Origin of the sequence: Enterobacter cloacae complex sp. IR53041 (assembly GCF_049238285.1) — a bacterium.
GTDB classification, from domain to species: Bacteria; Pseudomonadota; Gammaproteobacteria; order Enterobacterales; family Enterobacteriaceae; genus Enterobacter; species Enterobacter roggenkampii.
Map to the genome: position 1 here is coordinate 56,684 of NZ_JBMKHB010000012.1, position 56,758 is coordinate 113,441.

Here is a 56,758-nt window from a genome sequence, read left to right on the forward strand (position 1 = left end):
CAACGGTCGCGATAAGTCCCTGCACGCGCTGGAAAAATTTACCGAACTGAAAACCATCTGGATTGCCCTGGAGCCTCAATCATGACCGAACATACCACCAGCTACTACGCGGCCAGCGCGAACGCTTACGAACCTTTCCCGACGCTTAACGAATCGATCAGCTGTGACGTGTGCGTGGTGGGCGGCGGCTATACCGGCCTCTCCTCCGCGCTGCATCTCGCCGAAATGGGCTACGACGTGGTGCTCCTTGAAGGCGCGCGCATCGGCTTCGGCGCCAGCGGACGCAACGGCGGCCAGCTGGTTAACTCCTACAGCCGCGATATCGACGTGATCGAGAAAAACTACGGGCACGATGCCGCCAGAATGCTCGGGAGCATGATGTTTGAAGGCGGGGAGATCATCCGGGAGCGTATCCAGCGCTATCAGATCCAGTGCGACTATCGTCCCGGCGGGCTGTTTGTGGCGCTAAACCATAAGCAGCTGGAGACGCTGGAGGAGCAAAAAGCCAACTGGGAACGCTACGGCAACACGCAGCTGGAGCTGCTGGACGCCAGCGCCATCCGCCGGGAAGTCGACAGCGAACGCTATACCGGCGCGCTGCTGGACCGCAGCGGGGGGCACATTCATCCGCTGAACCTGGCGATCGGCGAAGCGGACGCCATTCGCCTGAACGGTGGGCGGGTGTATGAACAGTCCCCGGTGACCGCCATTCAGCACACCAGCCCGGCCGTGGTGAGCACGCAGCATGGTCAGGTGACGGCCCGCTACGTGATCGTCGCCGGGAATGCCTATCTGGGCGATAAGATCGAACCGGAGCTGGCAAAACGCAGCATGCCCTGCGGCACCCAGGTGGTGACCACCGCCCCGCTGCCGGAAGAGCTCGCCCGCACGCTGATCCCCAATAACTACTGCGTGGAAGATTGCAACTACCTGCTGGATTACTACCGTCTCACCGCCGACAACCGCCTGCTGTACGGCGGTGGCGTCGTCTATGGCGCGCGCGACCCGGACGATGTCGAGCGCCTGGTGATGCCAAAGCTGCTCAAAACCTTCCCTCAGCTGGCAGGCGTCAAAATCGACTACCGCTGGACGGGCAACTTCCTGCTGACCCTGTCGCGTATGCCGCAGTTTGGTCGTCTGGATAAAAACATCTATTACATGCAGGGCTACAGCGGCCACGGCGTGACCTGCACCCACCTGGCCGGACGGCTGATCTCGGAACTGTTGCGCGGTGACGCTGAGCGCTTTGATGCGTTTGCTAATCTTCCGCACTACCCCTTCCCGGGCGGCCGCAGCCTGCGGATTCCATTCACGGCGATGGGCGCGGCGTATTACAGCCTGCGCGATCGTCTTGGCGTATGATCGTCTTCGACAAAAGGGTATCTGACATGAGTAACCAGGAATTTCATCAGCGCAGACTTTCTGCCACCCCGCGCGGCGTTGGCGTAATGTGTAATTTCTTTGCCCGCTCGGCGGAGAATGCCACGCTTACCGACGTGGAAGGCAACGACTATATTGATTTCGCCGCCGGGATCGCGGTACTGAATACCGGCCATCGTCATCCTGAACTGGTGGCCGCAGTGGAAAAACAGCTTCACCAGTTCACCCACACGGCCTACCAGATTGTGCCGTATGAAAGCTACGTTTCATTGGCCGAAAAACTTAACGAGCTGGCCCCGGTGCAGAGCCCGGCCAAAACGGCGTTCTTCACAACGGGCGCGGAAGCGGTGGAAAATGCCATTAAAATCGCCCGGGCCCACACCGGCAGACCGGGTGTGATTGCCTTCGGGGGAGGCTTTCACGGCCGAACCTATATGACCATGGCCTTAACCGGCAAGGTCGCGCCTTACAAGCTGGGATTTGGCCCCTTCCCGGGCTCGGTTTACCACGTGCCGTATCCCTCCGAGCTGCACGGCATCACGACGCAGGATGCCATCACGGCGATAGAACGCCTGTTCAAAGCAGATATTGAGGCGAAACAGGTGGCGGCGATTATTTTTGAACCCATTCAGGGTGAAGGCGGATTCAACGTCGCCCCGCCAGAACTGGTGGCCGCCATCCGCCGTATCTGTGATGAACACGGGATCGTGATGATTGCCGACGAAGTGCAGAGCGGCTTCGCCCGAACGGGTAAGCTGTTTGCGATGGAACACTACGCGGACAAACCCGACCTGATGACGATGGCTAAAAGCCTGGCAGGCGGAATGCCGCTGTCCGGCGTGGTGGGCCGCGCCGAAATCATGGACGCGCCGGCTCCCGGCGGCCTGGGGGGCACCTATGCAGGCAACCCGCTTGCGGTGGCCGCCGCGCACGCGGTGCTGAAGATTATCGACAACGAGTCGCTGTGCGCGCGTGCCCGTCAGCTGGGCGATCGGCTGAAAGCCACGCTGGAGGAGATTCAGGGCACCTTCCCTGCGCTCGTGGCGATAAGGGGAAGAGGCTCGATGATTGCGGCGGAGTTTTTTGACCCCGAGAGCCGTGAACCGTCAGCCGCCATCGCGCAGGCGATCCAGCAAAAGGCGCTCGCCCAGGGCCTGCTGTTATTGATCTGCGGCCAGTACGGCAACGTGATCCGCTTCCTTTATCCGCTGACCATTCCGGACGCTCAGTTCAACCAGGCGCTGGCGATCCTGCAACAGGTTATGCGCGATAAGTCCTGAGTGCCCACCGAAAACCGTCTCCCGGAATGCCGGGGACGGTTTCAACGGAGGAGATCGGCACAGATTTCCTCCGCGTGGGAAATGTTGGGGAATTGGGTCCGTTTCATTGTATGCTCCCTGAAACACATCCCCGGCATGAGGAAATAAGAATTGCAAAAAACATCAGCCTATCAGTTACTTGTGAAAACCTTCCAGCGTCTCTCCCGCTTCTCGCACCTTACCTCCATCGCCAGCTGGGACATGTTCACCATGATGCCGCCCGGCGGCAGCGCCGCGCGCGGCGAGGCGCTGGCGGAGATGAGCGTCCTGCAGCATCAGATCCTGACCGATAAAAAAGTCGGCGACCTTTTAGCGGCGGCGGCAGGTGAAGATCTGAATGACGTCGAACAGGCCAACCTGCGCGAAATGACGCGCCACTACCAGCAGGCAACCCTGCTGCCGGAATCGCTGGTGGAAGCCAAATCCCTGGCGGGCAGCAGGTGCGAGCACGCCTGGCGCACGCAGCGTCCCGCCAACGACTGGCTGGGCTTTTCCGCCAACCTGAAAGAGGTGGTCAAACTCAGCCGAGAAGAGGCGCGCCTGCGGGCGGAAGCCAAAGGCTGTACGCCGTACGACGCGCTGCTGGATATTTTTGAGCCCGACATGACCAGCGCCCGTCTGGACGTTCTGTTCGGCGATATGAAATCCTGGCTGCCGGGCCTGCTGGCAAACGTCGTGGAAAAGCAGGCGCAACGTTCGTTTGTTCCTCCTCAGGGCCCATTCCCGACCGCAACACAGCGCGAACTGGGCCTGGAAGCCATGAAAATGCTCGGCTTCGATTTTAACGGCGGTCGCCTCGACGTGAGTGCGCACCCGTTCTGCGGCGGCGTACCGGAAGACGTGCGCATCACCACGCGCTACGACGAGGATGAACTGCTCAGCGCGCTGTTTGGCGTGATCCACGAAACCGGACACGCGCGCTATGAACAAAACCTGCCGCGCGCATGGGCAGGACAGCCGATTGCCCTCGCCCGCTCAACCGCGATCCACGAATCCCAGAGCCTGTTCTTTGAGATGCAGCTGGGACGCAGTGAAGCCTTCCTCAAACATCTTCTCCCTGCGGTGCACGCCCGCTTTGGCAGCCAGGCGGCGTTCAGCGAAGAGAATTTTATTGCCTGGAACCAGCGCGTGAAGCCGGGCTATATCCGCGTCGATGCGGACGAAGTGAGCTACCCGGCACACGTGGTGCTGCGCTATGAGATTGAGCGCGCGCTGATCAACGGCGAGATCGAAGTGGACGATATCCCTGCCCTGTGGGACGAGAAAATGCAGGCCTGGCTCGGGTTATCCACCAAAGACAACTACCGCAACGGCTGTATGCAGGATATCCACTGGACCGACGGCGGTTTTGGCTACTTCCCATCCTATACGCTGGGGGCCATGTATGCCGCACAGCTGTTCCACGCCGCGAAAACGGCGCTTCCGGGTCTGCAGGCCTCCATCGCTGAGGGCGATTTTTCCGCACTCTTTGAGTGGCTGCGTCAGAACATCTGGCAGCACGGCAGTCGCTTCAGCACGTCGCAGTTAATCACCCAGGCGACGGGTGAAGATCTGAATATCCGTTACTTCCGCGAGCATCTGACCTCCCGTTATTTGTAATCTGTTTGGCCGGGGATGAGGGACCTCAGGTAAAGAAGTCGTATGTTCCCCCTCACCCCAGCCCGTATACCCTCATGGGAGAGGGAGCCGTCTGTGCAGGACCCCGGCAATGTACATATGGTTACACGCCGATACCAATCACTCACGGAAACCCCGAATTTACAGGGATATAGTTATTTCAACGGCCCCGCAGTGGGGTTAAATGAAAAACCAAATTCGAGGGTATGAACATGAAAAAAGTATTAGCTCTGGTTGTTGCCGCTGCTATGGGTCTGTCTTCTGCTGCGTTCGCTGCTGAAACCACTGCTGCACCGGCTGCTGCGGCACCTGCTGCAACGACCACCGCGGCGCCAGCAAAAACTGTCCATCACAAGAAACATCATAAAGCCGCTAAACCGGCTGCAGAGCAAAAAGCCCAGGCCGCTAAAAAGCACCACAAAAAAGCGACCAAACCAGCTGCAGAGCAGAAAGCCCAGGCTGCTAAAAAGCACCACAAAAAAGCGACCAAACCGGCTGTAGAGCAGAAAGCCCAGGCTGCTAAAAAGCATCACAAAAAAGCAGTAAAACACGAAGCTGCTAAACCAGCTGCACAGCCAGCTGCGTAAGAGTACAAGCTAAACCGTGCCCTTCGGGGCACGTTGGTAAACCGGCGCTGAACCGGAACAGGTTCCGCGCCGTTTTTTTTCCCGGAGGGCGTATGCTGCGGCGCTATCGGTTTGAGCTGATTCTGATCCTGCTTATTTTATGCGCGCTCATCGCCAGCCATTTTTATCTTTCCTGAATGTAGCACGCTGATTTTACTCCCACTTTAGCGCTGTCCCGTCTATAGTATTTTCATAGGGTTCACTTTTAATAATCATAATTACCCCCACCAGAGTGAGATATGCGTAAATCTGTTGTGTTGTTACTGGGAACGTTTGGTCTTTTTTCTGGATTCTCACATGCGGATGATGGCGGTGATGACACCATTAGCGCGAAAGAGCTAAAGACGCTTTTTTTCAATCATGACGACCGTACGCGCGTCGCCGATCCCACCCAGGCGCCCTGGGATGCTATAGGTCAACTGGAAACCGCCAGCGGTAACTTATGTACTGCGACGCTGATTACCCCTCAGCTTGCCCTGACGGCAGGTCACTGTCTGTTAACGCCGCCAAACGGCAAGCCGGATAAAGCGGTGGCCTTGCGGTTTGTGTCGCAAAAAGGCACCTGGCGCTATGAAATCCACGGCATTGAAGGCCGGGTCGATCCGTCTCTCGGCAAACGGCTGAAACCGGATGGTGACGGCTGGATCGTGCCACCGGCGGCCGCCTCATGGGACTTTGGCCTGATCGTTTTACGCTACCCCCCTTCCGGCATTACGCCGCTGCCGTTATTTGACGGCGATAAAGACGAACTCACCGCCGCGCTGAAAGCCGCCGACCGGAAGGTGACGCAGTCCGGCTATCCTGTCGACCATCTGGATACCCTTTACACCCACACCGACTGTATTGTGACGGGCTGGGCGCAAACCAGCGTACTCTCGCACCAGTGTGATACGTTGCCGGGCGACAGTGGTTCACCGCTGATGCTGAAAACAGATAACGGCTGGCAGTTGATTGGCGTGCAGAGCTCTGCACCGGCGGCGAAAGATCGCTGGCGGGCCGATAACCGGGCCTTGTCCGTGACCGGTTTTCGCGACAAGCTGGAAGCGCTGGCGCAGCAGTAAATCAGCATCGTCTGACCTGATGTAATGCCCTGATTGACTCAATCGGCATCGGCTGGCTGAACCAGAAACCCTGCAGTTGATCGCAGCCAGCCAGCCGCAGCAGTTTCATTTGTCTTTCGGTTTCGACCCCTTCGGCGACCACCGCCATCCCCAGCGCGTTGGCGATCCGCACCGTGCCGCTCACCAGAATAAAGAGCAGGATCAGGGCCGATGCCAGCACGACAATCTGGGTGATATCAGAGGATGCCGCCCGGGCGGCCTGCGCTCCCGGAAGCCGTGCCTGCCAGTTAAGATAGCCCAGCAGCTCCCCTGCCGAGCTGCGCAGCGGCATACTCAGCTCGTTAATTTTATCCGGCGTAAAGTGCAGGTTATCGATCTGAAAGGTCGACCCCAGGTCGGATAAAATTCTGGCGTTCAGATGACGGGTGATTACCAGATAGCGGCGCGTTCCGTCGGTAACCTGTAATCTTCCGACCATCGGGCGAATCAGCCCAATGCCCACAAAGGCGACGCCGCTTCGCGTTTTGCTGATCCCGGCATAGATATTTTTATCGCCTGACAGGGCGCGCGCGTGCTGAGCAATAAGCGCCTTCAGCCCCTTACCGAAAAAATCGAGATTCGTCTCCTGAAATGGCTGACTTTGAAACGATCCCCAGATGACGTTGAAATGCTCATCAAGCACGAAGGTGCCATCATAGAGGTTGTTGATTTTAAAGCCGGCGCCCCAGGTGTTATACAACCAGTTGGTATCGAGCGTGGGACGGTAGGCCTCCCGCACCGCATCGTCCCAGACGGCGTTATCCAGCACCAGCGAGGAGACGCGGTTGACCGATGTCTGAATGGCCCCCTGCACGGAAAGCGCCGCGCGGTGTTCATCAATTTCATTGGTTTTTGTGCTGATAAGATGCAGGGAAAGATAGAGGAGTGCGACGACGGAGATGATTAAGCCGATGCCCGCCATAAAGACCATGGCAAACAACGTTCTCGCGGTGGGAATATTGCGCCAGCTTAATGTGCGATACATCCGCCATCCTCTTCAGGGTTTTGCTTTTCTAAGCGTAATACAGGCAGCGAATTTCGCTGCCTGTAAAGGATGGCTTTATGAGCGTCAGGCGAGTTTTATCATAATCATACCGGCAAGCAGCAAGATGAGTCCCATCCAGCCCTTGTTATTTAAACGCTGACCGAAGAGCACCCAGCCTGCGGCCAGCGTGGCGGCGATACCAAAACCGCCCCACAGCGCATAGGCCACCGACAGGTCAATCCCTTTTACCGCCTGGGACAGCGCGCTGAACGCGCCCAGAACCGCGGCAATCGACATCAGGCCGTAGAGCTTACGGCGAAAACCATCGGAGAATTTCAGCAGAACGTTCGCCAGAATTTCCAGCACGATGGCAAACCCCAGCCAGGCCGCATGAACCCACTCAAACTGTTGCATGGTTCTGCTCCTTCTGCACTTTAGACGGCTTACGGGTACCTGATTTAATCAGCACAATACCCGCGACCAGCGTCGTTAATCCGGCGACCTTCATTGTTGTTAATGTTTCGTCAAATATCAGCACGCTGAACAGCGTAATCAACAAAATACCGATCCCTTCCCACAGGGCATACGCGACGCCCAGCGCAATTTTTTTCACCGCAAATGAGAGGAAAATATAAGAAAGCGAAATCATCACCAGCATCAAAATAAAACCGGTATTGCCATCGCTGACGCTTGCCCACTTCATCGACAGCGTGCCGGTAATTTCAGCAATAATAGCCAGTGCTAATAAAATCCAGTAAAACATGTTTTTCTCCTGCTTGAGAATATAATCCATCGTGGCCCGCTGCGTGCAGCAAACCCAAAAATACGAATTGAAATCAGTCAGCTAAGCGCTTAGCGCCAGCTCAGGCAGAAGAAATGACTAGAGTGCGGTGCGCCAGTGTTGCTCACCAGAAAGCAGGCAGAAAGAGGTGGAGTATACAGCAGTATTGTTTGAAGAGTACGTCCTGAACATATTGTCCATAAAATTACAATTATCCGCGTTGTTGCTTCTCGTCTTTGCGGATGAGAATTGTCCTCGGTAGTTAAACACACCGAATTTGTACCATAAGCCAGGATTTTACTCAAAGTCTTTGCAATTCTTTACCCACCCCGTTTGATTTTGGTTAGTTTATTGCAACGCCTTTCGCCTTTATTATAAAAATAACGAAAATTGCGGAGTCACCATGGCTAAACCCATCATTACCCTGAACGGGTTAAAAATTGTCATCATGCTGGGCATGCTGGTGATCATATTGACAGGCGTGCGCTTTGCCGCCGACATTATTGTGCCCTTTATTCTGGCCCTGTTTATTGCGGTGATCCTCAACCCGCTGGTGCAGCGCATGACGCGGCTGCGCGTCCCGCGCGTGCTGGCCATCACGCTGCTTATCAGCATCATTATTGTGGCGATGGTGCTGCTGGTCGCTTATCTGGGCACCTCGCTCAATGAACTGGCGCGAACGCTGCCGAAATATCGCTCTTCGCTGGCGATCCCCCTGCTGCAGCTGGAGCCCTGGCTGCAGCGCGCGGGGATCGAAGTCTCGGTTGAGGAACTCCTGAAATATATCGACCCCAATGCGGCGATGACGATCGTCACCAGCCTGCTGACGCAGCTTTCCAACGCCATGACCTCCATTTTCCTGCTGTTCTTAACGGTGGTGTTCATGCTGCTGGAGGTGCCCCAGCTGCCGGCAAAGCTGCAGCAGATCATGGTCCGTCCGGTTGAAGGAATGGGGGCGATTCAACGCGCGCTGGACAGCGTTTCCCGCTATCTGGTGCTGAAAACCGCCATTAGCCTGGTGACGGGCGTTGTCGTCTGGGTGATGCTTCTGGCGCTGGACGTCCGCTTCGCGTTCGTCTGGGGGTTACTGGCGTTTGCGCTTAACTACATTCCCAACATCGGCTCCGTGCTGGCGGCGATCCCCCCTATCCTTCAGGTGCTGGTTTTCAGCGGACTTTATGACGCGCTGATCCTGCTGGCCGGATACCTGGTCATCAATCTGGTGTTCGGTAACATACTGGAACCGCGCATGATGGGCCGGGGCCTGGGGCTCTCCACGCTGGTGGTCTTTTTGTCCCTGATATTCTGGGGCTGGCTGCTCGGGCCCGTCGGGATGCTGCTCTCCGTTCCGCTCACCATCATCGTCAAGATTGGTCTGGAGCAGACGGCGGGCGGGCAAAGTATCGCCGTGCTGCTGAGCGATATGAGTCATAAATAGCCGTCATTCCGCCATCGACAGGAGGGGCTTGCGGGTCCTTCCACCTTCACGATAAGCGCTGAGCGCCCTTCGCCACTCCGCCAGCGGGTACACCGTAACGTCGCTGTACTCACTGTCGGGCAACCTCAGCCAGATGCGATCGAACTCCGCGCGCCACGCCTCAACGCTGAGCGCATCCAGACCGTTTCGGATATGGAACCACGCCACGCGCGGCGCAGGCCGCCGCTGTGTAAAGGCTTGCCCGGACAGCAGCCCGTAGCAAACAAACATGCCCGGCTCGGGCATCACGCTGAGGATCGCTTCCGCAAGCGGCCCGCCGGTGGCATCGTAGACGATATCGCTACGGGCGGCGACGGTGCCGATTCTGTTTGCGTCATGCTGTGCGACAGGCGTGATGCCCATCGCCTCCAGCCGTTCAGCATGCACGGCAGAACGGTGAATGCCGTACACCGCTTCCGCCCCCGCCTGACGCGCCCACTGCCCCAGCAGGATGGCGCAATCGGATCCCGCAGCCGTGAGCAAGACCTGCTTTCCGCGCGGCGGGTAGCGGGTCAGCATCATCTGCGCCGCCAGCGGGTTGATGTAGGCCCGCGCGGCCAGGCGCGAGTCGACAGCGTCCGGAACGGGTATCGCATACTCTGCCGGGCAGTCCACATAGCGCTGCCAGGTGCCCTGACCGCGCAGCGGCAGGACGCGCTTACCCACCAGATGCTTAAACGAGGCGGGCGCCCCGGTGACAACCCCGACACCTTCATACCCCGCGACGGCGGGTAACGGGGTTCGGTGGCGATAGGCACCGGTGATGGGGATAAGATCGGACGCGTTGACCGGAGAAAACAGCATCCGCACGCGGAGCTGTCCGGGCGCAAGCGCGCCCAGCGGCGCGTTTTCAGGTTGCAGAACAGAGTCTGGCTCGCCAAACCGGCGATACCAGAGGGTCAGGTTTTCCATTACGATCTCAAGGCTGATAGCGGAACTACTCGCGCCAGCCCATTGCCGGTGCGACATGTTTGAGAATAGACTCAATCACGTGCGCATTATAATCCACCCCCAGCTGGTTCGGTACGGTCAGTAAGAGCGTATCCGCCTCGGCAATCGCCTCGTCTTTTTTCAGCTGTTCAACCAGCTTGTCCGGCTCCGCGGCATAGCTGCGCCCGAAGATGGCGCGCGTTTTCTCATCAAGATAACCCACGCTATCGCTGTCGTTGCGGCTGGCACCGAAATACATCCGGTCACGGTCGTCCATCAGCGCAAAAATACTGCGGCTAACCGACACGCGCGGCTCGCGCGTATGCCCTGCGTCTTTCCAGGCCTGACGGTACGCGCGGATCTGTTTTGCCTGCTGAATATGGAACGGCTCGCCGGTTTCATCGTCCTTCAGCGTTGAGCTTTGCAGGTTCATGCCCAGTTTTGCCGCCCATACCGCCGTCGCATTAGAACCCGCGCCCCACCAGATACGCTCGCGCAGCCCTTCTGAATAAGGCTCCAGACGCAGCAACCCTGGTGGATTGGGGAACATGGGCTGTGGGTTCGGTTTGGCAAACCCTTCCCCACGCAGCACCTCAAGCAGCACCTCGGTATGACGACGCGCCATATCCGACTCGTTTTCCCCTTCCTGCGGGACATAGCCGAAATGCCGCCAGCCATCAATAACCTGCTCCGGTGAGCCCCGGCTGATGCCCAGCTGCAGGCGACCGCCGGAAATCAGATCCGCCGCGCCCGCATCTTCGGCCATGTACATCGGATTTTCATAGCGCATGTCGATTACGCCGGTGCCAATTTCGATGGTTTTTGTTTTTGCCCCTATAGCGGCCAGCAGAGGGAACGGCGAGCTAAGCTGTCGGGCGAAGTGGTGCACGCGGAAATAGGCGCCGTCTGCCCCCAGCTCTTCAGCCGCCACGGCTAAATCGATGGACTGCAGCAGCGTATCGGCCGCCGAGCGCGTGCCGGACTGCGGTGAAGGCGTCCAGTGACCAAAGGATAAAAATCCGATCTTTTTCATAACCCTGTGTCCTGATAATGCGTTGCGTTCTGTCCACTTTACGCATTACCCGGTAAGAATAAATGCCGTTTATTTAACGGAATGGTTCAAATAAATTGACATAACTGACGGGTTCGTCACGACGCAACGTTATGGGATATACTCTTCCCCACTCTTTTCATGGCAGGTAAAACCGGCAATGGCTTTGATCCCCAAAAACTACGCGCGGCTGGAAAGCGGCTATCGCGAAAAAGCATTAAAAATTTATCCCTGGGTGTGTGGACGCTGCTCGCGCGAGTTTGTCTATTCCAATCTGCGTGAACTCACGGTTCACCATATCGATCACGACCATACCAACAACCCGGAAGATGGCAGCAACTGGGAGCTGTTGTGCCTGTTTTGCCACGATCACGAGCATTCGAAATACACCGAAGCAGATCGGTACGGCACCACCGTGGTGGCCGGGGAAGACGCGCAAAAAGACGTGGGCGTCGCCACGTTTAACCCGTTTGCCGATTTAAAGGCGATGATGGATAAAAAGAAATAAACCTCTCGCCCCCTCGCTCACATCATGATCCGCGAATTTAGAATGTCCAGGTGATAGCGGCGGTTGCAGACCCCTCATTACGCCGCATCACGATCGGGCTTTGATTGGCATGGTCGCCAAGCCAGGTATAGTCCGCGCTGAGGACAGTTCCCCAGTGAGCATCGAACTGATGGCTCCAGGTCAGGCTGGTGTCGACGCCGTAAAATCCACCCGGCGCAGCATAGCGGCGATAGCCGGTGCGACGGCTCTGCTGCTCACTGACCCCATACCAGGTATTCAGGTAACGGCTGTCGCCAAACAGGGCCGCAGACTGAAAGGCTATCGTGTCCTGGTTATTTTGTACCGGGATCAGCGTAACGGAGGCCTGATAGCTTGCCCCCTGACTGTCGGTTAACGGCAGCGTCGCTTTGCCTTCCATGCTCAGCCATGGCGCAGCCTGCCAGCCTACGGCAAGGCCGGTATTCAGGGTGGCATCAATATCCCCCATCCCTTTCAGGTTGTTTGCTCCCTCGCGCCAGCCAGAATTTTTATCTGCCCTTCCGGGGTCGTAGCCCAGCGTGTGTTCGAAATACCAGCCGCTGTCGTTTTGCAGGTCATATCCCACCCCTTTTTGTGCATCAACAAAGAAAGCGCCTTTGCGTCCCTGCAGCACAGGAACCACCTGCCACACCTGCTTGTCTGAGCCTGAGTAACGCGGGGCATATTGCCCTCCCAGCCCGACGGTTAAGGAATCAGACGCGGTGTCATCATCCGCCTGCGCGGCGGATGCCACGACCATCAGAAGCGGGACGGACATATACAGGACTTTTTTTATCGCTATCATACTGCTCTCCTTACAGACGCTGGCGTCTCCTGAGACAGGAACAGCCACACAATGTTGGCGCAGTATGATTTGGCTGAATCAATGAATCGTCGGGATAGTGTTAAGAAATGGTCAAGGTGAACGGATGTTATCCAGAAGAGTGCTGATTATTGAAGATGACGCCGACGCGGCTGGCGTGCTCGAAGCCTATTTACGGCGTGAAAATTACGACGTGACCATTACCGGAGACGGTCTTTCCGGGCTGGATATGGCGCAGCGGTGGAAGCCCGACCTCATCCTGCTGGACGTGATGCTGCCGGGACTTAATGGCACCGAGGTGCTGGCGGGCCTGCGTCGTAAAAGCGATGTGCCGGTGATCATGGTCACGGCCATGGGGGATACTCCCGATCGCATTGGCGCCCTGCGTTACGGTGCCGATGATTACGTTGTGAAGCCTTATCATCCGGGCGAAGTGGTAGCGCGGGTGCAGGCGGTGCTGCGGCGCAGCAGTAAAAAAGAGACAGAGGAAAAGATCCTTCGCTGGCAAACGCTGGCGGTGGATGTCGCCGCCATTGTGGCGTGCGTGGACAACGGCGACGACGCGCCTGTGATGCTCGATCTTACGCCAACGGAATTCTCACTTCTGGCAACGCTGCTGCGCTCGCCTGCGCACCCGTTCTCCCGCCAGTATTTACTGGAACACTGTTTGCCGGAAAGCGAGGCGCTGGAGCGCGTTGTCGACACCCATATTTATAACCTGCGTAAAAAACTCGAGGCCGTGGGAATTTCCGGCGTGCTGATCAACGTGCGCGGCGTGGGTTACAGGTTCAGACAGCCATGATAAAAAACCGGCACGCCTCTCTGTGGCGCTGGATTTGCGCGCGCATCCTGGCGCTGGCTATCGGCAGCGTGATCGTCATTGCCACCTGCATGTGGCTGCGCTATGCGGTACAGAACTACTGGATCATGGGCAGGATGCCGCCGGCAGTCCGGCAGGAGTTTCTTACGCTCAGCCAGAACCCGCAGGCCAATCCGGCCCGCTTCCACACGATTGTGGATACCTGGTGGGGCCTGAGCTATTCCACGCCGTCCATCGCCTCAGCGGACTGGGTCACGGTGGCCCTGCTGGTGCTGGTGATGATCCCGTTTATTGTGGTGATGGGGCTCAAACACGCCCGCCCGCTGGCGCTGCAGTTCAGCCGCCTTCGCGATGCGGCAAAGGATGTCGCCGAAGGGCAGTTTGGCCGTCAGGCAGAGCTCATCAAGGATGCACCGGCAGAAATGGTCAGCTTTGCGGCGGACTTTAACTCCATGACGGGGCAACTGGCCCGCTATGAGAAAGAGCTCCGCGCCTCGCACGTCGCGATGGCGCACGAGCTGCGCTCGCCCCTGACGGCCGCCATCGGGCGTCTGCAGGGCATGTTAGACGGCGTGTTTGATGCCAGCCCGGCGCAGCTGGGCATGGTGATGAAACAGCTCCAGCACCTCAACCGCCTCACCGACGAGCTCCACCTTCTCTCTTTGGCAGACGCGGGTAACCTTGTGCTGGAGGACCAGCCGTTCTGTCTGGATGAGCTGATTCAGGAGCGGGCTGCCTGGATCATGCCCCAGGCGGATGCGCATCATTTCAGGATAACGCTGCGTAACCCGCACACCAGCCCCTTCCGGGGCGATGCGTTCCGTATGGGGCAGGTCGTTACTATCCTTATGGAAAATGCGCTACGCTACGGGCGCGAGGGCGGCCACCTTGAGGTGGCGCTGCATTACGCCAGCGGGCATTACATCCTCGAATTCACCGATGACGGGCCGGGCGTGTCGCCCCAGTTCTTACCGGAAATGTTTAAACGCTTTAGCCGCGAGGAGCAGTCCCGCGCGCGGCATTCCGGCGGCAGCGGCCTCGGTTTGTCCATCGCCCGGGCGATTTGCGAGGCGCATGGGGGTGAGATTAGCGCGTCATTACCGGAAACCGGCGGCCTTGCGGTGCGCATTTTGTTGCCCTGGCTGCCGTCCGATAATGAAAATCTCCCCTCTTGATAAAGCCTTGACAGAACATCGAATCTTTCTCGACGTAGCGCGCATTTAATAACGCCATTCCCTTTATGGAGCGGCGTTATGTCAGACGAATTTTTTCTCTCCCTCCGCCACTGCCTGCATCATTTGTACGGCGTGGCGCGCACCCTTTCCTGGCTGCATTTTCTTCCCCTGGCCCTGCTTGCGCTGGCGATTTTTCCGCTGACCGGCTGCGGTGATAAACACGAAAACAAACCTGATCCAGTGCGTAAGGTACGCTACGTCGTCGTTGGCTCCGCCCAATCCCTTCCCGCGCTGGAAAGAACCGGTGAGATCCATGCCCACGATGAAACGACCCTGAGCTTTCGCACCGGAGGCCGGATACTGACGCGTAGCGTTGATATTGGCGACCGGGTCACTGCCGGACAGCTGCTGGCCACGCTTGATAATACGACCGGGCAAAACCAGCTGGACAGCGCCGCGGCCGACTATGAAGGCGCCAAAGCCTCTGCCCAGGTCGCCGCGCTTAACGTCAGTCGCATGCAAAAGCTTATGCCAACGGGCGCGATAGCCCGCACGCAGCTCGACAGCGCCCGGGCTGACTGGCTTGTCGCCCGCGCGCGCTTAAAAAGCAGCGAGGCCGCATGGCGAAATGCCCGCGAAAGCCTCGGCTGGACGCGACTTATCGCTCCACAAGCGGGCGTCATCACGGCCGTGAGCGCCTCTGCGGGACAGGTTGTCAGCGACGGCCAGTCCGTTCTGACGCTGGCGACCGGGGAAGCCCGCGACGTGGCGTTTGATATTGCCGCGCCCGATGCGATCCCGCCTCTGGATAAGGCGGTTTTGCAGGTTTCCCTGCTCAGCGACCCGTCGGTGCAGGCGTCTGCCGCACTGCGGGATATCACCCCGCAGGCCGATCCTCAGACCCGCACGTGGCGCGTCAGAGCCACCCTGCAAAACCCGCCGGAGGCCATGGCGCTGGGCGCCAGCGTCACCGTGACGTTGCTCTCCGCCGCCCCGCACGGGTACGCGCTTCCCGCGTCGGCGCTGACCCGAGCCAGCGACAAACCGGCGGTTTTTGTGATTACCCCGCAGTCGCGGGCGCAGCTGCGCGTGGTGGTGCCCGTCGGCTATACGGCCACCTCCGTCATGATTGCCTCCGGCCTTGAGCCCGGCGACAGGGTGATTACGGCGGGCGTGAGCACATTACGACCCGGCGAGCCGGTGATGGCCGGAGAGGTTCAGCCATGAACACAGGATCGGAAGCCCAATTTAACCTCTCCGCCTGGGCGCTGAAGAACCAGCAGATGGTCAGCTTTTTCATGCTGCTGGTGATTGCGATGGGCGTGTTCTGCTATGAGAAGCTGCCGCGTAACGAAGATCCGGCATTCACCATTAAAACGGCCGTCGTCTCCGCACAGTGGCCGGGAGCCTCCGTGACGGATACCACCCGCCTGCTGACCGATACGCTTGAAAAAAAGCTGCAGGAAACGCCCTGGCTGGACTATCTCGAAAGTGAAACCCGTGCCGGACGCACCGTTATCCACGTCAACCTCCGTGATGATACGCCCCCGCAACGCGTGCCCGATATCTGGTATCAGGTTCGCAAAAAAATGCAGGACATCGCGCCGTCCCTGCCCGAAGGGGTGCAGGGTCCTGCCGTGGATGACGAGTTTGACGACACGTTCGGCACAATTTACGCCTTTATTCCCGAAGGCTTCACGTTGCGGGAGGTGCGGGATAGCGCAGAGACAATACGGCGCGAACTCATGTCCCTGCCGGATATGGGCAAAACCACCCTGCTGGGCGAACAGCAGGAGCAGTGGGTTCTCGCCTTTTCTCCGGCGCGCCTGGCCGGTATGGGGCTGGATATTCAGGACGTTGCCGACGCCCTCCGGGCGCAAAACGCCGTTGTCCCGGCAGGAACGATGCGTACCGGGCAGGAGAACATGGCGATAAAGGTCAGCGGGGCGCTCACTACCGAAGAGAGTTTGCGCGCCGTCACGCTGCACGTTAACAATCGCTATATTCCGCTGACCGACATTGCCACCGTCACCCGGGAAATCGCCGAGCCACCGGCCCCGGCCTACCGGGTGAACGGCAAACCGGCTATCGGACTGGCGGTGTCGATGGCGCCGACAGGCAACATGCTGCGTTTCGGTGCTGCGCTGAACGCAAAAATGGCGGCCCTCAGCGCCGGGCTGCCGCACGGTATTGAGATGGTGAAAGTCGCCGATCAGTCAGCGGTGGTGAGTGAAGCGGTAAGCGGGTTTATCCGGGTACTTATCGAAGCCGTTGTTATCGTGCTGGCGGTTTCATTTGTCTCGCTGGGTTTGCGGGCCGGACTGGTGGTGGCGACGGCCATTCCGCTGGTGCTTGCCATGACGTTTGTCGGCATGATGCTCGCCGGCATCGGCCTTCAGCGTATCTCGCTCGGGGCGCTGATCATTGCCCTGGGCCTGCTGGTGGATGACGCCATGATCGCCGTCGAAACGATGGTCTCCCGACTGGAAGCGGGGGATTCCCGTCGACTCGCGGCCACCTATGCATTCAAAACGACGGCCTTCCCGATGCTCACCGGTACTCTGGTCATGATTGCCGGTTTTATTCCCGTTGGTTTTGCGGCCTCCAGCGCCGGCGAATACTGCTTCTCTCTGTTTGCGGTGGTGCTCATCGCCCTGCTCTGCTCCTGGGCCGTCGCGATCCTGTTTTCGCCGCTAACGGGCACGTGGCTGCTGCCGGAAAAAGTCAGACATCACGCGGCAGGACCGGGAAGGATCGCGCGCGGGTATGGACGGCTTTTACGCCTGGCGCTCCGCCACCGTCTCGCTACCGTACTGATTGCGCTTGCCGCGCTGGGGCTGTCAGCGTACGGCACGACGTTTATGCAGGGCGAGTTTTTCCCCGCCTCGGACCGGCCCGAGTTGCTGGTCAGCCTGACGCTTCCGGCCAACGCGTCGCAGCCGGAAACGCTCAGAGAGGTGGAAAAGCTGGAAAAAGCGCTGGCCGACAACAGCAATATCGATCGCTTTTCGACGTACGTTGGCTCAGGCGCCATCCGTTTTTACCTGCCGATGGACGTGCTGCTGGAAAATGAAAATATCGCCCAGATGGTTGTGGTCGCGAAGGATCTTGCGGCGCGGGATCGTCTGCACGCACAGCTCAACACGATCCTGGCGACGCAATTTAGCGACATCATCACCCGCGTGTCGCCCCTTGAGCTGGGGCCTCCCGTCGGCTGGCCCATCAAATACCGGGTGAGCGGGCCGGATTATCTGCAGGTCCGGGCGCTTGCGAACCGTCTCACGGACGCGATTGGCCGCTCCCCGTTCTCACGCGACGTTAACCAGACGGCCGGAGAGCCGGAGAGGGTCATCACCCTTAAGGTGAATCAGACGGCGGCCAGAGCGGCGGGAATATCGTCAGAAAGCCTTGCCCGCACGCTGAATACCGTCTGGTCCGGCAGCGTTGTCACGTCCATCAGAGATAATGACCGCCTTGTCGACGTGGTGCTCAGGGCCGAGGACAGCGCGCGCCAGAGCACCGCCACTTTCTCCTCACTCACGATTCAGGGGAATGACGGTAAAAAAATTCCGCTCAGCGCCGTCGCAACGCCGGTCTGGGGCGTGGACGATCCGGTCATCTGGCGCCGCCAGCGCGTGCCCTTTATCACGGTGCAAACCGACCTCGCCCCGGGGCTGAGGGCTGAAGCGGTATCCGCCGCGCTGCGTCCGGCGGTCGATAAACTGCGCGCGAGCCTGCCCGCAGGTTACAGCATTGAAGAAGGCGGCGCGGTTGCCGAATCGGATAAGGGGAACAGCTCCGTCTTTACCGTTCTTCCGGTGACGCTGGTCATCATGCTGATGCTGCTGATGCTTCAGCTGCGGCGATATTCCCGGGTGCTGCTGGCGCTCCTGATGGCCCCGTTTGGTTTACCGGGGATCGTGCTGGCTATGCTGCCTGGCGGCACGCCGATGGGGTTTGTCGCGCTGCTGGGCGTCATCGCCCTGGCGGGGATGATCGTGCGTAACGCGGTAATATTGATTAGCGAGGTTGACAGCAATCTTGCTCAGGGGATGGCAAACGATGCCGCAATTATGGCAGCGGCGGAGCACCGGGCCAGACCCATCTGTCTGACCGCCTGTGCCGCCATTCTGGGGATGATCCCCATCTCTCACCAGGTTTTCTGGGGCCCAATGGCCTATGCCATCATCGGCGGGCTGCTGGCTGCGACGCTGGTGACGCTGACCGTGTTACCCGCGTCGTTTAGCCTGCTGTTACAGTGGGGGGCTCAGCGCAAAGCCGCAGCCGACGGGCCGGGCTGAGTCCCCATCGTTCTCCGATTACGCGGCGGTCAGCGCAAAACGGTCTTTCAGGACATGGCGGATGTCCTCCTCCGCCAGCTGCCGCGTTTCAGTGCCGTTCGCCGTGATGGTTTTCAGCATATCGCCCAGCAAAATCTGGCGTCCTTCCGGGCTGTGCACCACCACCACCCGCTTCTGCACAAAGATCGCATCCGGGTGCGTGGAGTTCAGGTAGTTGGCCGGGACAAAATCAATCCACTCCTGAGGCGTGAGATCGAAGCCGTATTGTCGGGCCCATTCGCCTTCCACCTTCGCCTCGAGCAGATACTCGCCCTCCGCGCTGCGGCTCAGGCGAAACGTGTCGAAATCCTGGGTGATTTCCACGTCAAGCGTGTCCAGCGCCATTGGCGCGCGGATGCCGTAGCTGCCGAAGCCGAGATCGCAAAGCCACTGACGGCTCTCCACCTCGGCGATGAGCGCCATATGGGTTTTTGGCCGCCGCGCGGGGTAGAACATCGGGCGCGCCGCCACAAAACGGTAAGGTATCCCTAACGCTTCCAGCGCCATGGCAAAAAGCCCGTTCACCTCATAGCAGTACCCGCCGCGCCCTTTCTTTAGCACCTTCTCGGCAATGTCGTCTGGTGCCAGCGAGACAATTTTCCCCGCCTGCACGTCCAGATTTTCAAAGGGAACGGAAAAGATCTGATGACGCATCAGCGCATGCAGGGTGGACGTATCGGCCGCCGCCGGCCCGGTGTAGTTTATGCGTTTGAAATACGAGGAAATGTCGAAATTATTGCTGTGCATAATGCCTCCTTGTCCTGAACATGCCGGACACTATAGATGGCGCACATCATTGGCTGTATAGTCAGTTTTATCGAAAATTAGCCTGAACAGATACCCATGTCTGCCCCCTCCCCACACTATCGCCGGATTGCTGAGCGTCTGCGCCTCACGCTCTCTTCAGGCGCATTGCGAGTCGGTGACCGGATGATCTCCGCGCGTAAACTGGCCGAACGCGAGCACGTGAGCCTTCCGACGGCGCTGGAGGCCCTTCGCTGCCTTGAGGCTGAAGGGCTGATCGTTGCGCGACCGCGTTCAGGTTATTACATCCACCAGATCAGCCTCCCTCCGCGCGCGGAGCCCGCGCGTTCCACGCCGGGCCCGGTGCCCGTGACTATGTCCGCCGTGGCCCGGTCGCTGTTCAGCAGTGCAGAAGCCCGGCTGATCCCGCTGGGCGCCGCCCTGCCCGATCCCGCGTGGCTGCCCGGGGAGGCGCTACAGCGGGCGTTACACTCCGTGGGCCGTCGTCTGGACGCGCATGGGCAGAGCTACAGCCTGCCGCCGGGAAGGCGTGATTTACGAAGCAAGATTGCGGCGCGTTCTGCGCAGTGGGGAGCCCGCTTCGGCGCGGACGATCTGATTATTACCGCAGGCGCGACGCAGGCGCTGCGCCTGGCCCTGCGGGCCGTGTGTCAGCCAGGTGATGTGGTGGCGGTGGAGCAGCCCGCCTACTTTGGCACGCTCCTGCTGCTGGAGGATTTAGGCCTGAAGGCGTTAGAAATCCCCACCGATCCTGCTGAAGGTCTGTTACTGGAACCGCTGGCTGACGCCATCCGCTGCCACCGTCCCGCGGCCGTCCTGGCCTCGCCCACCGTGCAAAACCCATTGGGTGCCAGCATGCCCGTCGCGCGCAAGCAGGAACTGATTGCTCTGCTTGAAGAGGCCGGTATTCCTCTGATTGAGGACGACGTCTACGGTGACCTGGTCGGTGACGGGCAACGTCCTCCGGCCTGCAAAGCCTTCGACCAGAGCGGGAATGTGATTTACTGCAGCTCCCTGTCAAAAACGCTTGCGCCGGGGTGGCGAATCGGCTGGATTGCCGCCGGACGCTATTACACGCAGGTCTTGCAGGCCCGCATGGCCGGAGAGTGGGCAGGTGCGCCGCTGCTGGAAGCCGCGACGAGCGAGATGCTGGCAAGCGGCGACTACGACCGTCACCTGCGGCGGCTAAAGCGGCGGATCGCAGAGGGAATCGCCGCCGTCGTGGCGCGGGTCAAGGCCAGTTTTCCCCCCGGTACCCGCGTAAACGTCCCCGAAGCTGGCTTTCTGCTGTGGGTCGAACTTCCTCCGCAGGTCAACGCGCTGGAGGTGCATCGCCGCGCGCTGGCGTGGGGTATTGGCGTCAGCCCCGGCCCCCTGTTTTCCCCTGGCGCAGAACTCACGCACTTTCTGCGGCTAAACTGTGCAAACGAACCGACGCCCCGCCTGCTCACTGCCGTGGAGCAGATTGGTGCGCTATGCCATGAGCTGGCCGCTTTCACACCAGACTCTCCAGCCATTCGGTAAATACCCGCACTTTGCGGGAGAGATGACGGTGTGGGTAGAGCAGTGACAGTTTGCGGTCCGGCGAGCGATATTCAGGCAGGACCTCAACCAGCAGGCCGCGGTCAATGTAAGGCTGGAGAAAGAGATTCATTCCCTGCATTACCCCCAGCCCGGCCAGGCCTGCCGCGATGTAGGCCTCGGAGTTATCCACCACGAGCTTACCGGGTAGCGCGATCTCCGCGACGCCCTCTGGCGTGGTAAACGTCCACGGCTGAACGTGCCTGCTGCTGTTGTTAATCCAGTTAATCGCCTGATGCTTGCGTAAATCCTCCAGCGTTTCTGGCGTACCGTGTTCAGCCAGCCAGGCCGGGCTGGCGCAGGTCGTGATTTTAATGTTCCCGATTTTACGCGCGATATAGTCGCCGTCGTCCAGCTCGCCCACCCGCAGCACGCAGTCCAGACCGTCCCGCAGCATATCCCGACGGCGGTCAGAGCTGCTCAGGATGATGTCGATATCAGGATGCTGACGATAAAAATCAGGCAGGTTGGGTATCACCCGCAATGCCGCAAAAGAGATGGGCATATCCACACGCAGCTGGCCGTGTATCGGTCGATCGGCGCCAAACGACTCCAGTAATTCGTCCGCCTGCGCCAGCAGGGGTTTACTGCGGCGATAAAAGGCTTCCCCATCCGGCGTCAGGCTAATCCGACGCGTGGTGCGCTGCAGTAGCCGCGTGCCGCTGTGTTGTTCCAGAAGCTGCAGCGCTTTGGTCACTGCCGGGCGATGGACCTGCAGATTTTCCGCCGCCTGGGTAAGGCTCCCCGAGTCGACAATTTCAATAAAAATCCGAATAGATTCAAAGAGGTTTATTTGCATAAAGGATGTCTTGCCGCGAGCGGGAGAAAATGATTGTTATTAATTTTATAACAGTGATGAATGTTTTTGGCTATTTTTCCTGACAATCTACCTCTCTACACTCTCCCTCATTCAAACGTAAGGGAGAGTCTGCTATGAAAAATAACCGTATCTGTCAGATCCTGGGTATCGAAAAGCCCGTTATTCAGGGACCGTTATCCTGGCTTACTGATGCCCGTTTAGTGGCCGCGGTCAGCAATGCCGGAGGACTCGGTGTGCTGGGTCCCAACGCAGGGTTAACCGCCGATACTGCGGTCTCCACGCCGGAAGCAACCGCCGAAAAAATGCGGGAAGAAATTCGTAAAACCAAACGGCTGACCGAAAAACCCTTCGGCGTCAACCTGATCCCCACCGCCGTTAATGACGTCTGGACCGGGCCAATTCTTAAGGTGGTAAAAGAGGAAGGCGTCAGGGCCGTGGTGTACACGGGCTATGGGGAAGGCAGCATTATTCCCGCGCTGTTTAGTGAGTTAAAAGAGGCGGGTATTGCCATTATCTACCGCGACATCAATCCCACGCCGGAAAATACCCTTCTGGCTGAAGAAATGGGGGCTGACATCATCGTCGCCACCGGTTTTGACGAAGGCGGGACGCTACCCGCGACGGCGCTGGGCACCTTTTCCATCGTGCCGCTGATTGCCGACGCCGTGAAGCACGTCCCGGTGATGGCGGCGGGCGGTATAACCGATAATCGCACCGCCAGAGCGGCGCATGCGCTAGGGGCGGAAGGCGTGTTTGCCGGCTCGGTGTTTATCAGTACCGAAGAAAGCCGCGTGCCGCAGGGGGTCAAAGAGAAAATTGTTGCCGCCAACGGCCTGGACCTGCTGCTTTTCCGCACCGTCCCCCACTACTATCGTTCTCTTCCCGGCAAGCTGGCGGAAAAACTGGCGGCGATGGATAAAGCGGGCGCAAGCAACGAAGCGCTGGGCAAGGCGATGGGCGGATTACGGGGCCTGCGCCTGGGCATGCTGGAAGGTAACACCGATGAAGGCTATATCGCGCTCGGCACGGGGATTGGGAATATCCGCAGCGTGAAAAGCGTGGCCGAGGTTGTCGATGCGTTAACGGTTGAGTAAGCCCTTAACCCTGATGCTATGGGCGCTGCACAGGAGCAGCGTCCGCAAACCGTCTGCGGTTCTTTGTCACACATAGCCACCATCTACCTCGCCACCGGTAAATCCGCGTACCGCGTCGTATAGGCCGGTGACAACATCTCTCGCTTCATCGCCCACGGTTTCTCAATCCCCTGCCCGGCGAACCATATCTTCCCTTTGCCGGAGTGATTGACGCTGTCGATCATCTCCATCAGCGCCGCGCTGTTGGCGCGCAGGCGATTGTCGTCAAACAGATTAAGCTGAGCGACGCCGCTGCTGAAAAAGTCCGCCAGCATGACCCCGGCCTTCATATAGCGATACCCGTCGAGCCATATCCGCCCCAGCGCCTCCGTGGCAGCACGGATGATATCCCGCGAGTCATTGGTGGGCGTCATCAGGGTGACCGAAGCCTGATTACCGTAATAAATTTCGTTGTCCGCATGCGGGCTGGTGCGCACAAACACGCTGATAAAACGACAGTATTGATGCTCGCCGCGCAGTTTCTCTGCGGCGCGTTCCGCGTAGGCGCAAATCGCCTGGTGCATCTCTTCATATTGCGTAATGCGATGACCAAACGAACGGCTACAGATGATTTGCTGCTTCGTGGGGGTGTACTCTTCCAGGTCAAGACAGGGCTCGCCGCGAAGCTCGCGCGCCGTACGCTCCAGCACCACGTTAAAATGTTTGCGAATGACCCACGAGGAGGCCTCCGCCAGCTCCAGCGCCGTGGTAATCCCCATCGCGTTCAGTTTTTTCGTGATGCGCCGCCCTACGCCCCATACCTCCTCTACCGGAACCTTTGCCAGCAGTTTACGCTGCCGCTCGCGGCCCGACAGATCGACCACGCCGCCGGTACTGGCCCACCGTTTCGCCGCATAGTTGGCCAGCTTTGCCAGCGTTTTTGTCGGGGCAATGCCGACGCCAACGGTTAAACCCGTGTTTTTAAAGACCTGCGTGCGCATCTGGTGTCCGAACGCGTCCAGCGACATGCAGTTACCGATCCCTGAAACGTTCACGAACGCCTCGTCAATCGAGTAAATTTCTATGGCCGGAGCCAGATCCGTCAGCGTCTGCATCACCCGACTGCTGAAGTCGGCATACAGCGCATAGTTCGAACTGAAGACGTAAACCCTCGCCGGAAAAAGCTTCTCTTTGAATTTAAAATAGGGCTCACCCATTTTTATGCCGAACTGCTTTGCCTCCCGCGAGAGTGAAATGATGCAGCCGTCGTTGTTGGACACCACCACGATGGGCTTCCCCTCCAGATCGGGGCGGAATACCTTCTCGCAGGAGGCATAGAAGCTGTTCACATCAACCAGCGCGAACATGTTTATGCGTTTTAAGCGTGTGGGTGACGACGCCGAAGATCTGCAGCTCCTCTTCGGACTGAAAGGTAATCGGCTGATAGCGGGCGTTATGTGGCAACAGCCTCAGAACCGGGCGCGTCTGTAGCTCTTTCACCGTAAACTCACCGGCGACCGACGCCACGACGATATCCCCATGTTCGGCATTTAACGAGCGGTCAACCACCAGCAGATCGCCGTCGCCAATCCCCGCGCCAATCATGGAGTCTCCACTCACCTTGATAAAATAGGTCGCACTGGGGTGCCTCACTGCCAGCCGGTTAAGATCGAGACGATCCTCCACATAATCCTGCGCCGGGCTGGGAAACCCACAGGCAACACGTTCTAAAAACAAAGGTAGTTCAATGATTTGTTTTGGTTGATAAGAAAAGAGAGTGTCCATGATGCCTTTCTCGCCATATACTGTATATAAATACAGTATTACGGATTATGGTCAGGGATCAAGGTCATTTCCGGAAGCGAACCCAAACGCGTTGAAGTGTCAGAAGATTTAAAACGCGCAAAGCCCGGAAGCACATGTCGGGCTTTGCGCCTGTGACGATCAGTCCATCAGCGTGTTCAATGTTTCCAGCGCGTCAGGCGGCAGTTGCAGTTCCCCCGCCGCGAGGTTTTGCCGCAGATGCGCCACGGAAGAGGTGCCCGGAATCAGCAGGATATTCGGAGAACGCTGCAGCAGCCATGCCAGCGCAACCTGCATTGCCGTGACGCCCAGTGAATCCGCGACAGCCTTCAGCCCGGACGATTGCAGCGGCGTAAAGCCGCCCAGTGGGAAGAACGGCACATACGCAATCCCCTGCTGCGCAAGCAGATCCACCAGCGCATCGTCACCCCGGTTCACAATGTTGTACATGTTCTGCACGCACACCACCTGCACCATCTTCTGCGCTTCCGCGACCTGGGTGGCCGTGACGTTGCTCAAACCAATATGCCGCACCAGCCCCTGCTGCTGTAATTCTGCCAGGGTGGAGAGCGGTTCAGCAATCGACCCTTCCGCTGGCCCGTGCGCGCTAAACATGATCCGCAGGTTCACCACGTCCAGCACGTCCAGCTGCAGATTACGCAGGTTGTCATGCACCGCCTGCGTCAGCTCCTGCGCGGAAAAGGCCGGTAGCCAGGCGCCTTTGTCGTTGCGACGGGCGCCAATCTTGGTGACGATCGTCAGATCGTCCCGGTAAGGATGAAGCGCCTCGCGGATCAGCTGGTTCGTGACATGAGGGCCGTAAAAATCACTGGTATCAATGTGGTTCACTCCCGCCGCCACGGCCTCGCGTAACACGTCCAGCGCGGCCTGCTTATCCTTCGGCGGCCCAAAGACGCCCGGCCCGGCCAGCTGCATCGCGCCGTAGCCCAGCCGTTTCACCGTCCGCGTCCCGAGCGCGTATGTCCCGCTTTTATCAATGCTGCTCATGTTGACCTTCCTCATAAAAATGATCCGGATTTACAACAGGTTCCCAAAAGGGCCCCTTAGTTAAGCGCGAGTTAATTAAAGTTTACATTCTCTACGACGATAGTAATGAAGTAACCCTGCATCTTCTCTAACGGACGACCGCTATGCTGAAAAATCTGCACGTGATTACCGGTATTATCTTTGCCCTCACCATATTCTGCCTGCTGCAAGTTGTCACGGGAGGGTTGTTCTACTCTGCCGTCAGTAACGATCGCCATAACTTCCAGAACTCCGGCGTGCTCAATGCCCAGCAGGAAAGCCTGAGCGACAGCGTGAACACGCTGGTGAAAACGCGCGTCACCGTCACCCGCGTGGCGATCCGCTACCTGAAAAACCAGCGTGACCCGGCTTCCCTGGCGGCGATCAATAAACTGCTGGGCACCGCAGGCGACTCGCTGGCAAAAGCCGAAGCCTATAACAAAGAGTGGCAGAAACTGCCGCAGGTTAAGGGCCAGGAGGCGGCATTGACCGACGAGATGCAGAAATCCTGGAACCAGATGCACGAAGTCATGCGTTTATCGATTGAGTATCTGCGCGCCGACAACTATCAGGCCTATGGCGATCTGGATGCGCAGCAGGCGCAGGACGATATGGAAGCGGTCTATAACCGCTGGCGCGCCGAAAACAACACCCTGCTGAAGGCCGCAACCGAAGAGAATCAGAGCAGCTTCACGCAGATGCAGTGGACGCTGGCGGCAATTCTGCTGGCCGTTATCGCGGTTCTGGTGGTCATCTGGCAGGGTTTACAGCACCTGCTGTTAAAACCACTCCACTCCATTATGGACCATATTCGCGCCATTGCAGGGGGCGACCTGACGCAGGAGATCGCTATCTCGGGCCGCAATGAGATGGGTCAGCTGGCCGCAGGCCTGCATGAGATGCAGCAGTCGCTGGTGACCACCGTCAGCGCCGTACGCGGAAGTACCGATTCCATCTACACCGGCGCAGGCGAAATTGCCGCAGGAAGCAACGATCTTTCCGCCCGCACCGAGCAGCAGGCCGCCTCGCTCGAAGAGACCGCCGCCAGCATGGAAGAGCTGACCGCGACGGTTAAACAGAACTCCGATAACGCCCGTCAGGCCACGCTGCTGGCGAAAAACGCCTCTGAAACGGCCGCGCGCGGCGGTCACGTCGTGGATAACGTGGTTCGCACCATGAACGAGATCGCCGACAGTTCGCAGCAAATTGCGCATATTACCGGCGTGATTGACAGCATCGCGTTCCAGACGAACATTCTGGCGCTTAACGCCGCGGTGGAAGCGGCACGCGCCGGGGAACAGGGGCGTGGTTTTGCGGTTGTCGCAGGCGAGGTCCGGACCCTGGCGAGCCGCAGCGCGCAGGCGGCGAAAGAGATCAAAGGGCTTATCGAGAACTCCGTCAGCCGGGTGAATACCGGTTCTGAGCAGGTTAGCGAGGCAGGCACCACCATGAAGGAGATCGTCGCCGCCGTGACCCGCGTGACCGATATCATGGGCGAGATTTCCTCTGCCTCTGACGAGCAGAGCCGCGGCATTGAACAGGTGAGCCTGGCCGTTTCGCAGATGGACAGCGTGACGCAGCAAAACGCCGCGCTGGTGCAGGAGTCCGCCACGGCGGCAGCGGCGCTGGAAGATCAGTCCGAACAGCTGCGCCAGGCGGTGGCCGCGTTTCGTCTGAACGGCAAAGAAAAAGCGGTAGCTCCTCGTCCGGCCAGCGTGAAAACGCCTCAGCTGTTGCGCCCGGCAACCGCAAACGCCGCCACCGACAGCAACTGGGAAACCTTCTGAATCACCGGCGGGCGAGGAAATCGCCCGCTAGCGGCTGCGCTTGGCGTGCCGCTCCCAGTTCTCCTGTTTTGCTTCATCGGATTTACGCAGTGAAACGTAGCATGCCCCGCTGCCGCCGTGATGCGGCAGCGCCACGCAGAAGGCCTGCACTTCCTCGAACTCGGTTAACCAGCGCGCCAGATAGCTGCGCACCACATTAGGATGCGAGTTCTGCTCGCGCCCTTTTCCGTGAATGATAATCAGATTGCGTAACCCGTCACGTCCGGCCTGGCGAATAAAAGAATAGAGCATCTGACGGCAGCGTTCGGCGGGCTGACGCAGGAGGTTTAAGCTGGCCTGGCGGGCATATTTACCCGAGCGCAGCTTCTCGATAACGCCCTGCTGCACCCCTTCGCGCCGGAACGCCAGCGGCTCTTCCAGGGGAAGAAGGTCAAGAAAATCCAGCGTCAGGAAGTTATCCAGCTGTTCACTATCCACCTCCTGGCGCGCCCGCGTATTGCGGCTGGGCTGCCAGTGAATATCCGGGCCACGCTTCAGCGGCTGGACATCTTCCATGGCGTCAAGAAAAAAGGATTTGTCGTCAGGGTTCATGGATATCCTCCGGCTACAACTGAGGACGGTACTATACCTGCGCCTGAGACTGGCCTCAATCACCGTTACAGGCCCTCATGCGCCGCAAATATTAACCTGATGAATATATATAGTATTTATAAAATGGATTTAAATATGACTTAACTAAAATTTCAGCAAAGATGAAATAAGTGATTTGTGTTAAATTTTCGTAAAATCAAACACTCGACATCCTTTCTTTTTGCGGAAAAGGTGTTATACCTAAATATACCTGCTTCATGGATATAATATTCAGGATTGGCGAAAGGACGCACTGCTGTGTGTACTGGAGGATCTGTCTGATGTCGGGCAGATCCTGTTTTTTTATTATCTCATTTTCACGCCACGATTATTTTTCTCGCTTCCCGTCTGAACTGCGTAATTAATGATTCAGCCAGGGGCGTCTGACGTGAATCACGGCGCTGAATTAAATAATATGCTGCTTTTGGAAGCGATTCGACAACCGGCAGCATGACCAGACGGTGCGCCAGCAGCGGGTCACAGCCTAACTCCTGCGGCAATATGCTTAGAAAATCACTTTGTGCAACCAGGCTTATGCAGGAAGAAAAGGTTTCGCAGACCACACCAATTCGCGGTATTTGCGAGCGATGGCTAAATACCTCTTCTAGCTGCTTATAATAACTTCCCCGCGGCGTCGGCATTGTCCAGTTATAATGCAGGAGTTCGTTAATCGACGTTGCCCCCGTTGCCGGATGCCCTTCGCGACAAAATACCGCAAATGGCTTCTCAAAGAGTTTTTCAAACGTAAATTCCTGGTCGTAAGGTCCCTGATAATAAGTATTGATGGTGAAATCCAGCTCTCCCTGCCGTAATTCGTTGATCATCGACACCAGCTGCCCTTCCATTATCCGCACTTTGACCTGCGGATGTTGGGCATGAAAGCGGGTGATAACGGCGGGCATCAGGCTGCGCGAAACGCTGGCCCCCATCCCGATGTTGATCTGCCCGGCCTGTTCCCCCTGCCGCTGACGAATGTCATCCTGCGCCGCGCGCAGCTCTTCCAGAATTAACCGGGCGCGCTGGTAAAAACCCTCGCCGCATTCGGTCAACGCCACGCCCTTACTCCTGCGCACGAAAAGCTGCGCCGCCATGCCCTCCTCCAGCTCTTTGATGGATTTGGTCAGCGCCGGCTGCGAAAGATTCAGCGTCCTGCTGGCACCGCGAATGCTGCCCTGACGTGCGACTTCAACAAACGCCCGGAGATGATGGAATTTAACCTGAAATGACATAGCCCGACCGATAACCGTTGTTTATCAGAGTAAAGAAACTGTCATCTACTTTACTGGAAAGGGATGTGCGAGGGTAATTCCTGAACGGTTAAAACTGTGAAAAATTGGTTAGTGATAAGTAAAAACTATCACAGCGTGAAGCAGTTCACATATTTTCATGATGACAGGAACAGATATGGACACACTGGCGCAGTACATCCAGACGTTAACCCCGCAACTGAGCGCGTGGCGTCGCGATTTTCACCATTTTGCGGAATCCGGCTGGGTAGAGTTTCGTACCGCCGCGAAAGTTGCGGAGACCCTGAACTCGCTGGGTTACGAACTGGCGATGGGCCGTGACGTGGTCGATGCCGAAAGCCGGATGGGGCTTCCCGATGAGGCAACCCTGGCGCGAGAGTTTGCCCGCGCGCGGGCGCAAGGCGCGCCTGAGAAATGGCTGGCGCCGTTTGAAGGCGGCTTTACCGGCATTGTTGCCACCCTGAATACCGGCCGCCCTGGCCCAACCCTGGCGTTTCGCGTGGACATGGACGCCCTTGATTTAAGCGAAGCGCTCGACGACAGCCATCGCCCGTTCCGCGACGGGTTTGCCTCCTGCAATCCGGGTATGATGCACGCCTGCGCGCACGACGGCCACACCACCATTGGTCTGGGACTGGCACAGGTGCTTAAGCAGAATGAAGCCCGGCTCAACGGCACCATTAAGCTGATCTTCCAGCCTGCTGAAGAAGGCACGCGCGGCGCGCGCGCCATGGTTGCCGCCGGGGCGCTGGATGACGTGGACTATTTCACGGCCATTCATATTGGTACCGGCGTCCCTGCCGGTACGGTGATCTGCGGCAGCGATAACTTTATGGCCACCACCAAGTTCGACGTGAGCTTCACCGGCGTGGCCGCACACGCGGGCGGTAAGCCGGAGGACGGGCGTAACGCCCTGCTCGCCGCCGCGCAGGCCGCCCTCGCCCTGCACAGCATCGCCCCGCACAGCGACGGCGCATCCCGGGTGAACGTCGGCGTGATGCAGGCGGGCAGCGGGCGCAACGTGGTGCCCGCGAATGCCCTGATCAAAGTTGAAACCCGCGGCGAAAGCGAAGCGATTAATCAGTATGTCTTTGAACGCGCGCAGGCCGTCATTACCGGCGCGGCGGCGCTCTATGGCGTGAGCGCGGAGATGCGCCTGATGGGGGCTGCCACCTCCAGCGCGCCGACACCGGCGTGGGTGGATTATCTGCGCGAACAGGCGAGCCAGGTTTCCGGGGTTGTTCATGCCATCGATAAGGTGAAAGCGCCAGCGGGTTCCGAAGACGCCACGCTGATGATGGCCCGCGTGCAGCAGAACGGCGGCATGGCGTCCTATATGGTGTTTGGCACGGATTTGAGCGCCGGACATCACAACGAAAAATTCGACTTCGATGAGCAGGTCATGACTATCGCCATCGAAACGCTGGCGCGAACAGCGCTCAATTTCCCGTGGACGCGAGGTGTGTGATGCAGGAGAACTACGCTTTTATTGCCGATGCGATCGACACGCGATGTCGGACGTTAACCGATATTGCCGACGCGATCTGGGATCGTCCCGAAACCCGCTTTGAAGAGTTCTGGTCCGCCGAACGGCTGGCCAGCGAGCTGGAAGCAGAAGGCTTCACGCTGACCCGCGAGGCAGGCGGTATTCCCAATGCCTTTATCGCCAGCTTCGGCAGCGGAAAACCGGTTATCGCCCTGCTGGGCGAGTACGACGCGCTGGCCGGGTTAAGCCAGCAGGCACACTGCGCGACGGCGCAAACCGCCACGCCGGGGGCTAACGGCCACGGCTGCGGACATAATCTCTTAGGCACCGCAGCGCTTGCGGGCGCGGTGGCGGTGAAAAGCTGGCTGGAGCAGCACGGCGGCAGCGGAACGGTGCGTTTTTACGGCTGTCCCGGTGAAGAAGGCGGCTCCGGGAAAACCTTTATGGTGCGCGAAGGGCTGTTTGATGACGTCGATGCCGCCGTCACCTGGCACCCGGAAGCCTTTGCCGGGATGTTTAACGTCAGTACGCTGGCGAATATTCAGGCCGCCTGGCGTTTTCACGGCGTGGCGGCGCACGCGGCCAACTCCCCTCACCTGGGACGCAGCGCCCTGGACGCCGTGACGCTGATGACCACCGGCACCAACTTCCTTAACGAACACATCATCGAGAAAGCGCGCGTCCATTACGCCATTACCGACACCGGCGGGATTTCGCCCAACGTGGTGCAGGCGCAGGCCGAGGTGCTGTACCTGATCCGCGCCCCGGAGATGGCGGATGCGCAGCAGATCTACGAGCGCATCGAGAAAATCGCCCAGGGCGCGGCGATGATGACCGAAACGACCGTCGAGTGCCGCTTTGATAAAGCCTGCTCCAGCTACCTGCCGAACCGCACGCTTGAGGCCGCGATGTATCGCGCCCTGCAGCACTACGGCACGCCGGAGTGGACCGACGAAGAGCGAGAGTTTGCCCGCGAGATCCGCGCCACGCTGACGCCCAACGATCTGCAAAATAGCCTGAAAAATATTGCCGCCACGGGTGGTGAAGCGGGTAAAGCCTTTGCCCGTCGTCATCAGGCGACGCTGCTGGTGGATGAAGTCGCGCCTTATGCCGTCACCGACAACGTGCTGGCAGGTTCAACCGACGTGGGTGACGTCAGCTGGAAAATGCCGGTCGCTCAGTGCTTCAGCCCCTGCTTTACCGTCGGCACGCCGCTGCACACCTGGCAGCTGGTATCTCAGGGGCGAACCTCTATTGCCCACAAGGGCATGCTGCTGGCCGGGAAAGTGATGGGCGCGACCGCGCTCAATCTGCTGCAGGACGCGGCGCTGCTGAAAAAATGCCGTGAAGAGTTCGAACAACAACTAGAAGAAAAACCGTACGCGTGTCCGATCCCACCGGGCGTGACACCGTCACCTTTAAAATAAAAAAACACAACACAACAACACAACAACACAACACTCCCGAGGAACGCCCATGAGTATGTCATCCATACCTTCGCATTCCCCATCCGGTAAGCTCTATGGCTGGGTTGAAAGGATCGGCAATAAAGTGCCGCACCCTTTCCTGCTTTTTATCTATCTGATTGTGATTTTGATGGTCGCCACCGCCGTGCTCTCCGCCTTTGACGTCAGCGTGCGCAGCCCGGCCGACGGCAGCCTGGTGGCGGTGAAAAATCTGCTGAGCATTGAAGGGCTGCACTGGTTTTTACCCAACGTGATTAAAAACTTCAGCGGCTTCGCCCCGCTCGGCGCCATTCTGGCGCTGGTGCTGGGCGCCGGGCTGGCCGAACGCGTGGGCCTGTTGCCCGCATTGATGGTGAAGATGGCTTCTCACGTCAGCGCGCGCTACGCGAGCTACATGGTGCTGTTTATCGCCTTCTTCAGCCATATCTCCTCCGACGCCGCGCTGGTGATCATGCCGCCGATGGGGGCGCTGATCTTCCTCGCCGTCGGGCGCCATCCCGTGGCGGGCCTGCTGTCCGCGATTGCGGGGGTGGGCTGCGGTTTTACCGCTAACCTGCTGATCGTCACCACCGACGTGCTGCTCTCGGGCATCAGTACGGAGGCGGCGAAAACCATTGATGCGGCCATGCACGTCAGCGTGATCGACAACTGGTACTTTATGGCAAGCTCGGTCATTGTCCTGACGATTGTCGGCGGGCTGATTACCGATAAGATCGTCGAACCGCGGCTGGGTAAATGGGAAGGCCGCAGTGATGAAAAGCTGGAAACCCTGAGCAAAGAGCAGCGCTTCGGCCTGCGCGTGGCGGGGATTGTCTCGCTGGCGTTTATTGCCGCGGTGGCGCTGATGGTGGTACCGGAAAACGGCATATTGCGCGATCCGGTTAAACATACGGTCCTGCCCTCGCCGTTTATTCAGGGCATCGTGCCGCTGATTATCCTCTTCTTCTTCATTGTTTCGCTCGCCTACGGTATCGCCACCGGCAAAATCCGCCGTCAGGGCGATCTGCCGCAGCTGATGATCGAGCCGATGAAGGAGATGGCGGGCTTTATCGTGATGGTGTTCCCGCTGGCGCAGTTTGTGGCGATGTTTAACTGGAGCAACATGGGCAAGTTTATGGCCGTGGGCCTCACCGACGCGCTGGAGGCTGCCGGGCTAAGCGGCGTACCGGCGTTTGTCGGTCTGGCGCTGCTGTCATCCCTGCTGTGCATGTTTATCGCGAGCGGCTCCGCCATCTGGTCGATTCTGGCCCCGATCTTCGTGCCGATGTTTATGATGCTGGGGTTCCACCCGGCTTTCGCGCAGATCCTGTTCCGCATCGCGGACTCTTCGGTTATCCCGCTGGCGCCGGTTTCGCCGTTTGTTCCGCTGTTTTTAGGCTTCCTGCAGCGCTATAAACCCGAGGCCAAACTGGGTACCTACTATTCTCTGGTTTTACCCTACCCGCTTATCTTTTTAGGGGTATGGCTGGTGATGCTGGTGGCGTGGTATCTTGTCGGCCTGCCGATTGGGCCGGGGATCTACCCGAGGCTGAACTAAGGGAATGAGGATGCTGAGATTACTCGAAGACAAGATTGCGACGCCGCTTGGGCCGCTGTGGGTGATCGCGGACGAGCAGTTTTGCCTGCGCGCCGTTGAGTGGGAAGAGCACAGCGACCGCATGGAAGAACTGCTTGCGATTCACTATCGCGCCCAGGGGTATGAACGTATCCGCGCCACCAATCCGGGTGGACTGAGCGACAAGCTTGCAGCGTACTTCGAAGGCGATCTCAGCATCATCGACACACTGCCCACCGCCACGGCGGGCACCCCTTTTCAGCGCGAAGTGTGGCAGGCGCTGCGGGCCATTCCCTGCGGGCAGGTGATGCATTACGGCCAGCTCGCGGAGCAGTTAGGTCGCGCTGGGGCCGCACGCGCCGTAGGTGCCGCGAACGGCTCTAATCCGGTCAGCATCGTGGTGCCCTGCCATCGCGTTATTGGCCGCAACGGCACCCTGACCGGCTATGCCGGTGGCGTGCAGCGAAAAGAGTGGTTGCTGCGTCACGAAGGGTATCTCTTACTCTAGTTCCCAGGCTTTTTGTGCTTAATTTTCTTCCGGTTAGGCTAAAAATCCATAATCAAGCTGTGGAATTTCAAGAAGATGGCGACACATTGCCGTCTCTTGTCCTTATTGAGGGTTTGTCAGGCTTACGTACTTACCAAAAAGATGTTAAAATTGACCAATATCAATTAAGGCTTGAGCAAACCTATGATCCCGGAAAAGCGAATTATACGACGCATTCAGTCTGGCGGTTGTGCTATCCATTGCCAGGATTGCAGCATCAGCCAGCTCTGTATCCCGTTTACCCTGAATGAGCATGAACTCGATCAGCTTGATAATATTATCGAGCGTAAAAAGCCTATTCAGAAAGGGCAGACGCTGTTTAAAGCGGGAGACGAACTGAAATCGCTCTATGCTATCCGTTCTGGCACCATCAAGAGCTACACCATCACCGAACAGGGCGATGAGCAGATCACCGGCTTCCATCTGGCGGGTGACCTGGTAGGCTTTGATGCCATCGGTACGGGCCACCACCCGAGCTTTGCTCAGGCACTCGAAACCTCGATGGTTTGCGAAATTCCGTTTGAAACCCTGGACGATCTGTCCGGCAAGATGCCTAACCTGCGTCAGCAGATGATGCGTCTGATGAGCGGTGAGATCAAAGGCGATCAGGACATGATTCTGCTGCTTTCTAAAAAGAATGCAGAAGAGCGCCTGGCCGCGTTTATCTACAACCTCTCCCGCCGCTTCGCCGAGCGTGGCTTCTCGCCGCGTGAATTCCGTCTGACCATGACGCGTGGCGATATCGGTAACTACCTGGGTCTGACCGTGGAAACCATCAGCCGTCTGCTGGGTCGTTTCCAGAAAAGCGGGATGCTGGCCGTTAAGGGTAAATACATCACTATCGAAAACGGTGAAGCGCTGGCCGTTCTTGCCGGGCACGCCCGCAACGTGGCGTAAACGCCATACGTATACTGCCAGACCGATAAATTTTCCTGATTTATGGGTCTGGCCTGTCACCCCGTCTTTTATCTGCCCTTTTCACCGTAGCACGTCCCCACACAGCACCCAAAAGGGTCTCGTTGAGGTTATGAATTGAGAGAAAGTTTGTTTTTCGTTTCAGTCGTGATTGCCTCAGTGACCTTTATCTTCATCTGGATCATGCTTGTCGGCCCAATGAAGGGGGAGGAAAAAACCTACGTTCAGGATTCCACGACCTTTGCGATAGCGGTGATGGTGCTGCTGTTTATTGCGTTTATCGCGGTAACGACCACGGTGCTTTTCCTCTGATAAATTTTCATGAATTATTGATCTGGCAAAAGCTCTCCTCTGTTTCATTCAGGATATATAGGTTACTCTTTTAATTACAGACTGTGGTGACAGTAGTAAGGAGACCTGTATGGCCAAGTATCAAAACATGCTGGTAGCAATCGATCCGAATCAGGACGATCAGCCGGCATTACGACGTGCTGTGTATTTGCATCAACGGATTGGTGGCAAAATCAAAGCGTTTTTGCCGATCTATGACTTCTCGTATGAGATGACCACCCTTCTGTCGCCTGACGAGCGCACCGCTATGCGTCAGGGCGTCATCAGCCAGCGTACCGCGTGGATCCGCGAACAGGCGAAGTATTACCTGGAAGCGGGCGTGCCCATTGATATCAAAGTGGTCTGGCACAACCGACCTTTCGAAGCCATCATTCAGGAAGTCGTTGCCGGTGGGCACGATCTGCTGCTGAAGATGGCGCACCAGCACGACAAGCTGGAATCCGTGATCTTCACCCCGACCGACTGGCACCTGCTGCGTAAATGCCCTTGTCCGGTCTGGATGGTGAAAGACCAGCCGTGGCCTGAAGGCGGGAAAGCCGTTGTGGCGGTAAACCTCGCCAGCGAAGAGGATTACCATAACTCGCTGAACGAGAAGCTGGTGAAGGAGACCCTCCAGCTTGCCGACCAGGTCAACCACACCGAAGTGCATCTGGTAGGTGCCTATCCGGTTACCCCGATTAACATCGCCATTGAGCTGCCGGAATTTGACCCGAGCGTGTATAACGACGCCATCCGCGGTCAGCACCTGCTGGCCATGAAAGCGCTGCGCCAGAAATTCAGCATCGATGAGAAGATGACCCACGTGGAAAAAGGGCTGCCTGAAGAGGTGATCCCGGACCTGGCTGAACACCTGCAGGCGGGGATTGTCGTACTGGGTACCATTGGACGTACCGGTATTTCTGCCGCCTTCCTCGGCAACACCGCCGAGCAGGTGATCGACCATCTGCGCTGCGACCTGCTGGTTATCAAGCCGGATGAGTACCAGACGCCGGTTGAGCTGGACGATCCGGAAGACGATTGACCCGCAAGATGAAAAAAAACCGTCGGCGAACCGGCGGTTTTTTTTGCCGGGTGGCGGCTACGCCTTACCCGGCCTACGGGTTTGGTAGACCCGGTAAGCTTGCGCCACCGGGCTTTACCCTGTCAGAGCGCTTTCAGAATCGCATCCACGCTGGCTTTGGCATCGCCAAACAGCATGTGGGTGTTCTCTTTGAAGAACAGCGGGTTCTGCACCCCGGCATAGCCGGTATTCATTGAGCGCTTAAAGACGATCACGTTCTGCGCCTTCCACACTTCCAGAACCGGCATCCCGGCGATTGGGCTACGCGGATCGTCCTGCGCCGCCGGGTTAACGGTGTCGTTAGCCCCAATGACCAGCACGGTGTCGGTGTCGGCGAAATCATCGTTGATCTCGTCCATCTCCAGCACGATGTCGTAAGGCACTTTCGCTTCCGCCAGCAGCACGTTCATGTGGCCTGGCAGACGCCCCGCCACCGGGTGAATACCAAAACGCACCTTGATGCCGCGCGCGCGCAGCTTCTCGGTGATTTCCGCGACCGGATACTGCGCCTGTGCCACCGCCATGCCGTAGCCCGGGGTGATAATGACCGAGTGCGAGTTTTTCAGCATCTCGGCGGTATCTTCCGCGCTGATCTCACGGTGCTCACCCACTTCCTCATCGGAGCCGGTAGACGAGCCGTCAGAACCAAAGCCACCGGCGATGACGCTGATAAACGAGCGGTTCATCGCCTTACACATGATGTAAGACAGGATCGCACCGGAAGAACCCACCAGCGCACCGGTGACGATCAGCAGGTCGTTGCTCAGCATAAAGCCCGCCGCCGCCGCCGCCCAACCGGAGTAGGAGTTCAGCATGGAGACCACCACCGGCATATCCGCACCACCGATGGACGCCACCAGATGCCAGCCGAAGGCCAGCGCGATGATAGTCATCACCAGCAACGCCAGCACCTGCAGACCGACGCTTTCGGTACGCACGAAGACCACCAGCAGCACAAACGACACCACCAGCGCAGCCAGGTTCAGCTTATGACGGTTTGGCAGCATCAGCGGCTTAGAGGAGATCTTCCCGCGCAGCTTGCCGAACGCGACAATGGAACCGGTGAAGGTGACCGCACCGATGAAGATACCGAGGAACACTTCCGTCAGGTGAATATTCACCAGAATCGGTTCCAGACCTGGCGTGTGGTACAGGTAGCTGTTGAAGCCCACCAGCACTGCAGCCAGACCCACAAAGCTGTGCAGAATCGCCACCAGCTCCGGCATCTCGGTCATTTCAACGCGTTTCGCCAGGCGAATACCAATCGCACCGCCGATGATCATCGCCACCAAGATCCACGCCACGTTGCCGGTGTCCGGCCCGAAGATGGTGGCAATCAGCGCAATCGCCATCCCGGCGATACCAAAGTTATTCCCCTGCTGAGACGTTTCGTGTTTGGAAAGCCCCGCCAGACTGAAAATAAACAGGATTGCAGCAACAATGTATGCGGCTGTCACTAATCCTCCAGACATATGCTACCCCTTAGCCTTTACGAAACATTTTCAGCATGCGCTGAGTCACGGTGAAACCACCGAAAATATTGATACTGGCGATCAGCACCGCGATAAAGCTCAGGAAGCTGATCCAGCCGCCGTGGCCAATCTGCAGTAACGCCCCCACCACGATGATCCCGGAGATGGCGTTGGTCACCGACATCAGCGGCGTATGCAGCGCATGGGAGACGTTCCACACCACGTAGTAGCCCACGACGCAGGAGAGCGCGAAGACGGTAAAGTGGCCGAGGAACTCTTTCGGCGCGACGTCAGCCAGCCAGCCGAACAGAATAATCACCAGTGCCATGATCGCGTATTTGCGCCACGGGGAAGCCGGTTTGGCAGGTTCTTTTGGTTCAGGTGCCGCTTTAGGCGCTGCCTGAGGCTGGGCCGAAACCTGAATCGGTGGCGCAGGCCAGGTAATTTCACCTTCACGCACCACGGTCACACCGCGCACCACCACGTCGTCAAAATCGACGGTGATGTTGCCGTCTTTCTCTTTGCAAAGCAGCTTCAGCAGGTTGACGAGGTTGGTGCCGTACAGCTGAGACGATTGCGTCGGCAGGCGACCCGGCAGATCGGTATAGCCGATCACCTTCACGCCGTTTGCGGTCGTGGTCACCTGATTCGCTACGGTATATTCGCAGTTGCCGCCGTTTTGCGCGGCCAGGTCGACAATCACGCTACCCGGCTTCATGGAATCCACCATCTCACGGGTAATCAGCTTCGGCGCCGGTTTACCCGGGATAAGCGCGGTGGTCACAATGATGTCGACATCTTTCGCCTGCGCGGCGAAGAGTTCCATTTCGGCTTTGATAAAGGCTTCGGACATCACCTTCGCATAACCATCACCGCTGCCCGCTTCTTCCTTGAAGTCCAGCTCAAGGAATTCGGCCCCCATACTCTGGACCTGTTCTTTCACCTCAGGACGAGTATCAAACGCGCGAACGATAGCGCCCAGGCTGTTTGCCGCACCGATGGCTGCAAGTCCCGCCACGCCCGCGCCAATCACCATCACCTTCGCCGGAGGGACTTTACCCGCCGCGGTGATCTGACCGGTAAAGAAGCGACCAAATTCGTGGGCCGCTTCAACGATGGCGCGGTAGCCCGCAATGTTTGCCATCGAACTTAAGGCGTCCAGCGACTGGGCGCGTGAAATACGCGGCACGGAGTCCATCGCCATCACGGTGACGCCGCGCGCGGCCAGTTTTTCCATCAGCTCAGGATTTTGCGCAGGCCAGATAAAGCTCACCAGCGTGGTGCCCGGATTCAGCAGCGCAATCTCACTCTCTTCCGGTGCGTTGACCTTCAGAATAACCGGCGACTGCCACACGTCGGCACTGTCCACCACTTCCGCGCCAGTCTGAATAAAGGCCTCGTCATCGAAACTCGCCAGTTTGCCCGCGCCGCTTTCAACTGCGACGGTAAAACCCAGCTTAAGCAGTTGCTCCACCGTTTTCGGTGTTGCCGCTACGCGGGTTTCATTGGCTAACCGTTCTTTTGGTACCCCAATACGCATAGTTTTCCCTTCCATCGGTTTTTGATGATGGTTTAACGATAAGTGCCCGCGGTTTGTATCATTTTTCGCCATCACGCAAGCAATGAGACACAATTCACCCCGGAAAATAAAACAGTAACAAACTGTCTATAACCTACTGAAAATAGCGGCCGTGATCTACCGCCAGAAAACACTATTTCTTACTTTATCTGTGAAAAATAAGCGATCGGCGTCACTGACAGTGATATTTACCTTAAATTCATCGCCAGAACCGATAATTCGCGCAAGCGAAGCGGTAAAAACATGATATAGCGCCATAAGAGAACAACTTATTAACATTAAATTAACTTGTAAAAGTCATAAGCTTTATCAGTTTCACTTGTCAAACGCGTGTTTTTTCAACATATCACTAAATGTTATCGAATAAGGTGATTCAGTGAGCACAGGCAGTGAAAAATGGCGCAGACAGCGACGGGTTTTAAATGCCATAATCGGGACCGTCTCAAATTAACAACAATACCAGTACATGGTTTGCGCAAGGCGAAGGATCATTTTTATGAAGCTTAAGAACACACTCCTGGCGTCCGCACTTCTCTCCGCGACCGCCCTGTCTGCGAATGCCGCAACAGAGTTAACGCCGGAGCAAGCGGCAGCGTTAAAACCTTTTGACCATAAGGTCATTGTGGGTCGTTATAATTCTATTGGCGACGCCGTCGCCGCTGCATCAAAGGCCGCTGATAAAAACGGGGCAGCCTCGTTTTATGTTGTTGACCAGTCTGATAACGGCAACAGCGGTAACCAGCGCGTGACCATTGCGCTGTATAAGGACAACGCGCCAAAAGCTGACGCACCGAAAAACCGCGTGATTAACGGTGTTGTTGAACTGCCGAAAGATCAGGCAATTGCGCTGGAACCGTACGACACCGTCACCGTTCAGGGCTTTTACCGCAGCCAGCCTGAAGTGAACGATGCCATCACCAAAGCCGCGAAAGAGAAAGGGGCCTACTCTTTCTACATCGTGCGTCAGGTCGATGCTAACCAGGGCGGCAACCAGCGTATTACCGCGTTCATCTATAAAGAAGATGCGAAGAAACGCGTTCTGCAGAGCCCGGATGCGATTCCGGCAAACTCAGAAGCCGGTCGCGCGGCGATAGCGAAAGGCGGCGAAGAAGCGAAGAAAGTGGAAATCCCAGGCGTCGCAACGACGGCTACGCCAAGCGCTGAAGTGGGCCGTTTCTTTGAAACGCAGTCCACGAAAGGTGGCCGTTATTCGGTTACGCTGCCAGACGGTACCAAAGTTGAAGAGCTGAACAACGCCACTGCCGCGCAGATGGTGCCGTTCGACAGCATCAAATTTACCGGCAACTACGGCAACATGACGGAAGTCTCTTACCAGGTCGCGAAGCGTGCGGCGAAGAAAGGGGCGAAGTTCTACCACATCACCCGCCAGTGGCAGGAACGTGGTAACAACGTGACCATCAGCGCCGATCTGTACAAGTAACAAAATCGTTTAAAAAAGGCGGCGCAATGCCGCCTTTTTTGTTACTTTTTTTGAATTTCTGCCACACGTCATTGCATGCTTTCGTTACACTCCGTAAAATCCCGCGCCTTAGTGTGATCCACCATTTTTATGCGCCTGAGCGAAATAATTATTCTGGATTTTGACCTTTCATAACAGGAAGCCAATGGAAAAGAAACTTGGCCTGAGTGCTCTGACTGCACTCGTTTTAAGCTCAATGCTGGGTGCGGGCGTATTCAGTTTGCCGCAAAATATGGCGGCCGTCGCCAGCCCGTCTGCCCTCATCATTGGCTGGGGCATTACGGGTGTCGGAATATTGCTGCTGGCCTTCGCCATGCTGCTGCTGACGCGCATTCGCCCGGATCTGGACGGCGGCATTTTCACCTATGCCCGTGAAGGCTTCGGCGAGCTGATTGGCTTCTGTTCGGCCTGGGGATACTGGCTGTGTGCGGTGATCGCCAACGTCTCCTATCTGGTGATCGTTTTCTCGGCCCTCAGTTTCTTTACCGATACGCCTGAGCTGCGCCTGTTTGGCGACGGGAATACCTGGCAGTCTATTGTGGGCGCCTCGGTGTTACTGTGGTTCGTCCACTGGCTGGTGCTGCGTGGCGTACAAACGGCCGCCAGCATTAACCTGGTGGCGACGCTCGCGAAACTGGTTCCGCTCGGCCTGTTTATCGTTCTGGCCTTCATTGCATTCCGTATGGACGTGTTCACGCTCGATTTCAGCGGCGTTGCGCTGGGCGTCCCCGTCTGGGAGCAGGTGAAAAACACGATGCTGATTACCCTGTGGGTGTTCATCGGTGTTGAAGGCGCGGTTGTGGTTTCCGCCCGGGCCCGAAATAAACGCGATGTGGGCCGCGCCACGCTGCTGGCGGTACTGGCTGCGCTCGGGGTCTATCTGCTGGTGACGCTGCTGTCGCTGGGCGTGGTGGCGCGTCCTGAGCTGGCTGAAATGCGTAACCCGTCAATGGCGGGCCTGATGGTGAAAATGCTCGGCCCCTGGGGCGATGTGGTGATTGCCGCTGGCCTTATCATCTCCGTCTGCGGAGCCTACCTGAGCTGGACCATCATGGCGGCTGAAGTGCCTTTCCTGGCCGCGACGCACAAGGCGTTTCCACGCCTGTTTGCGCGTCAAAACCAAAACAGCGCGCCGTCTGCCTCACTCTGGCTGACCAACATCAGCGTTCAGATCTGTCTGGTGCTGATCTGGCTCACAGGTTCAGACTATAACACGCTGCTGACCATCGCCTCGGAGATGATTCTGGTACCCTATTTCTTAGTGGGTGCGTATCTGTTAAAAATTGCCACACGCCCGGCGCATTATGTCGTGGGTGTCGGAGCCTGTATTTACGGCCTGTGGTTGTTGTATGCTTCCGGACCTATGCATCTGCTGCTGTCGGTGGTGCTGTACGCACCGGGTCTGCTGGTGTTCATCTACGCCCGCCGCACGCATCAGCTGGAGAACGCGCTGAAACGCCGTGAGATGGCCTTAATTGGACTGTTACTGGTTGCTGCCGTGCCGGCAACCTGGATGTTAGTGGGATAGCATCGCCTTTCCCATTGTTGAACTGTAAAGGAGAATACGATGGGAAATGCACCGCTTCGCCCCATACTGATCACCGGCGGAGGCCGCCGTATCGGCCTCGCCCTCGCCCATCATTTTCTCAACCTTCGCCATCCGGTCATTGTCAGCTACCGCACGGAATACCCGTCGATTGAAGGGCTGCGCAAAGCCGGGGCGGTTTGCATTCAGGCTGATTTTTCAACCGATGAAGGCATTCTGGCCTTTGCGGAAAAGGTGAAATCCACCACAACGGGTCTGCGCGCCGTGCTCCATAACGCCAGCGCATGGCAGGCCGAAAAGCCGGGTACGTCACTCAGCGAAACGCTCTCCGCCATGCTGCAGATCCACGTCAATGCCCCTTATCTGCTTAACCACGCTCTGCAGGATCTGCTCCGCGGCCACGGGCATGCTGCGGGCGACATCATTCACTTCACGGATTATGTGGTGGAGCGCGGCAGCGACAAGCACATTGCCTATGCGGCCAGTAAAGCCGCGCTGGATAACATGACCCGCTCGTTTGCCCGCAAGCTCGCCCCCGAGGTGAAGGTGAACGCCATCGCCCCGGCAATGATCTTATTCAACGAAAACGATGATGCGGAGTATCGCCAGCAGGCGCTGAATAAATCGCTGATGAAAATTGCCCCAGGCGAGAAAGAGGTCATCGACCTCGTGGATTACCTGCTCACCAGTTGCTACGTCACCGGCAGAACCTTTGCCGTGGACGGCGGCCGACCGCTGCGCTAGTGAAAGCGGCTCCAGAAGAAAATTAACACCCAGGCGCTGAGCCCCCAGCAGACCACCGCCCCGCCCAGCGCCAGGGGAAGACGCAGAAAACCGGTGAAATACCACAGCGAAAGCAGATAGAGAAAATACGGGATGATTGACCACATGCCAAACACGATGGTCGTGCGTAACGCTTCCGTGCCGCGTTCGGACGCCACAATATAGTGGGCAATGAGTGCAAAGGTCGGGAAGAGAGGGATCAGCCCGGCAATATAGTAGTTTTTCGTTTTTGCCAGAATGCCAATCAGCAACACCACCAGCGCACCCAGCGCGGCTTTGATCACCAGAGCCATCGTTTTCCTTATAATAATCAACTCACCCTATGGGCCAGAATAACGGAACCGGCGTTAATTTTGAAAGATTAATGGAAGGTTAAGGTTTCGCGGTGTATGTTGGCTTTTTTCACGAAAACAGACGCTGTATGAATAAGATTGTTTATGTTGAAGACGAACCCGAAGTCGGGCAGCTGATCGCCGCCTATCTGGGTAAACATGATATGGACGTCATTGTTGAACCTCGTGGCGATCGTGCCGAAGAGGTGGTCGTCCGTGAAAACCCGGATCTGGTGCTGCTGGATATCATGTTGCCGGGCAAAGACGGCATGACGCTCTGCCGCGACCTGCGCGCCCGGTGGGAGGGCCCTATCGTCCTGCTCACCTCACTGGACAGCGATATGAACCATATTTTGTCGCTGGAGATGGGTGCCAATGATTACATTCTGAAAACCACACCGCCAGCCGTCCTGCTCGCTCGCCTGCGCCTCCATTTACGCCAGCACGCCAGCATCGAACGCGAAGCACCGGCGCCGTCTCTGACGCCGCACAAAGCGATGCGCTTCGGTACGCTGTCTATTGATCCGATTAACCGTCAGGTGCTGCTCTCTGGCGAGCTTATCGCCCTTTCCACCGCAGATTTTGACCTGCTGTGGGAGCTGGCAACGCATGCCGGGCAGATCATGGATCGTGACGCGCTGCTGAAAAACCTGCGTGGCGTAAGCTATGACGGAATGGACCGCAGCGTGGACGTGGCGATTTCGCGTCTGCGCAAAAAACTGCAGGATAACGCCACCGAGCCCTACCGCATTAAAACCGTGCGTAACAAGGGCTATCTGTTTGCCCCACATGCGTGGGAAACCTGATCGCCGGACAGGATAACCTGCGCGAAATAAAGGCATTACGCGAGAATGCCCTTCTTTCGCGCGTTTATTTTTACGTTTGCGCAACAATTAACTTGCTAAGCACGCAAACTATTCCATAATTACCTTCTCGACTCTCCTTTCTTCAGCTCGCCCCGCTCTTGCGATTGTTTTACTCATTTTCGCCGTGAAGCTTTCACGACATCTCTCCAATAAATCTTGAAATGAGGATTTAAGCTCATGAATTATGTATAGCTACGGTCAGGTAGAAGCGATAAAAACCAATCTTGAGTGGATTGTTAATCAGGCAACCCTGAACCACGCCTCCCCCTCTCGCACCGATCAAAAAGCGCTCTTTGACCTGCTGGAACTCATCCAGTCTTACGAAATACTGCTGGATCTCATCAGCGAATACGGAACGGATGTGATTGATACGCACATTGCAGAAGGCCTGGCCATGACGGAAAAACTCATCGCCAAGGTAAAAAACAGCGCGAAAGCCATCTAACACGCTCGACAGACGTGAAAAACTCGAAGGGTTTTCATGTATATTCTGCACATAGCGTTTTTGCGGTGAGATCCAATGAAAAAGCTGTTTGTGCAGTTTTATCTTTTACTGTTTGTCTGCTTCCTGGTGATGACCATGCTGGTCGGCCTGGTCTATAAATTTACCGCCGAACGCGCGGGCAGGCAGTCTCTGGATGACCTGATGAAAAGCTCGCTCTATCTGATGCGCAGCGAGCTGAGAGAGATCCCGCCACACGACTGGGCGAAAACCCTGAAAGAGCTGGATCTCAATCTGTCATTCGATTTACGCATTGAGCCGTTGAAAGATTTCGATCTGGACCCGCCCGCCATGCAGCGTCTGCGCGACGGGGACATCGTCGCGCTGGATGAGAAATACACTTTTATCCAGCGTATTCCGCGCAGCCATTACGTGCTGGCCGTCGGGCCGGTGCCCTATCTCTATTATCTGCATCAGATGCACCTGCTGGACATGGCGCTGATGGCCTTTATCGCCATTTCACTCGCGTTTCCGGTTTTTATCTGGATGCGCCCGCACTGGCAGGACATGCTGAAACTCGAATCCGCCGCGCAGCGTTTTGGCGAGGGGCATTTTACAGAGCGTATTCACTTCGACAGCGGTTCCAGCTTTGAACGTCTGGGGGTGGCCTTTAACCAGATGGCCGATAACATCAATGCCCTTATCGCCAGCAAGAAACAGCTGATCGACGGAATTGCGCACGAGCTGCGCACGCCGCTGGTTCGCCTGCGCTATCGTCTGGAAATGAGCGAGAACCTGACGGAAGCGGAGTCTCAGGCGCTTAACCGCGACATTGGCCAGCTTGAAGCGCTGATTGAGGAGCTGCTGACCTACGCGCGCCTCGATCGCCCGCAAAACGAGCTAAACCTCAGCACGCCCGATCTGCCCGCCTGGCTACAAACCCACATTGACGACGTTCAGAGCGTGAACCCGCAGCGCACGCTGTTAACGCGCGTCACGCCGGGTGACTACGGCGCGCTCGATATGCGCCTGATGGAGCGCGTGCTGGACAACCTGATGAACAACGCCATGCGCTACAGCGAAAGTACGCTGCAGATTGGGCTGGATCTGCAGGGCAATCAGGCCCGCCTGACGGTAGAGGATGACGGGCCGGGGATTGCGCCGGAGGCACGCGAAACCGTGTTTGAACCGTTTGTCCGCCTCGATCCCAGCCGCGATCGCGCCACCGGCGGATGCGGTCTGGGGCTGGCAATCGTCCACTCTATCGCGCAGGCGATGGGCGGCACGGTGCATTGCGAAGAGAGCGAGCTCGGCGGCGCGCGCTTCTGCTTTAGCTGGCCGGTGTACCATAACATCGCCCTTCCCGTCCCTGCCTGACTTCAACCGCACGCTGGCCTGACCCGGCGTGCTGTGCTATATGATAAGTATGTTGTAACTAATGAGAGTGCTTATGGCGACCTACGATCTTATCGAACGGCTGAACAGCACGTTTCGGGAAATAGAACACGAGCTGCTGACCCTGACAGAACGTTTGCAGACCTGCCGGCTGCTGGCCGCGCGCGTCTTTACCCTGCCCGAGGTGGCCAAAGGGGCCGAGCACGATCCGCTGGACACCATCGACGTGAAGCAGCACATCGGCAAGGCCGCACTGGAGCTGGCGATGAAACACTATCGCCATCTTTTTATCCAGCAGCAGTCTGAACAGCGCAGCAGCAAGGCGGCCGTGCGGCTGCCGGGCGTGATCTGTCTGCAAACCGATGCAGTAGAGCGCGAGGCGCTGGAAAGCCAGATTGCCCATATCAACAGTCTGAAAGCGGCATTTGAGAAAATCGTTACCGAAGAGTCGGGCCTGGCCCCCGCCGCCCGGTTTGAGTGGGTGCACCGTCAGCTTCCGGGGTTAATTACCCTGAATGCCTATCGCACGCTGACGGTTCTGCGCCATCCCGCCACGCTGCGCTTCGGCTGGGCGAATAAGCACATCATTAAAAACTTCACCCGGGATGAAATTCTGGCGCAGCTGGAAAAGAGCCTGAAGACGCCGCGCACCGTCGCGCCGTGGTCGCGTGAGCAGTGGATCGAGCGCCTGGAGCAGGAGTACCACAGCATCGCCTCGCTGCCGGCTGATACGCGCCTTAAAATTAAGCGCCCGGTGAAGGTTCAGCCTATTGCCCGCGTCTGGTACTCCGGTCAGCAAAAACAGGTGCAGTACGCCTGTCCGACGCCGCTGATTGCGCTTTATGATGCCGATCAGGGGGCTATCGTGCCGGATATTGGTGAGTTGCTGAATTACGATGCTGAAAATGTCCAGCACCGTTACCGACCTCAGGCGCAGCCGCTTCAGCTGATTATTCCGCGACTGCACCTGTACGTGGCGAGTTGATTATTTCAGACTGCCGACCATCGCCTCGGGGCGTACCCAGGCATCAAACTCCGCCTCCGTCAGATAGCCCAGCGCCAGGGCGGAGGCTTTCAGCGTCAGCCCCTCTTTATGCGCTTTTTTGGCGATCTCGGCGGCCTTGTCGTAGCCAATATGGGTATTGAGCGCGGTGACCAGCATCAGAGATTCATTGAGCAGCTGGCTGATGCGCTCGCGGTTTGGCTCAATCCCCACCGCACAGTGTTCGTTAAAGCTCTCCATCCCGTCCGCCAGCAGACGAACAGATTGCAGCACGTTGTGGATCACCATCGGGCGATAGACGTTCAGCTCGAAGTTGCCGGACGCACCGCCCATGTTGACGGCCACGTCGTTGCCCATCACCTGGCAGCAGAGCATGGTCATGGCTTCGCACTGGGTCGGGTTAACTTTACCCGGCATGATGGAGCTGCCCGGCTCGTTTTCCGGGATGCTGATTTCACCGATGCCGCAGCGCGGGCCTGATGCCAGCCAGCGCACGTCGTTAGCAATTTTCATCAGCGAGGCCGCCAGCCCCTTCAGCGCGCCGTGGGTGTGGACCAGCGCATCGCAGGTCGCCAGCGCTTCGAACTTGTTGGGCGCCGTGACGAACGGCTGTCCGGTGATGGCAGCAAGCTCCTCCGCCACGCGCACCGCGTATTCTGGATGGGTGTTTAACCCGGTACCGACCGCCGTCCCGCCGAGCGCCAGCTCCGCCAGGTGCGGCAGGCTGTTCTCGATATGCTTCAGGTTGTGTTCCAGCATCGCCACCCAGCCGGAAATCTCCTGGCCGAGCGTCAAAGGCGTGGCGTCCTGCAGGTGCGTACGGCCAATCTTGACGATGTCGCGGAAGGCCTGCGCCTTCTCGTTGAGCGTAGACTTCAGGACGTTAAGCTGGGGGATAAGCTGCTCGCGAATGGCGATTACCGCCGCCACGTGCATCGCCGTCGGGAAGACGTCGTTAGAGCTCTGGCTTTTGTTGACGTCATCGTTCGGGTGGACCTTACGTTCCATGCCGCGCACGCCGCCCAGCAGCTCGCTCGCCCGGTTCGCCAGCACTTCGTTCATGTTCATGTTGCTTTGGGTGCCGGAACCGGTCTGCCAGATAGCGAGGGGAAATTCGTCAGGATGCTTGCCCGCCAGCACTTCGTCTGCGGCGTTGATAATGGCGGTGGCTTTGTCGGCGTCCAGCAGGCCCAAATCCTGGTTCACTTTCGCGGCGGCGCGTTTAGTCAGCGCCAGCGCCTGAATCAGCGAGACGGGCATTTTTTCGGTCGAAATACGGAAGTGCTCCAGCGAACGCTGGGTTTGCGCGCCCCATAGCTTGTCGGCCGGGACGTCGATGGCGCCCATCGAGTCTTTCTCATGGCGTACCGTGGTCATTACTTTCTCCTTGATAACAAAAGAGGGATTGCTCACATGCTTAAGGGATAAGTATTGATGACTTCTGAGAAACGGTATGGCGCTTTGTGCGCTCTTTTTGATGTCGGGTGGCGGCTGCGCCACCCGGTTTTTTCAATTTACTTCACGCACGCCGAACACTGGGACGACTGGATCTGCTTGAAGAAGTCGTTGCCTTTATCATCCACGAGGATAAACGCCGGGAAGTCTTCCACTTCAATTTTCCAGATCGCTTCCATACCCAGCTCCGGGTATTCCACGCACTCCAGGCTCTTGATGCTGCCCTGCGCCAGAACCGCAGCCGGGCCGCCGATGCTGCCGAGGTAGAAGCCGCCGTGCTTGTGGCACGCGTCCGTCACCTGCTGGCTGCGGTTGCCCTTAGCGAGCATGATCATGCTGCCGCCGTTGGCCTGCAGCTGATCAACGTACGAGTCCATACGCCCTGCCGTTGTTGGGCCTAACGAGCCGGAGGCATAGCCTTCAGGCGTTTTCGCCGGGCCCGCGTAGTAGATCGGGTGATCTTTAATGTACTGCGGCAGCCCTTCGCCGTTGTCCAGACGCTCTTTCAGCTTCGCGTGCGCGATGTCGCGGCCCACGATAATCGTGCCGTTGAGTGAGAGACGGGTCGAAACCGGATACTGAGACAGCTGCGCCAGAATCTCTTTCATCGGACGGTTCAGGTCAACGCGAACCGCTTCCCCCTCGCCCGCTTTACGCAGCGCTTCCGGAATGTATTTACCCGGGTTGCTTTCCAGCTTTTCGATCCACACGCCTTCGCGGTTGATCTTCGCTTTGATGTTGCGATCCGCAGAGCAGGAGACGCCCATCCCGACCGGACAGGAGGCACCGTGGCGCGGAAGACGGATCACGCGCACGTCGTGGGCGAAGTACTTACCGCCAAACTGCGCCCCGAGCCCCAGATTACGCGCCTCTTCCAGCAGCTCCTGTTCAAGCTGCACGTCGCGGAACGCCTGACCGTGCTCGTTACCTTCGGTTGGCAGGCCGTCGTAGTATTTGGTTGAGGCCAGCTTCACGGTTTTCAACGTGCTTTCCGCCGAGGTACCGCCAATCACAAACGCGATATGGTACGGCGGGCACGCCGCGGTGCCGAGGGTGCGCATCTTCTCAACCAGGTAGTTCTTCAGCTTGCCCGGGGTGAGCAGCGCTTTGGTCTCCTGATAGAGATAGGTTTTGTTGGCCGAACCGCCGCCTTTGGCGATGCAGAGGAATTTGTACTCATCCCCGTCGACGCTGTAGAGGTCAATCTGTGCAGGCAGGTTGGTACCGGTGTTGACCTCTTTGTACATGTCCAGCGCCGCGTTTTGCGAATAGCGCAGGTTGTCTTCGGTGTAGGTGTTATATACGCCGTGCGCCAGCGCCGCTTCATCGCCGCCGCCGGTCCAGACGCGCTGGCCTTTTTTACCGACGATGATCGCCGTACCGGTATCCTGGCAGGTAGGCAGAATGCCTTTCGCCGCGATATCGGAGTTACGCAGGAACTGCAGGGCAACGTACTTGTCGTTTTCGCTGGCTTCCGGGTCGCTCAGAATATCGGCCACCTGCTGCTGGTGCGCAGGACGGAGCATAAACGAGGCGTCGTGGAAAGCATGCTGCGCCAGCAGCGTCAGCGCCTGCGGATCCACCTTGAGGATCTCTTGTCCTTCAAACTCAGAGACGGAGACGTGATCGCGGGTTAACAGGTAATACTCGGTCTGATCCTTACTGAGGGGGAAAGGATCCTGATAATGGAAGGGTTTATTCGACATTGGTCTCTCACTTACTGCTTCGGTCTGTTTATTCAGGGCAGATGTTCCGCTGCCCGGCTTAAAAGCGAGTCAGCTTATCCTACACAATTTTTTAACAAAAACTGAGACTAGTACGACTTTTTACATCCACAGGTTACTTCCATGTGGTTTATTGCTTTAATACCCGGAGTTTATTCCACATTTGAATCAGGGCTTGATAATGCAAAAACTCATTAACTCAGTGCAAAACTACGCCTGGGGAAGTAAAACTGCGTTAACGGATCTCTACGGTATCGCGAACCCAAACAACCTGCCGATGGCAGAACTGTGGATGGGGGCGCACCCGAAGAGCAGCTCAAAAATTGAAGACGCCAGCGGCCAGGCACGCAGCCTGCGTGACGTAATTGACGCCGATAAAGCCGCGCTGCTGGGCGACAAGGTGGCTAAGCGCTTTGGCGAACTGCCGTTCCTGTTTAAAGTGCTGTGCGCTGACCAGCCGCTCTCCATCCAGGTTCATCCGAACAAGCAAGCGTCTGAAATCGGCTTTGCGAAAGAGAACGCGGCGGGTATTCCGTTAGACGCCGCCGAGCGTAACTACAAAGATCCTAACCACAAGCCGGAGCTGGTGTTCGCGCTGACGCCGTTCCTGGCGATGAACGCGTTCCGCGAATTTTCAGAGATTATCTCCTTGCTGCAGCCGGTCGCGGGTGCCAATAACGCTATCGCGCATTTCCTTGAAAACCCGAACGCCGACGCGCTTAGCCAGCTGTTTGCCAGCCTGCTGAACATGCAGGGTGAAGAGAAGTCCCACGCGCTGGCGGTACTGAAAGCCGCTCTGGACAGCCAGCAGGGTGAACCGTGGGAGACCATCCGTCTGATTTCCGAATTCTACCCGGACGACAGCGGCCTGTTCTCCCCTCTGCTGCTGAACGTGGTGAAGCTGAATCCGGGTGAAGCAATGTTCTTGTTCGCGGAAACCCCGCACGCCTACCTGCAGGGCGTGGCGCTGGAGGTGATGGCCAACTCTGACAACGTGCTGCGCGCGGGCCTGACGCCGAAATACATCGACATCCCCGAGCTGGTTGCCAACGTCAAGTTCGTGGCGAAACCTGCCGCGGAGCTGCTGACTCAGCCGGTGAAAAACGGCGCAGAGCTGGACTTCCCGATTCCGGTTGAGGATTTTGCTTTCTCCCTGCACGACCTGAGCCAGACAGAAACGACCATCGCACAGGAAAGTGCGGCGATCCTGTTCTGCGTGGAAGGCGAAGCGACGCTGCACAAAGGCGAACAGCATCTGGTACTTAAGCCCGGTGAATCAGCATTCGTTGCAGCCAATGAGTCTCCGGTTAGCGTAAGCGGCACCGGTCGACTGGCGCGCGTTTTCAATAAGCTTTAAGCACTTACTGAATTTTTTAACAACTCTTGCTAAGCTAGTTGCAGGCTTAATATCTCCAGGCGGTTTTTACCGCCTGGTTTCATTTTAGGGATAGTCGCAATGAAAAAATCGGTCGTAGCGGTAGGAGTGATTGTAGCGTTAGGCGTGGTCTGGACGGGTGCCTCCTGGTTTACCGGGAAACAGCTGGAAGGACGCCTGGCTGAGATGGTGGCGCAGGCTAACGGAGAGATTAAGCGCAGCGCGCCGGAAGCGGGCCTTGAGCTGAGCTACCAGAATTATGAGCGCGGCGTGTTTACCAGCCGTATGCAGGTTGTGGTGAAGCCGGTTGCCGGTACGGAAAACGGCTGGCTGAAACCGGGTCAGAGCGTGGTGCTGGATGAAGTGGTCAGCCACGGTCCATTCCCGCTGGCGCAGCTAAAGTCGTTTAACCTGATCCCGTCAATGGCGTCCGTTCACACGGTCCTGGTGAATAACGACGTCACCAAACCGCTGTTCGACCTCGCAAAAAATACCTCACCTTTCGAAATCGACACCCGCATCAGCTATGCCGGTGACACCAGTTCCGATATCGCGCTGAAAGCGCTGAACTACGAGAAAGAGAATGAGAAAGTCGCCTTTAGCGGTGGTCACTTCAAACTTGACGCGGACCGCGACGGGAACGTGTTCTCCCTGACGGGTGAAGCGGAAAGTGGCCTGGTCAACGCAATGAACGAATACAATCAAAAAGTTCAGCTCACCTTCAACAACCTGAAGGCCGACGGCAACAGCCGCATGACCGATTTTAAAGAGCGTATCGGCGATCAGAAACTGTCTCTCGATAAAGTCGCCATTGCGGTTGAAGGCAAAGAGATGGCCGTGCTGGAAGGCATGGACGTCAACGGCAAATCCGACGTGTCCAAAGACGGTAAGAGCATCAATACCCAGCTGGATTACACGCTGAAGAGCCTGAAAGTGCAGAATCAGGATCTGGGCACCGGCAAACTGTCGCTGAAGATCGGCAACATCGACGGCCAGGCGTGGCACGAATTTAGCCAGAAATACAGCAAAGAGAGCCAGGCGCTGCTGACCGACGCCGCGCTGCAGCAGAACCCGGAAGTGTACCAGCAGCAGGCGATGGCGGTGCTGTTCAACAACCTGCCGATCCTGCTGAAAGGCGAGCCGGTGGTCACCGTTGCGCCGCTGAGCTGGAAAAACAGCAAAGGCGAAACCAGCTTTAACCTGTCGCTGTTCCTGAAAGATCCGGCCACCGCCACAGGTGAACCGCAGACGCTGGCGCAGGAAGTGGATCGCAGCGTGAAGTCGCTCGACAGCAAGCTGACCATCCCGATGGATATGGCGACCGAGTTTATGACCCAGATTGCGAAGCTGGAAGGCTACGGCGATGAAGATGCCGGCAAGCTGGCGAACCAGCAGGTGAAAGGCCTGGCGGCCATGGGCCAGATGTTCCGCATCACGAAGGTCGACAACAACACGATTTCCACCAGCCTGCAGTACGCCAACGGCCAGGTCACGCTCAACGGCGACAAAATGCCGCTGGAGGATTTTGTCGGCATGTTTGGCATGCCTGCTCTGGGGATGCCGGAACCGGCTGAACCGGCTGCGCCAGCCGAACCGGCGGCACCACAGCAGTAAACGTCAAAACCCCTCGCATGAGGGGTTTTTTATTGCCGGGTGGCGCTGACGCTTACCCGGCCTACGATTCCAGGCCGTTGTAGGCCCGTGCAAGCGCAGCGCCGCCGGGCGATATTATTTCACCGTCACTAACCGCGCCGCCACAATCTGGTGCCCGGCCTGAACGTCCGTATTGTCGATGCGCTGCATGATCCTGTCCGCCAGGGTGTAGCCCATCTCCCGCGCTGGGGTCGTGGCCCAGACGATCGGCAGATCGTCGAGCGCGTTTTCACCGACGTCGGCGAACGCCCCCAGCGCCACCTGGTGGCCGAAGAAGGTTTCAACGCCCCCTTCGCCGCTCTGACGCCCGGCGCGGATCAGGCCAAACCAGGCGCCCATGGCGATCACATCGTTATAGCAAATGACGGCGCTGATGGTCGGACTGCTTCGCAGCAGCGCGCCTATCGCTTCCGCCGCCATCTTCTGGCTGGACTCACACTCAACAACCCACTCGCTGTGGAACGGCAGGCCGTATTTAATCAGCGTCGCGCAGTAGCCGCCGACCCGTTCGGCGCGGGTCAGGGACGAGCTTTTGCCGCCCAGCCAGGCAATGCGCTGATGGCCGCGACGAATAAGATGCTCGGTCAGCATTTGCGCCGCCTGCATGTTATCCGGGCGCAGCGTATCGGCTTCGTCGAGGTAGCTGGCGCGCGAGGCAAACACCAGCGGCACGCCTTTTTCGGCGGCGCGCTCGCACAGTTCACTGCCCACGCCCGATGCCCCGGCGACAATCACCCCGTCCACCCCCTGGTTCAGCAGCATATCGAGCCGGGAAAGCAGCTGATCGGCCTCGCGCCCGCCGTGCAGCAGAAAGACCATCCGCCCCTGCGCTTCAAGCGCTTCGGTTAAGCCGGCGGTTAACTCCGCATAGAACGGTGACGTCAGGTCACGGACAATCAGGCCAATCACCCCGCTTTGCCCGCCGCGCAGCGCCGACGCCTGACGGTTTCGCACAAAGCCCAACTGCTCAACCGCCTCGTTCACCCGCTGACCGGTCGCGGGAGAGATGCGTCCTTTTCCGCTCAGTACCAGAGAAACGGTACTGACGGAAACCCCCGCCGCCAGCGCGACATCGTTGATGGTGACTTTTTTCGCTACAGCCATGTGTTGGCGTGACTCCCTGAAAAATGAGATCGGTAAAACGTTTTATCAATACGTTATCTTTATACTACCAGTCAAAGCCTGAGAATGTGATTTAGCGCGCACTAAACTTTGATAAAACGTTTTATCTTCTCGCAGCATTGAAGCAGACAAACTGATTTTAACAATAAAGGAGTCGTTTTATGACGGCGAAAGCAGCACAAAAAATATCGCTGTGGGAATTTTTCCAGCAACTGGGTAAAACCTTTATGCTGCCCGTGGCGCTTCTCTCGTTCTGCGGGATCATGCTCGGGATCGGCAGTTCGCTCAGCAGTAAAGACGTCATCACGCTGATCCCCTTCCTCGGCGCGCCCGTGCTGCAGGCGATCTTTATCTGGATGAGTAAAGTCGGCTCCTTTGCCTTCAGTTTCCTGCCCGTGATGTTCTGTATCGCAATCCCGCTGGGCCTGGCCCGCGAGAACAAAGGCGTCGCGGCGTTTGCCGGTTTTGTGGGCTACGCGGTGATGAACCTGGCGGTTAACTTCTGGCTGACCGCAAAAGGCATACTGCCGACCACCGACGCCGCCGTTCTGAAGGCCAACAACATTCAGAGCGTGATTGGTATTCAGTCCATCGACACCGGGATCCTCGGGGCGGTGATCGCCGGGGTAATTATCTGGATGCTGCACGAGCGCTTCCACAATATCCGCCTGCCGGATGCCCTGGCCTTCTTCGGCGGCACCCGCTTTGTCCCGATCGTGACCCTGGTCGTTATGGGTCTGTTTGGTCTGATTATTCCGCTGATTTGGCCGGTCTTTGCGCTGGGCATCAACGGCATTGGCCGCATCATTAACGGTGCGGGAGATTTTGGTCCGATGATTTTCGGCACCGGCGAGCGTCTGCTGCTGCCGTTTGGCCTGCAGCATATCCTTGTGGCCCTGATTCGCTTCACCGAAGCGGGCGGCACCATGGAGGTGTGCGGTCACGACGTGAGCGGCGCGCTGACTATCTTCCAGGCGCAGCTGAGCTGCCCGACGACACACGGCTTCTCCGAAAGCGCAACCCGCTTCCTGTCTCAGGGTAAAATGCCTGCCTTCCTCGGCGGCCTGCCGGGTGCTGCGCTGGCAATGTACCACTGCGCGCGCCCGGAAAACCGTCATAAAATTAAAGGCCTGCTGATTTCCGGCGTGATCGCCTGCGTCGTGGGCGGGACCACCGAGCCTATCGAGTTCCTGTTCCTGTTCGTCGCGCCGGTGCTGTATCTGATTCACGCGGTGCTGACCGGTCTGGGTTTCACCGTGATGGCGGTGCTGGGCGTTACCATCGGCAACACTAAAGTAAAATACACCTCATTAAGAATTGAGGCGTAAAAACAGCTATACCTGTCGCCCCAATGGATTACCAAGGAGGTGATGACCAATGTCTGCACATGTTACAATCTTAAGAAATACAGTACTTCCAGTGAAATTCAATACCATGAATCGTCCACGCTTATATTCATATATCCGTTA

At 57.7% G+C, this 56,758-nt stretch carries 52 protein-coding genes and 1 pseudogene (2 of these 53 cut by a window edge); 33 read left to right on the forward strand and 20 right to left on the reverse strand.

What is annotated here, in order from left to right; genetic code table 11:
- From puuC to ACOTXF_RS10835, 6 genes are all read left to right on the forward strand, one after another.
- A protein-coding gene (gene puuC / locus ACOTXF_RS10810; protein WP_048963164.1) for an aldehyde dehydrogenase PuuC crosses the window boundary here: on the forward strand, positions 1–85 show its end. Its footprint begins 1,409 nt before the window's first position; the window shows 85 of its 1,494 coding nt (coding positions 1,410–1,494); the start codon falls outside the window, past its left edge; the stop codon is at positions 83–85.
- Positions 82–1,362 (forward strand): NAD(P)/FAD-dependent oxidoreductase, encoded by a 1,281-nt coding sequence (locus ACOTXF_RS10815; protein ID WP_047746075.1) that lies wholly within the window; start codon positions 82–84, stop codon positions 1,360–1,362. Before puuC ends, ACOTXF_RS10815 begins: the two co-directional genes overlap by 4 nt.
- Positions 1,363–1,388: 26 nt before the next feature.
- Entirely contained in the window at positions 1,389–2,660 is a 1,272-nt protein-coding gene (gene puuE / locus ACOTXF_RS10820; protein ID WP_023344009.1) for a 4-aminobutyrate transaminase, read from the forward strand.
- Between the two features lie 150 nt (positions 2,661–2,810).
- Positions 2,811–4,298 carry a carboxypeptidase M32 gene (locus ACOTXF_RS10825; protein WP_047746077.1) on the forward strand — a complete coding sequence of 496 codons (1,488 nt, stop codon included), beginning with the start codon at positions 2,811–2,813 and terminating at the stop codon, positions 4,296–4,298.
- A 230-nt stretch (positions 4,299–4,528) separates the two neighbouring features.
- Entirely contained in the window at positions 4,529–4,903 is a 375-nt protein-coding gene (gene asr / locus ACOTXF_RS10830; RefSeq protein ID WP_021241183.1) for an acid resistance repetitive basic protein Asr, read from the forward strand.
- A gap of 278 nt (positions 4,904–5,181) precedes the next feature.
- Positions 5,182–6,003: a trypsin-like serine peptidase gene (locus ACOTXF_RS10835; protein WP_047746079.1), complete on the forward strand. Its 822-nt coding sequence runs from the start codon at positions 5,182–5,184 to the stop codon at positions 6,001–6,003.
- Position 6,004: 1 nt separating this feature from the next.
- Here ACOTXF_RS10835 and ACOTXF_RS10840 read toward each other — a convergent pair whose 3' ends face one another.
- The 4 genes from ACOTXF_RS10840 to ACOTXF_RS10855 form a co-directional block, all read right to left on the reverse strand.
- Positions 6,005–7,027 (reverse strand): EAL domain-containing protein, encoded by a 1,023-nt coding sequence (locus tag ACOTXF_RS10840; protein WP_072059884.1) that lies wholly within the window; start codon positions 7,025–7,027, stop codon positions 6,005–6,007.
- An 84-nt stretch (positions 7,028–7,111) separates the two neighbouring features.
- Positions 7,112–7,441, reverse strand: coding sequence for a multidrug/spermidine efflux SMR transporter subunit MdtI (mdtI, locus tag ACOTXF_RS10845; RefSeq protein ID WP_008502462.1), 330 nt, complete (start codon positions 7,439–7,441; stop codon positions 7,112–7,114).
- Positions 7,428–7,790 carry a multidrug/spermidine efflux SMR transporter subunit MdtJ gene (mdtJ, locus tag ACOTXF_RS10850; RefSeq protein ID WP_008502463.1) on the reverse strand — a complete coding sequence of 121 codons (363 nt, stop codon included), beginning with the start codon at positions 7,788–7,790 and terminating at the stop codon, positions 7,428–7,430. Before mdtJ ends, mdtI begins: the two co-directional genes overlap by 14 nt.
- 117 nt (positions 7,791–7,907) lie before the next feature.
- Positions 7,908–8,078 (reverse strand): hypothetical protein, encoded by a 171-nt coding sequence (locus tag ACOTXF_RS10855; RefSeq protein ID WP_085930315.1) that lies wholly within the window; start codon positions 8,076–8,078, stop codon positions 7,908–7,910.
- Positions 8,079–8,211: 133 nt separating this feature from the next.
- Here ACOTXF_RS10855 and ACOTXF_RS10860 point away from each other — a divergent pair, with 133 nt between their 5' ends.
- Positions 8,212–9,246 carry an AI-2E family transporter gene (locus ACOTXF_RS10860; protein ID WP_048963167.1) on the forward strand — a complete coding sequence of 345 codons (1,035 nt, stop codon included), beginning with the start codon at positions 8,212–8,214 and terminating at the stop codon, positions 9,244–9,246.
- 3 nt (positions 9,247–9,249) lie between these two features.
- Here ACOTXF_RS10860 and ACOTXF_RS10865 read toward each other — a convergent pair whose 3' ends face one another.
- On the reverse strand, positions 9,250–10,197 hold the full coding sequence (locus tag ACOTXF_RS10865) for a zinc-dependent alcohol dehydrogenase family protein (protein WP_048963168.1): 948 nt from the start codon (positions 10,195–10,197) through the stop codon (positions 9,250–9,252).
- Between the two features lie 25 nt (positions 10,198–10,222).
- Positions 10,223–11,248, reverse strand: a complete 1,026-nt coding sequence (locus ACOTXF_RS10870) for an LLM class flavin-dependent oxidoreductase (RefSeq protein WP_008500518.1) — start codon at positions 11,246–11,248, stop codon at positions 10,223–10,225.
- Positions 11,249–11,426: 178 nt separating this feature from the next.
- Between ACOTXF_RS10870 and yajD the strand changes: the two genes are divergently transcribed.
- Positions 11,427–11,774: an HNH nuclease YajD gene (gene yajD, locus ACOTXF_RS10875; RefSeq protein ID WP_023617218.1), complete on the forward strand. Its 348-nt coding sequence runs from the start codon at positions 11,427–11,429 to the stop codon at positions 11,772–11,774.
- Positions 11,775–11,811: 37 nt separating this feature from the next.
- On the opposite strand, the gene ACOTXF_RS10880 is transcribed toward yajD, so the two are convergent.
- A complete protein-coding gene (locus ACOTXF_RS10880; RefSeq protein WP_045336019.1) occupies positions 11,812–12,597 on the reverse strand; it encodes a MipA/OmpV family protein in 786 nt (261 codons plus the stop codon).
- 124 nt (positions 12,598–12,721) lie between these two features.
- Between ACOTXF_RS10880 and ACOTXF_RS10885 the strand changes: the two genes are divergently transcribed.
- From ACOTXF_RS10885 to ACOTXF_RS10900, 4 genes are all read left to right on the forward strand, one after another.
- Positions 12,722–13,417: a response regulator gene (locus ACOTXF_RS10885; RefSeq protein WP_008500520.1), complete on the forward strand. Its 696-nt coding sequence runs from the start codon at positions 12,722–12,724 to the stop codon at positions 13,415–13,417.
- The gene (locus ACOTXF_RS10890; RefSeq protein ID WP_048963169.1) at positions 13,414–14,610 is read left to right on the forward strand and encodes a sensor histidine kinase; all 1,197 of its coding nucleotides are present in this window, start codon (positions 13,414–13,416) and stop codon (positions 14,608–14,610) included. The genes ACOTXF_RS10885 and ACOTXF_RS10890 overlap by 4 nt, the downstream gene beginning before the upstream one ends.
- Positions 14,611–14,688: 78 nt before the next feature.
- Positions 14,689–15,837 carry an efflux RND transporter periplasmic adaptor subunit gene (locus ACOTXF_RS10895; RefSeq protein ID WP_048963170.1) on the forward strand — a complete coding sequence of 383 codons (1,149 nt, stop codon included), beginning with the start codon at positions 14,689–14,691 and terminating at the stop codon, positions 15,835–15,837.
- Positions 15,834–18,911 carry an efflux RND transporter permease subunit gene (locus ACOTXF_RS10900; protein WP_047747277.1) on the forward strand — a complete coding sequence of 1,026 codons (3,078 nt, stop codon included), beginning with the start codon at positions 15,834–15,836 and terminating at the stop codon, positions 18,909–18,911. The genes ACOTXF_RS10895 and ACOTXF_RS10900 overlap by 4 nt, the downstream gene beginning before the upstream one ends.
- Before the next feature lie 18 nt (positions 18,912–18,929).
- Here the strand turns inward: ACOTXF_RS10900 and ACOTXF_RS10905 are convergent, their stop codons facing one another.
- Positions 18,930–19,697: an arylamine N-acetyltransferase family protein gene (locus ACOTXF_RS10905; RefSeq protein WP_046091842.1), complete on the reverse strand. Its 768-nt coding sequence runs from the start codon at positions 19,695–19,697 to the stop codon at positions 18,930–18,932.
- Between the two features lie 96 nt (positions 19,698–19,793).
- Here ACOTXF_RS10905 and ACOTXF_RS10910 point away from each other — a divergent pair, with 96 nt between their 5' ends.
- On the forward strand, positions 19,794–21,239 hold the full coding sequence (locus ACOTXF_RS10910) for a PLP-dependent aminotransferase family protein (protein ID WP_048963171.1): 1,446 nt from the start codon (positions 19,794–19,796) through the stop codon (positions 21,237–21,239).
- On the opposite strand, the gene ACOTXF_RS10915 is transcribed toward ACOTXF_RS10910, so the two are convergent.
- Complete coding sequence (locus tag ACOTXF_RS10915) at positions 21,211–22,095, reverse strand: LysR family transcriptional regulator (protein WP_023292599.1); 885 nt, start codon at positions 22,093–22,095, stop codon at positions 21,211–21,213. The two genes, ACOTXF_RS10910 and ACOTXF_RS10915, sit on opposite strands and share 29 nt — an antisense overlap.
- A gap of 134 nt (positions 22,096–22,229) precedes the next feature.
- Here ACOTXF_RS10915 and ACOTXF_RS10920 point away from each other — a divergent pair, with 134 nt between their 5' ends.
- On the forward strand, positions 22,230–23,210 hold the full coding sequence (locus ACOTXF_RS10920) for an NAD(P)H-dependent flavin oxidoreductase (RefSeq protein WP_048963172.1): 981 nt from the start codon (positions 22,230–22,232) through the stop codon (positions 23,208–23,210).
- 83 nt (positions 23,211–23,293) lie between these two features.
- Here the strand turns inward: ACOTXF_RS10920 and umuC are convergent, their stop codons facing one another.
- From umuC to ACOTXF_RS10935, 3 genes are all read right to left on the reverse strand, one after another.
- Entirely contained in the window at positions 23,294–24,556 is a 1,263-nt protein-coding gene (umuC, locus tag ACOTXF_RS10925; RefSeq protein ID WP_048963173.1) for a translesion error-prone DNA polymerase V subunit UmuC, read from the reverse strand.
- Entirely contained in the window at positions 24,540–24,974 is a 435-nt protein-coding gene (gene umuD / locus ACOTXF_RS10930; protein WP_008500532.1) for a translesion error-prone DNA polymerase V autoproteolytic subunit, read from the reverse strand. Before umuD ends, umuC begins: the two co-directional genes overlap by 17 nt.
- A gap of 159 nt (positions 24,975–25,133) precedes the next feature.
- The gene (locus ACOTXF_RS10935; protein ID WP_021241164.1) at positions 25,134–26,000 is read right to left on the reverse strand and encodes an aldo/keto reductase family oxidoreductase; all 867 of its coding nucleotides are present in this window, start codon (positions 25,998–26,000) and stop codon (positions 25,134–25,136) included.
- Positions 26,001–26,143: 143 nt separating this feature from the next.
- Between ACOTXF_RS10935 and tcp the strand changes: the two genes are divergently transcribed.
- Positions 26,144–27,805 (forward strand): methyl-accepting chemotaxis citrate transducer, encoded by a 1,662-nt coding sequence (gene tcp / locus ACOTXF_RS10940; protein WP_008500534.1) that lies wholly within the window; start codon positions 26,144–26,146, stop codon positions 27,803–27,805.
- A gap of 27 nt (positions 27,806–27,832) precedes the next feature.
- On the opposite strand, the gene smrA is transcribed toward tcp, so the two are convergent.
- Both smrA and ACOTXF_RS10950 read right to left on the reverse strand, forming a co-directional pair.
- A complete protein-coding gene (smrA, locus tag ACOTXF_RS10945) occupies positions 27,833–28,396 on the reverse strand; it encodes a DNA endonuclease SmrA (protein ID WP_025911514.1) in 564 nt (187 codons plus the stop codon).
- 356 nt (positions 28,397–28,752) lie between these two features.
- Positions 28,753–29,664, reverse strand: a complete 912-nt coding sequence (locus tag ACOTXF_RS10950) for a LysR family transcriptional regulator (RefSeq protein ID WP_023292606.1) — start codon at positions 29,662–29,664, stop codon at positions 28,753–28,755.
- A 175-nt stretch (positions 29,665–29,839) separates the two neighbouring features.
- Between ACOTXF_RS10950 and ACOTXF_RS10955 the strand changes: the two genes are divergently transcribed.
- The 7 genes from ACOTXF_RS10955 (at position 29,840) to uspE (ending at position 37,023) form a co-directional block, all read left to right on the forward strand.
- On the forward strand, positions 29,840–31,150 hold the full coding sequence (locus ACOTXF_RS10955) for a M20 family metallo-hydrolase (RefSeq protein ID WP_045336041.1): 1,311 nt from the start codon (positions 29,840–29,842) through the stop codon (positions 31,148–31,150).
- Positions 31,150–32,595: a M20 family metallopeptidase gene (locus tag ACOTXF_RS10960; RefSeq protein ID WP_045372886.1), complete on the forward strand. Its 1,446-nt coding sequence runs from the start codon at positions 31,150–31,152 to the stop codon at positions 32,593–32,595. Before ACOTXF_RS10955 ends, ACOTXF_RS10960 begins: the two co-directional genes overlap by 1 nt.
- Positions 32,596–32,644: 49 nt before the next feature.
- Positions 32,645–34,171: a p-aminobenzoyl-glutamate transporter gene (gene abgT, locus ACOTXF_RS10965; RefSeq protein WP_023292609.1), complete on the forward strand. Its 1,527-nt coding sequence runs from the start codon at positions 32,645–32,647 to the stop codon at positions 34,169–34,171.
- Between the two features lie 10 nt (positions 34,172–34,181).
- The gene (gene ogt, locus ACOTXF_RS10970) at positions 34,182–34,697 is read left to right on the forward strand and encodes a methylated-DNA--[protein]-cysteine S-methyltransferase (protein WP_021241159.1); all 516 of its coding nucleotides are present in this window, start codon (positions 34,182–34,184) and stop codon (positions 34,695–34,697) included.
- A 183-nt stretch (positions 34,698–34,880) separates the two neighbouring features.
- Entirely contained in the window at positions 34,881–35,633 is a 753-nt protein-coding gene (gene fnr, locus ACOTXF_RS10975) for a fumarate/nitrate reduction transcriptional regulator Fnr (RefSeq protein WP_006174991.1), read from the forward strand.
- Positions 35,634–35,780: 147 nt separating this feature from the next.
- Positions 35,781–35,963 (forward strand): hypothetical protein, encoded by a 183-nt coding sequence (locus ACOTXF_RS10980; protein WP_014883604.1) that lies wholly within the window; start codon positions 35,781–35,783, stop codon positions 35,961–35,963.
- A 109-nt stretch (positions 35,964–36,072) separates the two neighbouring features.
- The gene (gene uspE, locus ACOTXF_RS10985) at positions 36,073–37,023 is read left to right on the forward strand and encodes a universal stress protein UspE (RefSeq protein WP_008500542.1); all 951 of its coding nucleotides are present in this window, start codon (positions 36,073–36,075) and stop codon (positions 37,021–37,023) included.
- A gap of 122 nt (positions 37,024–37,145) precedes the next feature.
- Here uspE and pntB read toward each other — a convergent pair whose 3' ends face one another.
- Positions 37,146–38,534, reverse strand: coding sequence for a Re/Si-specific NAD(P)(+) transhydrogenase subunit beta (gene pntB, locus ACOTXF_RS10990; RefSeq protein WP_021241158.1), 1,389 nt, complete (start codon positions 38,532–38,534; stop codon positions 37,146–37,148).
- A gap of 10 nt (positions 38,535–38,544) precedes the next feature.
- On the reverse strand, positions 38,545–40,074 hold the full coding sequence (gene pntA / locus ACOTXF_RS10995) for a Re/Si-specific NAD(P)(+) transhydrogenase subunit alpha (RefSeq protein ID WP_047747020.1): 1,530 nt from the start codon (positions 40,072–40,074) through the stop codon (positions 38,545–38,547).
- A 535-nt stretch (positions 40,075–40,609) separates the two neighbouring features.
- Here pntA and ydgH point away from each other — a divergent pair.
- From ydgH to folM, 3 genes are all read left to right on the forward strand, one after another.
- Positions 40,610–41,554 carry a DUF1471 family protein YdgH gene (gene ydgH / locus ACOTXF_RS11000; protein WP_008500545.1) on the forward strand — a complete coding sequence of 315 codons (945 nt, stop codon included), beginning with the start codon at positions 40,610–40,612 and terminating at the stop codon, positions 41,552–41,554.
- Positions 41,555–41,738: 184 nt separating this feature from the next.
- Positions 41,739–43,121, forward strand: a complete 1,383-nt coding sequence (locus ACOTXF_RS11005; protein ID WP_023292612.1) for an amino acid permease — start codon at positions 41,739–41,741, stop codon at positions 43,119–43,121.
- A gap of 39 nt (positions 43,122–43,160) precedes the next feature.
- Positions 43,161–43,883: a dihydromonapterin reductase gene (gene folM, locus ACOTXF_RS11010; protein ID WP_008500548.1), complete on the forward strand. Its 723-nt coding sequence runs from the start codon at positions 43,161–43,163 to the stop codon at positions 43,881–43,883.
- Here the strand turns inward: folM and ACOTXF_RS11015 are convergent.
- Positions 43,880–44,215, reverse strand: coding sequence for a GlpM family protein (locus ACOTXF_RS11015; protein WP_021241155.1), 336 nt, complete (start codon positions 44,213–44,215; stop codon positions 43,880–43,882). The two genes, folM and ACOTXF_RS11015, sit on opposite strands and share 4 nt — an antisense overlap.
- Before the next feature lie 128 nt (positions 44,216–44,343).
- On the opposite strand from ACOTXF_RS11015, the gene rstA reads away from it, so the two are divergent.
- The 4 genes from rstA (at position 44,344) to tus (ending at position 47,942) form a co-directional block, all read left to right on the forward strand.
- Positions 44,344–45,060 carry a two-component system response regulator RstA gene (rstA, locus tag ACOTXF_RS11020; protein ID WP_021241154.1) on the forward strand — a complete coding sequence of 239 codons (717 nt, stop codon included), beginning with the start codon at positions 44,344–44,346 and terminating at the stop codon, positions 45,058–45,060.
- A gap of 244 nt (positions 45,061–45,304) precedes the next feature.
- Positions 45,305–45,565 (forward strand): hypothetical protein, encoded by a 261-nt coding sequence (locus ACOTXF_RS11025; protein WP_047747016.1) that lies wholly within the window; start codon positions 45,305–45,307, stop codon positions 45,563–45,565.
- Between the two features lie 75 nt (positions 45,566–45,640).
- Positions 45,641–46,939, forward strand: a complete 1,299-nt coding sequence (gene rstB / locus ACOTXF_RS11030; RefSeq protein WP_047747014.1) for a two-component system sensor histidine kinase RstB — start codon at positions 45,641–45,643, stop codon at positions 46,937–46,939.
- A gap of 73 nt (positions 46,940–47,012) precedes the next feature.
- Positions 47,013–47,942 carry a DNA replication terminus site-binding protein gene (gene tus / locus ACOTXF_RS11035; RefSeq protein ID WP_048963178.1) on the forward strand — a complete coding sequence of 310 codons (930 nt, stop codon included), beginning with the start codon at positions 47,013–47,015 and terminating at the stop codon, positions 47,940–47,942.
- Here tus and fumC read toward each other — a convergent pair whose 3' ends face one another.
- Entirely contained in the window at positions 47,943–49,337 is a 1,395-nt protein-coding gene (gene fumC, locus ACOTXF_RS11040; protein WP_028012931.1) for a class II fumarate hydratase, read from the reverse strand.
- Positions 49,338–49,474: 137 nt separating this feature from the next.
- On the reverse strand, positions 49,475–51,121 hold the full coding sequence (fumA, locus tag ACOTXF_RS11045) for a class I fumarate hydratase FumA (protein ID WP_047747008.1): 1,647 nt from the start codon (positions 51,119–51,121) through the stop codon (positions 49,475–49,477).
- A gap of 199 nt (positions 51,122–51,320) precedes the next feature.
- Here fumA and manA point away from each other — a divergent pair, with 199 nt between their 5' ends.
- Both manA and ACOTXF_RS11055 read left to right on the forward strand, forming a co-directional pair.
- Complete coding sequence (manA, locus tag ACOTXF_RS11050) at positions 51,321–52,496, forward strand: mannose-6-phosphate isomerase (protein ID WP_232927118.1); 1,176 nt, start codon at positions 51,321–51,323, stop codon at positions 52,494–52,496.
- 99 nt (positions 52,497–52,595) lie between these two features.
- On the forward strand, positions 52,596–54,128 hold the full coding sequence (locus ACOTXF_RS11055; protein WP_047747002.1) for a YdgA family protein: 1,533 nt from the start codon (positions 52,596–52,598) through the stop codon (positions 54,126–54,128).
- Between the two features lie 114 nt (positions 54,129–54,242).
- Here ACOTXF_RS11055 and ACOTXF_RS11060 read toward each other — a convergent pair whose 3' ends face one another.
- Complete coding sequence (locus tag ACOTXF_RS11060) at positions 54,243–55,271, reverse strand: Mal regulon transcriptional regulator MalI (protein WP_021241148.1); 1,029 nt, start codon at positions 55,269–55,271, stop codon at positions 54,243–54,245.
- A 179-nt stretch (positions 55,272–55,450) separates the two neighbouring features.
- Between ACOTXF_RS11060 and malX the strand changes: the two are divergent.
- Positions 55,451–56,581: pseudogene (gene malX, locus ACOTXF_RS11065) on the forward strand (PTS maltose transporter subunit IICB); the annotation flags it as partial.
- An 85-nt stretch (positions 56,582–56,666) separates the two neighbouring features.
- A protein-coding gene (locus ACOTXF_RS11070) for a recombinase family protein (protein ID WP_013096884.1) crosses the window boundary here: on the forward strand, positions 56,667–56,758 show its 5' portion. The gene runs 1,678 nt beyond the window's last position; the window shows 92 of its 1,770 coding nt (coding positions 1–92); the start codon lies at positions 56,667–56,669; the stop codon falls past the right edge of the window.

What these genes read in the sequence shown, in the direction of transcription:
- ACOTXF_RS10815 (WP_047746075.1), top strand. Translation starts at nt 82, where the DNA reads ATGACCGAACATACCACCAGCTACTACGCGGCCAGCGCGAACGCTTAC.
- puuE (WP_023344009.1), top strand. Translation starts at nt 1,389, where the DNA reads ATGAGTAACCAGGAATTTCATCAGCGCAGACTTTCTGCCACCCCGCGC.
- asr (WP_021241183.1), top strand. Translation starts at nt 4,529, where the DNA reads ATGAAAAAAGTATTAGCTCTGGTTGTTGCCGCTGCTATGGGTCTGTCT.
- ACOTXF_RS10835 (WP_047746079.1), top strand. Translation starts at nt 5,182, where the DNA reads ATGCGTAAATCTGTTGTGTTGTTACTGGGAACGTTTGGTCTTTTTTCT.
- ACOTXF_RS10840 (WP_072059884.1), bottom strand. Translation starts at nt 7,027, where the DNA reads ATGTATCGCACATTAAGCTGGCGCAATATTCCCACCGCGAGAACGTTG.
- mdtI (WP_008502462.1), bottom strand. Translation starts at nt 7,441, where the DNA reads ATGCAACAGTTTGAGTGGGTTCATGCGGCCTGGCTGGGGTTTGCCATC.
- mdtJ (WP_008502463.1), bottom strand. Translation starts at nt 7,790, where the DNA reads ATGTTTTACTGGATTTTATTAGCACTGGCTATTATTGCTGAAATTACC.
- ACOTXF_RS10860 (WP_048963167.1), top strand. Translation starts at nt 8,212, where the DNA reads ATGGCTAAACCCATCATTACCCTGAACGGGTTAAAAATTGTCATCATG.
- ACOTXF_RS10865 (WP_048963168.1), bottom strand. Translation starts at nt 10,197, where the DNA reads ATGGAAAACCTGACCCTCTGGTATCGCCGGTTTGGCGAGCCAGACTCT.
- ACOTXF_RS10870 (WP_008500518.1), bottom strand. Translation starts at nt 11,248, where the DNA reads ATGAAAAAGATCGGATTTTTATCCTTTGGTCACTGGACGCCTTCACCG.
- yajD (WP_023617218.1), top strand. Translation starts at nt 11,427, where the DNA reads ATGGCTTTGATCCCCAAAAACTACGCGCGGCTGGAAAGCGGCTATCGC.
- ACOTXF_RS10880 (WP_045336019.1), bottom strand. Translation starts at nt 12,597, where the DNA reads ATGATAGCGATAAAAAAAGTCCTGTATATGTCCGTCCCGCTTCTGATG.
- ACOTXF_RS10885 (WP_008500520.1), top strand. Translation starts at nt 12,722, where the DNA reads ATGTTATCCAGAAGAGTGCTGATTATTGAAGATGACGCCGACGCGGCT.
- ACOTXF_RS10890 (WP_048963169.1), top strand. Translation starts at nt 13,414, where the DNA reads ATGATAAAAAACCGGCACGCCTCTCTGTGGCGCTGGATTTGCGCGCGC.
- ACOTXF_RS10895 (WP_048963170.1), top strand. Translation starts at nt 14,689, where the DNA reads ATGTCAGACGAATTTTTTCTCTCCCTCCGCCACTGCCTGCATCATTTG.
- ACOTXF_RS10900 (WP_047747277.1), top strand. Translation starts at nt 15,834, where the DNA reads ATGAACACAGGATCGGAAGCCCAATTTAACCTCTCCGCCTGGGCGCTG.
- ACOTXF_RS10905 (WP_046091842.1), bottom strand. Translation starts at nt 19,697, where the DNA reads ATGCACAGCAATAATTTCGACATTTCCTCGTATTTCAAACGCATAAAC.
- ACOTXF_RS10910 (WP_048963171.1), top strand. Translation starts at nt 19,794, where the DNA reads ATGTCTGCCCCCTCCCCACACTATCGCCGGATTGCTGAGCGTCTGCGC.
- ACOTXF_RS10915 (WP_023292599.1), bottom strand. Translation starts at nt 22,095, where the DNA reads ATGCAAATAAACCTCTTTGAATCTATTCGGATTTTTATTGAAATTGTC.
- ACOTXF_RS10920 (WP_048963172.1), top strand. Translation starts at nt 22,230, where the DNA reads ATGAAAAATAACCGTATCTGTCAGATCCTGGGTATCGAAAAGCCCGTT.
- umuC (WP_048963173.1), bottom strand. Translation starts at nt 24,556, where the DNA reads ATGTTCGCGCTGGTTGATGTGAACAGCTTCTATGCCTCCTGCGAGAAG.
- umuD (WP_008500532.1), bottom strand. Translation starts at nt 24,974, where the DNA reads ATGGACACTCTCTTTTCTTATCAACCAAAACAAATCATTGAACTACCT.
- ACOTXF_RS10935 (WP_021241164.1), bottom strand. Translation starts at nt 26,000, where the DNA reads ATGAGCAGCATTGATAAAAGCGGGACATACGCGCTCGGGACGCGGACG.
- tcp (WP_008500534.1), top strand. Translation starts at nt 26,144, where the DNA reads ATGCTGAAAAATCTGCACGTGATTACCGGTATTATCTTTGCCCTCACC.
- smrA (WP_025911514.1), bottom strand. Translation starts at nt 28,396, where the DNA reads ATGAACCCTGACGACAAATCCTTTTTTCTTGACGCCATGGAAGATGTC.
- ACOTXF_RS10950 (WP_023292606.1), bottom strand. Translation starts at nt 29,664, where the DNA reads ATGTCATTTCAGGTTAAATTCCATCATCTCCGGGCGTTTGTTGAAGTC.
- ACOTXF_RS10955 (WP_045336041.1), top strand. Translation starts at nt 29,840, where the DNA reads ATGGACACACTGGCGCAGTACATCCAGACGTTAACCCCGCAACTGAGC.
- ACOTXF_RS10960 (WP_045372886.1), top strand. Translation starts at nt 31,150, where the DNA reads ATGCAGGAGAACTACGCTTTTATTGCCGATGCGATCGACACGCGATGT.
- abgT (WP_023292609.1), top strand. Translation starts at nt 32,645, where the DNA reads ATGAGTATGTCATCCATACCTTCGCATTCCCCATCCGGTAAGCTCTAT.
- ogt (WP_021241159.1), top strand. Translation starts at nt 34,182, where the DNA reads ATGCTGAGATTACTCGAAGACAAGATTGCGACGCCGCTTGGGCCGCTG.
- fnr (WP_006174991.1), top strand. Translation starts at nt 34,881, where the DNA reads ATGATCCCGGAAAAGCGAATTATACGACGCATTCAGTCTGGCGGTTGT.
- uspE (WP_008500542.1), top strand. Translation starts at nt 36,073, where the DNA reads ATGGCCAAGTATCAAAACATGCTGGTAGCAATCGATCCGAATCAGGAC.
- pntB (WP_021241158.1), bottom strand. Translation starts at nt 38,534, where the DNA reads ATGTCTGGAGGATTAGTGACAGCCGCATACATTGTTGCTGCAATCCTG.
- pntA (WP_047747020.1), bottom strand. Translation starts at nt 40,074, where the DNA reads ATGCGTATTGGGGTACCAAAAGAACGGTTAGCCAATGAAACCCGCGTA.
- ydgH (WP_008500545.1), top strand. Translation starts at nt 40,610, where the DNA reads ATGAAGCTTAAGAACACACTCCTGGCGTCCGCACTTCTCTCCGCGACC.
- ACOTXF_RS11005 (WP_023292612.1), top strand. Translation starts at nt 41,739, where the DNA reads ATGGAAAAGAAACTTGGCCTGAGTGCTCTGACTGCACTCGTTTTAAGC.
- folM (WP_008500548.1), top strand. Translation starts at nt 43,161, where the DNA reads ATGGGAAATGCACCGCTTCGCCCCATACTGATCACCGGCGGAGGCCGC.
- ACOTXF_RS11015 (WP_021241155.1), bottom strand. Translation starts at nt 44,215, where the DNA reads ATGGCTCTGGTGATCAAAGCCGCGCTGGGTGCGCTGGTGGTGTTGCTG.
- rstA (WP_021241154.1), top strand. Translation starts at nt 44,344, where the DNA reads ATGAATAAGATTGTTTATGTTGAAGACGAACCCGAAGTCGGGCAGCTG.
- ACOTXF_RS11025 (WP_047747016.1), top strand. Translation starts at nt 45,305, where the DNA reads ATGTATAGCTACGGTCAGGTAGAAGCGATAAAAACCAATCTTGAGTGG.
- rstB (WP_047747014.1), top strand. Translation starts at nt 45,641, where the DNA reads ATGAAAAAGCTGTTTGTGCAGTTTTATCTTTTACTGTTTGTCTGCTTC.
- tus (WP_048963178.1), top strand. Translation starts at nt 47,013, where the DNA reads ATGGCGACCTACGATCTTATCGAACGGCTGAACAGCACGTTTCGGGAA.
- fumC (WP_028012931.1), bottom strand. Translation starts at nt 49,337, where the DNA reads ATGACCACGGTACGCCATGAGAAAGACTCGATGGGCGCCATCGACGTC.
- fumA (WP_047747008.1), bottom strand. Translation starts at nt 51,121, where the DNA reads ATGTCGAATAAACCCTTCCATTATCAGGATCCTTTCCCCCTCAGTAAG.
- manA (WP_232927118.1), top strand. Translation starts at nt 51,321, where the DNA reads ATGCAAAAACTCATTAACTCAGTGCAAAACTACGCCTGGGGAAGTAAA.
- ACOTXF_RS11055 (WP_047747002.1), top strand. Translation starts at nt 52,596, where the DNA reads ATGAAAAAATCGGTCGTAGCGGTAGGAGTGATTGTAGCGTTAGGCGTG.
- ACOTXF_RS11060 (WP_021241148.1), bottom strand. Translation starts at nt 55,271, where the DNA reads ATGGCTGTAGCGAAAAAAGTCACCATCAACGATGTCGCGCTGGCGGCG.